This is a genomic window from Sinorhizobium sp. 22678, assembly GCF_052044265.1.
Classification (GTDB): Bacteria; Pseudomonadota; Alphaproteobacteria; order Rhizobiales; family Rhizobiaceae; genus Sinorhizobium; species Sinorhizobium meliloti_A.
Map to the genome: position 1 here is coordinate 1 of NZ_JBQEMS010000031.1, position 56,607 is coordinate 56,607.

Genomic DNA, 56,607 nt, shown 5'->3' on the forward strand with positions numbered 1-56,607 from the left:
GATGTCGCCGATGAACTCCAGCCCCCGGTTGATCTGGATGCGGTCGATCTCCGACACATTGAGCGCGGCGAGTTGCTGACGCCCGGCCTTGCCGAACAGGTCGCCCAGCTTCTTCAACTGTGCCGTCTGCTCCGGATAACGATCAAACACCGTAACGATCCGGTTCTTTGTCATCGTGCGTAGCCGCACGTAGAACATCCGTTCGCGAAGGGCGACGCGAAGCTCTCGCGCCTTGTCTCCAGGAGCCCATGCCTCGGGCACGAGATCGGCCCGAAGACGCGGAACGGCACTCGCACTAGCCACCGAACCTGCTACGCGATGTCCCGGAAAGCGGCACAGGTGGCCGCGACTTGATGGCCCCAGTGTTCCCGCTCGACAGCCCATTCGAGAAGAAGGGGTCGGCCGTATCTGCTGTGACAAGCAAAACGTCTGCAGGTTTTATGGCGACGAGGGAGTTTGCCTGGTCGCTGACCGCCGCGATGTCGCCCCTCTGGAAGCATTTGCCTCCAATCCTGACGTCGCCTTCCATCACGATGAGGACGCGGGCAATGCGGCGATTGGTGTGGGCGGGAAGAAGGTGCGGACCGACGTCAAGATGCGCATCGTGCAGCCAGGCTTTCACCCGCAGAATAAGCGGCGCACGGGTCCGCGCAGCAAGGAGTCTCCATGGTCGAGGCTGCGTTGTGGTTATGTCTACGAACTGAACCATCGGTTCGAGTCCGGAACGTTCCGGCCTGAACACGACGTGGAACGCCTCAACCGGGTCGCGGCCCAGAACCCGCTCCTCGTGCTGAAACGCCGTGCCCGCATTGATCACGCGTAGCCGGGTAGATGAGATCTTCTCCTCGTGCCCCATGCTGTCGAGATGAAGGACCGTGCCGGAGCGTACGTAGCTGAAAATCTCGTCGTCCCTATGAGGGTGCATCGAGGCTACGAACTCTGGAAGCGCATAGGTGCGCTCGATCTTGCCAATCGACGCAAGGCCGCTGTCATCTGGTCCCAGGACGAATCCTGGATAAGTGGTTTCGACCGTGCATCCTTGTTTCCAACTCCCGCTCCGGCGGTCAGGTTTCATTTTCTTCGTGTCCACGCGACGCGCCCTCGATGAATTGGCGGCACTAAGGGCCAGCGCCGCAAGCAAACTCAAGATACCGTCCTCAGGACTGGCACAGTAGCCAGCGACAATGCTATTCGCTGTCGCAGTTGGGGGGACAGGAGCAACGGATGGAAATCGAAGATCTACGGACGTTCGTGGAGGTTGCGGGCGCAGGTGGCGTAAATTCGGCGGCTCGACGTCTAGGGCTTGCCAAATCAATCGTCAGTCGACGCGTGCTGCGCCTGGAGGAGGAACTCGGCGTTCAATTGCTTGCGCGCACGACGCGAGGTTCGGCGTTGACGGAGGCCGGAGCGTTGTTTCGTGATCGTGCGGCGGACGTCTGCTCCACCATTGAGGCCGCGCGTGAGGAGATGTCTCCCGAAGGAGAACTTCAGGGCTTGCTGCGAATCGCGGCCCCTGCCTCGTTTGCCGCACAGCTTGCGCCATCACTTGCGGAGCTCGGGCGGCGTCATCCGGCGCTCCACGTCCATATCCGGTTTAATGATCGCCATGTCGATCTTGTCGCGGAAGGTTTCGATTGCGGCATTCGTGTCGGCTATCTTACTGATTCGAATCTGGTAGCGCGCAAGATCGGCTCACTTGCCGTCCGTCTATACGCCAGCCCGGACTATATTAATCAGCATGGCGCTCCGGGAACGCCGGCCGACATTTTGAAACACAACGCAATCACGCCAGGAACGGACGCGTGGACTTTCACCAGCGGCGACAAGACTGTCACGGTCCATCCTCAGGGCCGTTTCAAGGCTGATAGCGCGCATGTCCTCGTGGAGGCTGCCGTCGCGGGAATAGGTATCGTTGCTATGGGGGACATCGTCGCTGATCCATACGTCGCGAAGGGCGCTCTTGTTCCGATCATGACAGATTATAAGCTTCCTCCTGTCGGCATTTATATCGTCAGACCACCTGGGCAAAATCCGGCCCGAAAAGTCCGGGTACTCATCGACCTGCTGGTGCAGGAATTTTCGACAGGCAAAGTTGCGTAAGAGGTCGCTGTTCGCAACACGTGGGCTGCCCAGCTCGGCCACACTCATACCGTGAGACGCAATAATCTCTTGTCCAATACGAACATTCTCCTCTCACGATGAAAGGGCGATGGTGGTTGCAGGCAACAAGCCGCCTGTAACCCACCACCGAGGAGAACCACAATGTCTCGCACGCTTGCCGCCCTGCTTCTCGCATCCGCCAGCATCTTTGTCTCGATCTCCGCCGGCACAACGTTTGCCGAAACACCTGCAATCACTCAGCAGGCGCCTGCGACGACCCACTATCGTTCCATGAAGATCGACGGAGTCAACGTCTTCTATCGCGAAGCCGGCCCGGCTGATGCGCCTGTCGTGGTCCTTCTTCACGGCTTTCCGACATCGTCTCACATGTTCCGTAACCTGATCCCGCTGCTCGCAGACCGCTACCGGATTATCGCCCCCGACTATCCGGGCTTCGGCCAGAGCGATGCTCCCGATCACACAAAGTTCGAATATTCCTTCGGCCACTATGCCGACATCGTTGATACGCTGCTCACTCAGCTCGGCGCCGCCAAGTACTCGATGTATGTCATGGATTATGGTGCACCTGTCGGCTACCGGCTGGCGCTCAAGCATCCGGACCGTGTCACCGGACTGATTGTCCAGAACGGCAATGCCTATGACGAAGGCATCCGCGATTTCTGGAACCCGATCCGCACCTACTGGAAGTCGGGGGCAAAAGAGGACCGGGAAGCACTTTCCGTCCTCGTCGCGCCTGAGACGACCAAGTTCCAGTACACAGATGGCGTCAAGGATCTAACACGCATCAGCCCCGATAACTGGGTTCACGATCAGGCGCTTCTAGACCGGCCTGGAAACAAGGATATCCAGCTCGACCTGTTCTACGATTACCGCACCAACCTACCGCTCTACCCCCAGTTCCAGGCATTCTTCCGCGATCGCAAGCCGCCGACGCTGATCGTCTGGGGCAAGAACGATCAGATCTTCCCCGAGGAAGGTGCACACCCCTATCTGCGGGATCTTCCTGAAGCAGAGTTCCATCTCCTCGATACGGGACATTTCGCGCTTGAGGACAAGTTGGACGAGATGGCGCCGCTGATCCGAAGCTTCCTCGACCGCAAGGTAGCGAAATGAAATCGCTGGGCTTCCTGCACCAGTCGAAAGCGGGTTCAGGAAGCCTTCACGAGGGAAGGAGCCTTACAATGGTCATGCACTTCGTTAACTGCCCCGCCTCAACCGACCGGGTTCTCACGCGCATACCCGCGTCGTTCTTCAGTATCGTTGTCGGTCTGGCCGGCTTCGCCGGTAGCTGGCGCGCCGCTTCCGATGTCTGGGGACTAACGCCTGTTCCCGGTGAGACGCTCAACGCCCTCGCAGGTTCGATCTGGTTATTCCTCGCGATCACTTACGGCGCAAAATGGCTGACCGCACGCCAAGATGCGCAAGCTGAGCTGAACCACCCGATTCAGGGCCTCTTCGTGGGACTGGCAGGTGTCGCCACGATGCTTGTTGCTCTCGGCGCATTCCCATATTCTCATGCCATTGCGATCGCAATCTTCGTGCCTGGAGTGCTTGCCACGTTCGGCTTCGCCTTGTGGAAGACAGGCAGGCTTTGGCAGGGAGGACGCGATCCAGAACACTCCATCCCGGCTCTCTATCTTCCCCTTGTCGCGGGCTCTTTCGTCACGTCGATGGCCTTGGGTTCATTTGGCTGCCACGAGCTGGCCAAGCTCGCGTTCGGTGCAGGGTTCTTCGCGTGGCTTGCGATTGATTCGGTTGTTCTGCACCGGTTTTTGCATGCTCCGGAGCTGTCTCACGAGTTGCGTCCCACATTCGGCGTTCAGCTTGCACCTCCAGCCGTCGGAAGTGTCGCCTACCTTTCGACAGGCGTACCTCCAGACACGCTCTTGTATGGCATGCTGGGCTACGGCCTGCTCCAGGCTGCCATCCTTGTTCGAAGCACGGATTTTCCGTTTCGTACTGGTCGTTCACGTTCGGAGCCACGGCACTCGCGAGTGCAATGGCGCGAGCAGCTGGTAAGACTGAGGATCCGGCGATAACCAGCCTTGCGATCGGTCTGTTCGTCCTCACCAACCTGATCATGCTGGCCATCCTCGCGGGAACAGCAGTGCTGACGGGCTCAGGCTCTCTACTGCCGGCAACAATTCCAAAAGGGGAAGACAAGTAGTACCGGAGGAGCCGAGGTCCACCTTGCATTGCCTCCTGTCAATCGGCACTGAACTTTGGCTCTGACGCAGATTTGGTGCAATTCTCTCATGTCGCGCCAATCAGGAAAGAAGATCAAGCTTTCCGCGTCCGTACATCTGGCGCTTTACCAGCTTGAGCTTGGTGATCTGCCCCTCGGTTTGTCCATTGGACCATGGTGAGACGATCGCTGCCCGAACTGCCTGTATGTCTTTCGCCACGCCATTGCCAAAGGAGGAGACCAAACTGTCGCGGGCGCGGTCGATCCACGGCGCGAGCTCGTTTTCCGCCTTGCGCCGGATCATCAGATGGAAGTCGGCAATGATATCGCGAGCCGTAACCAGCAAGGGGACACCGCTTTCGATCGCGGCGATGGTGACGGTTTCGGATTTCGTCAGGTTGTCTCAGCTGGCTGTCAAAGGCGGGCAATCGTTCGGGCGGAGGGAATGCGGGTCAACGATTCCGCATCCGCCTTGTCGGCCCGCTTTCGTCGTGTGGCCCATTCACTCACGACCCGGCGCGAACCACGAAAACCCTGTGTTCTCAAACGCCGCCATAGCTCAGTGCCGTTCCTCTTGCCGGCAGCCCATTGCGCGTCGAGCCATTCGAGATAGGGCTCCAACGAGCTTTCTCTCGATCGAAAGACATCGTTTCGTTGCCCTCTGAGCACCTGGCGGACCAAGCCGCGGCTATGACCGGTACGGCGCACGATTTCCTTGATCGTGACACCGTCCTTTACGAGCGCCATGATGGCCGCGTTGGTCTGTTCTCGCCGGAGATAGCCTTCGTATTGAAGGCGTTCGGCCGCGGTCAGCAACTTCGGATTGACGCGCGTTGCACCGAGTGTTTTGCGGATTTGCCGCATCGATTTGCGGACGGCGTCCAGGAGCAAATTTTACGGGCGCTGCCGTTTGAGGGCTAGAAGGCCCTGGCCCCAAGGAAAGGAGGACGTCATGTCTTCCGTCGAAAACAATATCTCACCCGCCGATTTTGCCGGATGATGCTTGATATTTACGAACTTAACAAACTTGACGAACTTCTGCATCTTGCCTAAATTGTAGCGCAGGAGGCTGAAGACCATGCCCACTACGAAAACTGTTGCCAAAGAGCCCCGAGGTTCTTCCAACATTGCGCTCTCGATGAAGCTACCCCGGAAGGCAGATTTCGAGAAGGCGTTGATCAGGCAATACGCTAAGGCGATAAAGCTGAGCCGAAAGGCCGGCCATCAGGTCAGTTTCCGTGTCGTCGTGGATCCGCTGGCCGGAGCACAGACGATTTCAGTTGTTGAAGAAGAACCGCAGGCTCATCAGGATGCTTTTCCGGTAGAAGAGGTGCCAGAGCCGGATGACGAGCTCCAGGCAGCGTTGACTGCTGCACGGGAGCGCGGCCGGCGTCGGGTGGCGGAGATTCTCGCGGAGAATGATATGCTGAGCGCCGAAGCGTTCGCGGACCTGCTCGGCGTTTCGCGTGTCACGGTCAATACAAAGCGCCAGAACGGGCAGGTTCTTGGCCTCGACGGAGCCAAGCGGGGCTTCCGTTTTCCGTCATGGCAACTCGACCGGGACGGTCGGCCCTATGCCGTACTTCCGAAACTGCACGAGATCCTCGGCGGTGCATGGGCGGTTTATCGCTTCCTTGTCACGCCGCATGGCGCTTTGGATGGCCGAAAGGCTCTCGATGCGCTGAAACGCGGTCAGGACGATGAAGTGGTTGCAGCGGCTGAGAGTGTCGCCCGCGGTGATTTTCTCTGAATGACCGCAATAAAGCCGCCTCCGGGTTTCGAGAATTCCCTTCTCGACATCGAAACCATTCCTGCCGGTCGTCGATTTGGACGTATCTATGCGAGCGCCTTTCCCGACCCGTTAGGATATGGAAAGACGCCGAGCCGGTTCAGTGATCCCCGCCGGCGTGACCCGGGAAGGCGGTTTGGCGTCGTCTATTTGGGCGACACACTCAAGGTCTGCTTCCTGGAAGCGGTCCTGCGTGATAGGCGCGATGGTCTCATGGGCGATCTCCCGATCGAGGAGAAGGAGATCTACACGCGGCGCTATGCAGAGATCGAGACAATCGCAGGTCTCCGCCTTGTTGATCTCCGCGAGGACCACGCGATCAGAATGGGAGTGCCGACGGATGTCGCGAAATCTTCCCGCCAAACCCTTGCGCGGGCATGGTCGCTTGCCTTCCATGAGCACCGATCCGTGCCGGACGGCATCATTTATCCATCCCGCCTGAATGGACATACAAATCTCGCGATCTTTGACCGCGCCATCTCAAAATTGTCAGCGGTACGGGTGGTGCCGTTGATTGGAGCACCAGGCCTTGCCACCGTCATAAACGATCTTCGCGTGAGCCTCGTAGACATCATCTGAGATCACCATGGCCGAAAGTCTTGATCCCATGTGGCTCTTGTGGCGATCACTTAGAGCGGAAGGCGTGTTCCTAGGTTGTTCTCTTTGGGCCAAAATAATCGCATAATGTATCGGGCCTTTATCAACCAAAGACAGCAAGAAGCTTGATGTTCAAGGGCTACGATGCGATTCTTCGGGCATGATCCGAAGGAGATGAGAATGTCGGAGATGCTTGCAGCGCTTACCAACATTCGGACCGCTGAAGATATGGTCGTGGCCTTTCGCGATGAGGAGCAGTGTCGGCGATTGCTGGAAAGCATGGTTTGGCCGGCCGGGAGAGTTTGCCCTGCCTGTGGTTACAAGCGCTCGATCGCAATCGCCGGGCGCGATATGGGCAAGCGGCGTGCGCGTCCGGGTCTCTATCAATGCTCCAGCGGCGATTGTCGATTCCAGTTCACGGTGACGACACACACGCCGCTGCACTCCACAAAGCTTCCTCTGAGTGTTTGGCTGAAGGGCATGTGGCTCATGCTGCAGTCGGATAAAGGTTTGTCCTCGGTGCGCCTGGCCGAGGCTCTGGGGGTGAGCCAGCCGACGGCCTGGCGGATGGGACACGCGCTGCGTCTCATGGCGGCGCGCGAGCACATGCTCGATGGCACGGTGGAGGTCGACCATTTTTATCTTGGTGGGCGCGCAAGAATAAATCCGGAAGATCCGCCGCCTGGACGAGGCCGAAAAGGTCTGCCGAATACCCAGAAGACGCCTGTCATGGTGATCGTGCAGCGACCAGATGACGTCACACCCGGCACTCCGGCCGGTGACGCGCGTGCTGCGGTAGTGACGGGTCTTCGCTCCGAGCAGCGGCGCGCGCCGCCGAAGCGCAGATTGACCCCGACGCCTATTTGATGAGCGATGAGGCGACAGCGTTCATGGCCCTTGGCGAGAACTATGCCAGGCATGACACTGTGAAGCATTCCAGCCGCGAATACGTTCGTGACGCCGTTCATGTCAATTCGGTCGAAGGTTTCAATGCCCGCGTCCGCCGCACCATTGCCGGTGTCTTTCATCATATCAGCCCGCAGCACGCTGACCTGTATTTCCACGAGATCGGCTTCCGCTGGTCACAGCGCATTGTGACGGGCCAGGCTGTTCGGAAAACCCGAAACGGCAGGGAACGGATGAAAACCCTGTGGTCGCGAGTGCCGCCGGCGCTGCAATTGCTGCAAATCTTTCGCGCCGCGACCGGCCGTCAACTGCGCAGAAGTCGGGATGGTGGGATCATCGTCAAATCAGCAGTCGCTGTCTTTGGTTGATAAGGGCCATGTACCCACGGGAACTGACGTTCACTCGCATGATCGCCTTGGACGCGGCGATGAGTCCAGTCCCATCAAGGCGGATCCCGAAAATACAGATGATCTGACGTTTCGCTTCCCTTGGCCGGGTCCGGCGTGCGATGCGGCCGAGCTTGGTTGACTATCGCCTCGGCAACGACGGGGAAAACGCCAGATACTCTTTCGGTGCGAGTGAGCGCCTCTGAGAGTTGCGGTTCTCGCGTAGTCATGTTGAGCCAGCGCAAGACTGATCAGCGACGATCTTCAGCGCCTCGACGCCATAGTGCGCATTTCGCAAAAGCCGGACAGGGATTCCGCTAAGATCCCATGGGGAGTGAATAGCGGCCGTCGCTCTGGCAAAGTGAGGCTGCGATAACGCACTCACCTCATAGGAGACGCCGTTATGGAAGCTGTAACTTCCCAACCGCATACGCCGGCCGCTATCCGCACTGATCTTGCCGCAATATTCGTATCATTGGAACTCTCTCGCTCAACCTGGCTGATCACATCGTTGTCGCCGGGAAATGGCGAGAAGATGTCGAAGCACTCGGTGGCTGGCGGCGATGTAGCGGCATTGCTGCATCGTTTTGCGCAGCTCCAAGACAAGGTGCGATCTCGTACGGGCAATCATGTTCCGATCGTGAGCATTCAGGAAGCCGGACTTGACGGCTTCTGGATCGATCGTGTGCTGAAGGCGAACGGGATAGAAAGTTACGTCGTCGATCCAGCGTCGATAGCAATCTCGCGCAGGCGCCGGCGAGCGAAGACGGACAAATTGGATGGTGAGGCGCTGGTCCGAGCACTGTTGGCTTTCAAGCGCGGAGAGCCGCGGGTGTGCGCTATGGTCAACCCACCAAGCCCCGAGGAAGAAGATCGCCGTCGCATTTGCCGGGAGCGCAAGGTTCTGATCGCCGAGCGCGTCAAACATGTCAATCGCATCAAGGGTCTGCTCTTTGGTCAGGGCATCAGTGGTTACGAGCCGCTGCGCAAGAACCGGCGCAAGCAACTGGACGAGCTTCACACGGGTGATGGCCGTCCTTTGCCGACCCACCTCAAAACTCAAATAAGCCGTGAACTTGATCGCCTCGAATTGTTGCTAGAGCAAATTACAGCGGTGGAGAACGAGCGGGATACGCTCCTGGCGGCGCAAAGGGACAGCGTGGCGGCAACGGCAACGCTGATCCCCGCTGGGGCGATGTTGTGCGACGTCAAAGGCATTGGTCTAGAACTTGCGGCTGTTCTCTGGACCGAAGGGCTGTTTCGCCATTTTGACAACCGGCGACAGGTTGCTGCGTACGCGGGGCTGGCACCAACACCCTGGCAGAGTGGAACCATCGATCACGAGCAAGGCGTCTCGAAGGCGGGCAACCCGCGCCTGCGCACCACGATGATCCAACTGTCGTGGTTGTGGTTACGCCATCAACCGCAGTCAGCGTTGAGCCTGTGGTTTACGGCTCGCGTGCAATCCAGCGGTGGGCGCACGAAGAAGAGCGCGATCGTGGCGCTAGCACGCAAACTATTGGTTGCTCTATGGAAATATGTGACTGCCGGCGTTGTCATCGAGGGCGCGGTGTTAAAAACCGCCTGACGATCCATAGAAAGCCAAATTCCGAAATCTTCCAGGAGCGATCAATCCTGGCGGATCCAGGGGGACGAACCGATCCGCGACATGGCTTCAAACGCCGCTGCTAAGAATGGTTTCGTTCTCCTGAGCCCTTGCCGCTACGCAAGCGGGATCATGGTGCAGCCCTGAAACGGCGACCGAATGTGAGTTTGAACCGGCGTTGGGAACAGGTCGGGCTACGCGAACAGGCTCAGCCTTGGATACCGAAAAAAGAAAAGGAAAATTGCATGGACGTCTAAAAGACCTTGACCCGGCAATCCCCATGTGAGTCGTGGACAGTTTGGCGGCGGTGGTCCTTGGGTGCCTAGTTGTCTTCATGGGTGATTGATTTCGCCAATTTCGGCGCCGGTAAAGAGCGGGGGCGCTTTTTGCTTTCGCATGCTGTCGCCCTGGAGGGTGATCCGATGGGCATTGTGAACGATCCTGTCGAGAATGGCGTCGGCGACGGTGGCATCGGCGATCAGGTCATGCCATCTGGCCACCGGGACCTCGGGCGGTGATCAGGGTGGATTTGCGTCGATAGCCGCGATCTCGCAGCAGCGGCAGGCCTGCCTTGATGTTGTCGGCATTGACGCGGTCGCCGAGCGCGCAATGACTGACCGCGATACCCGCTTGGCCCGCCGGCGCCGATGCGGCGAATGGACCACAAGCGCGCCGGCACCGCGATCGGCGTCACGAACTTCTTCGCCTACCTATTCGCAGGCCCGGGCGAGCCGCTGATCTGCGGCCTCATGGATAGACACGGCGATACGTCGCTGGTGTTCCTGATCGTCGCCATTGCGAGCGCGGTCAGCGCGAGGGTTGCTCTCTTTATTCGCCGTTGACCTCTTCCTCCCATCCGGCGGACGCAAAACGGCGCCGGATGTCTGACGGCGATCTCCGGGCCTCCACTTCGGAGAGTGCCGATTTTTTTTTCAGGAGCATCGGAAGGGGCCACTATTCTGCCCCGACGGTCATGGCCGGCAAACATCGCGGGATGGATCTGGGGAAGCGTTCCGCCGCGTCGTCCGTCCACATTGGCGGCCAGCAGTCGTGAGATCGCTTTTCTATTTCGCGGCAACGGGGCCGCGCCGCGAGATCCTCAGCGCGCCGCGGATCGCCGCGTCGGCCGGCGCGGGCGCGAGTTTCAGGCCGAAGGCTCGTGCCACTCTCGCATAGACCTCGACAAGATCGTCGTCGCCGACGACTGCGATCGTGTCACCCTCCTCGAACCAGCCACAGGTCCGGGCCTCCACGAATTCCCACCCGATGATGAGACCGCAAAGGCGGCTTTTCATCTCGTCCCGCGCAATCGCGCCCGCAAGCCAGCCGGTCCTGACGGCAAAGAGTCGGGTCAACAAGCCGCCGGCCCGTGTGCTCTCTTCCTGCGCTAGCGCAATGCCTTCCGCGAAGGCTGGAGCGGCGTGATCTCGTTCGGCGGTGGCGACTTTCGACAGGAATGAATGGTCGGCCAGCGTCGAATAGATCTCACCGGTGACGAAGGTGCGGAACCGCTCGATGTGGCCGCCGCGGATTTCGGCCCATTTAGCATGGGTGCCGGGAAGGACGACGATCATGTCCCGGTCCAGGCCGAAACCGACAAGCTGCGTCTCCTCTCCGCGCATGACATCCGGAAAGGGGAATGCGGTGGGATCCGTCACGCCAGGCAGGAAGGTGATTCTATCCCCTTCCGGAAGGCCATCGGTTCGGGCCGCTGCGGCCAGATCCGCTGGCGTTGCCGGGGTCGGCACATAGGGCATCTCGATCCATCCGTTGCGGCTTCCGATCATCCCTGCCGCCACGATATCGAGTGTCCCATACTCGGCGCGCCAGGATGCAAGCGCCTCGCTGACGAAGCGCCCATGCTCGCCTTTCGCCACGGTTTGAATGCCCCGTTCGACTTCCTTTTGATCGACGAGCGAGCCGTCGGATCTCACCAGGCAAGCCCGAAAGCCTGTGGTGCCCCAATCGAGCACGACCGTGACGGGTTCGAAAGCAGCGTTGGACAAGGTCGATCTCCTTTGAAGTTCGATGATTGACACGGCCTATCATCTCCGCGTATGGTCCACAATATAGAAAATAAGTCTCACGATACGGACCGTCACATGCAGCTCACAGGAATTCTCCCGGTTCTCCCGACCCCCTTCACCGAAACGGGTGTCGACCTTGCTGCCATGCGCCGTATCATCCGTTTCGCTCTGGACGCGGGCGTGGCGGGTGTGGTCTTCCCGGGCTTTGCAAGCGAGGTGGAGACGTTGACGGGGGAGGAGCGTCAAGCCCTTCTCGAGGTGGTCGCGACCGAGGTGGGGGACCGCGTTCCGATCGTGGCCGGCGCCAGCGCGCCGACTGTGGACGAGGTCGTCTCGTATGCTCGACAGGCGCTCGGGCTCGGGATCACGCGGCTGATGATCCAGCCGCCGAAATCGATCGGTGCCGGCGCCGGTGCGGTGACGGCTTTTCTCACGGCCGCGACCGCGCAGTTGCCCGAGGCGGAAATCATCCTTCAAAACGCCCCGGCGCCGCGTGGCTCGGATCTCGCTCCCGAGGCAGTCCTCGAGGTCGTCCGTCGGGTTGCCGCCGTTCGCTACGTCAAGGAGGAGACGCTGCCCGCGGGTCCGGCGATTACGGCCATCCTGGCGAACGCACCGGAGCATCTGCTTGGCGTCATCGGCGGCGGAGGAGCCCGCTACATTCTGGACGAGTACGATCGGGGCGCCTGTGCCGCCATGCCGGCACTGGAAATCGCCGATCTGCATGCCGCACTCGACCGCAGTTACCGTGACGGCCGTGGAAGCGAAGCGCGAGCGCTTTACGTCAAGTCTCTGCCTCTGCTGGTGTTACAGGCCGTTTACCGCATGCGCCTGACAAAGCATGTGCTCGGCTTGCGCGGGGTTCTCGACAACCCCATTGTACGCGCGCCGACACCGGATCTCGATGCTTTGGCCGTGCGGGACATCGAACGATGCTTCCAGGAGTGTGGCCTCGGGTCCGTCGGGGCGGACAAATGGAGGCGGGCGAAATGACCGATCGCGTCAAAAAGATTGAAAGCTTCACTCTGACGCTGCCGCGGGAGACGCCCTATCTGGGCAAGTCGCGTCCGGGCGAGGAGCCGAACGGGCGCGGCTATCTGGTGCGCAAGGGCAACCGTACCGTCTATCCGACATTCGATCGCAGCGTGCTTGTGCGCATCGAAACCGAGAATGGCGCCGTCGGATGGGGCGAGACCTACGGGCTGGTTGCCCCGCGCGCGACGATGGAGATCATCGAGGATCTTCTCGCGGATTTCACGATCGGCCGCGACCCCTTCGATGCGGCGGCGATCCATGACGATCTGTACGACCTCATGCGGGTGCGCGGCTATACCGGCGGCTTTTACGTCGATGCGCTCGCTGCGGTCGACATCGCCCTGTGGGATCTGGCCGGCAAACTCGCGGGACTGCCTGTCTGCAAGCTTCTCGGAGGGCAGAGGCGCGATCGGATCGCGGCCTATATCTCCGGACTGCCGGAGGATACGCGCGCCAAACGCGCCGAACTCGCTGCGGGCTGGCAGGCCAGGGGCTTTTCATCCTTCAAATTCGCGTCTCCGGTCGCCGACGATGGCGTCGCCAAGGAGATGGAAACCCTGCGCGAAAGGTTGGGTCCCGCCGCGCGCATCGCATGCGACATGCATTGGACCCATACTGCAAGCGAGGCCATCGCGCTCATCAAGGCGATGGAACCGCACGGGTTGTGGTTCGCCGAAGCGCCGGTGCGCACCGAAGATATCGACGGCTTGGCCCGGGTTGCCGCGAGTGTCCCGACGGCCATAGCGGTCGGCGAGGAATGGAGAACCGTCTACGATATGGTGCCGCGCGTTTCTCGCGGTGTGCTCGCGATCGTGCAGCCTGAAATGGGCCACAAGGGGATCACGCAATTCATGCGCATCGGCGCATATGCCCATGTCCACCACATCAAAGTCATACCGCACGCAACGATCGGCGCCGGCATTTTCCTTGCTGCGAGCCTGCAGGCGAGTGCGGCGCTGGCGAATGTCGACTGCCACGAGTTCCAGCATTCGATCTTTGAACCCAACCGGCGGCTTCTCGTCGGCGATATGGATTGCCTGAACGGCGAGTACCTCGTGCCGACCGGTCCGGGTCTGGGCGTCGAGCCGTCCAAGGAGGCTCAGGGGCTGCTCAAGAAGCATTGAAAGAAAATACTCTCGGAGGAGTGGAGGAGAAAATGAAGTCCATTGGAAGATGCGCCCTCGCGGCAACGGTAACCGCCATGCTTGCCTGCACCGCCTCGGCGGTGCCCGCAAGCGCGGAAGTGCTCAAATTCGTGTCATGGCAGAAGGACGAGAAAGGCATCGGCGACTGGTGGGGTACGGTGATCAAGGAGTGGGAGGCGAATCATCCGGGCAACACGATCGAGTGGACCAAGGTCGAGCGCAGCGCCTACTCCGACACGATGACGACGCTGTTTGCCGGCGGCACCCCACCGGATATTGTCCACCTGGCATCGTTCGAGTTCCAGACGTTCGCCAATAACGGCTGGCTTGAGGATCTTGGGCCCTGGGTCGAGAAGGCGGGGCTTAATCTCGACGGCTGGAGCGGGCAGGACATCTGCACGTTCCAGGGTACGACCGTCTGCATCATGATGCTCTATTACGGCACCATCTTCGGCTACAACGAGGAGATGCTGAAGCAGGCGGGCGTCGACGTACCCACGAATTACGAGGAATTCCTTGCCGCGGCCCGGGCGACGACCAAGGACTTGAACGGTGATGGCATTGTCGACCAGTTCGGGACCGGCCACGAAACCAAGGGCGGCGGCGGCCAGTACATAGCCGAGATGGCGAGCTACCTTTTCGACGCCGGCGCGCGCTTCACCAATGCGGAAGGCGAGGTGACCATAGATACCCCTGAGATGGTCGAGGGGCTGACGCGCTGGAAGACTGTGGTCAAGGAAAACCTGACGCCGCGCGATCTATCGGCTGGCGAAGTCCGCAAGCTCTTTGCCGATGGCAAGATTGCGCTGAAGGTCGACGGACCCTGGATCTATTCCATCATGCAGCAGGGAGCGGCGAAGGATAAGTTGAAGCTCGCCAGCGTTCCCTTCGACCCGCCGCTCGGCGGCTCCTCCAACATTCTCGCCATGCCGAGCGAGATCTCCGACGAGAAGAAACAACTCGTCTGGGACTTTATCGCCATTGCGACCTCCGACAAGTTCCAGACCAGCTTTGCGACGCTTGCGGCCTCCACGCCGCCGAGCCCGCGTGCGGATCTTACGCAAGCCAAAGCGCAGATCCCGCATTTCGATCTGATGGCGCAGTCGCAGAAGGCGGCGGCAGAGCACAAGATCGACCGCATTCCGATCGGCCTCGAGATCCAGTTCAACGAGTTCTCGAAGATGATCCAGGAGGAGTCGCAGAGAATGATCATCGAAGACCTCGATCCTGCTGCGGTCGCCAAGACAATGCATGAGAAGGCCGAGGCGCTTCGATAGACGTTTGCCGCTCTCGGCACATGAAGGAGAACCGGGCGCCCCGCATGTGGCGTCTGGTCCCCGCAAGAAACAAGAGGCAATCATGAGCCTACGCTTCCTTGATCTGGCACGGCCGAGCCGGCAGCATTGGCTGGGTTATCTGCTGCTGCTGCCTGCAGTAGCGCTGGTGGCCCTGATCATCGTCTACCCGCTGTTCGTGTCGCTCGACCTTTCCTTCCAGAAAATCGGCATGGCGACGCTCAGCGCACCGCGCAAGCCGTTCACGCTGGAGAACTACCAGAAGCTCTTCACCTCGCCGGACTTCTGGAACGCGTGCTTCGTGACGATCAAGCTGGTCGTGGTCGTCAGCGCCGCCTGCTTCGCGGTCGGTCTCGGCACGGCCCTGCTCGTCAACAACCGCTTCAAGGGGCGCACGCTGGCGCGCCTTTTCGTGGCTCTGCCCTGGGCCGTGCCCGAAGTGATCGCCGTCGTCATTTTCGCCTGGATCTTCGATTCTTCCTTCGGCCTGATGAACTGGCTTTTCATCAGGCTCGGCATCGCGACCCAGATGATCAACTGGTTTTCCGAGCCGACCGCTGCCTTCTGGGTCGTGGCTGTCACAATGATCTGGAAGGGCTATCCTTTCGTTTCCATCATGACGCTTGCCGGTCTTCAATCCATTCCCGAGGACTTCTACAACGCGGCCAAGGTCGATGGTGCGAATGCATTCCAGCGCTTCCGGTACATCACCATTCCGGTGCTCATGCCAGTGCTCGGCGTGACGTCCGTGCTCGTCGTTCTTTGGGTCTTCCGCGATTTCTCGATCATCAAGGTGCTGACCGACGGCGGGCCGCTGAAGGCGACGCAAACGCTCTCGATCATGACCTACGATCAGGCGTTCGGTTTCTTCAACATGGGTTACGCCTCCGCCATCGGCATCGTGACGCTCGTGCTATGCGTCGTCGCCAGCCTGCTGATGCTCGGCCGCAAGTCCCAGGCCATGTACTAGGAGTTCCGGGCGATGCAGCGCACCACCCTTCAGACCCTCGCGCTCTATGCCGGCCTCGCGGCTGTCTGTGCGATACTGCTCTTTCCGATTTATTGGCTTTTCGTCACGGCCCTGTCGACGCTTGCGGAAATCCGCGCATTGCCGCCATCCTTCTGGCCGGCGGAGCCGCAGTGGAGCACCTTTGCAAAGGTCGCCTCGGAGCGGCCGATCCTGTTGTGGCTGTTGAACTCGACGCTCGCGGCCATCGGCTCCGTTGGCCTGTCCATGGTCGTTTCCGTCTTTGCCGGCTACAGCCTGTCGCGCTTCAGCGTCAAGGGCGGCCGATCGCTCGGCCTCTTCATCCTGACGGCGAAGATGTTGCCGGCAACCCTGCTCGTCATTCCGCTTTTCGGGATCTTCCGCTCGCTGGGACTGATCGGCAGCCTCTGGTCGCTCGTTCTGGCCCATGCGACGCTGATCATCCCCTTCACCACATGGATGCTGAAAGGCTACTTCGACACGATCCCGCGCGAACTGGAGCAGGCGGCGATGGTCGACGGCTGCTCTCCGCTTGGCGCCCTCTTCCGCGTCGTGCTTCCGGTCGCAACGCCCGGGCTTGCAGCGACCGCCCTTTATGCATTCGTGCTCTCCTGGGCCGATTACGCCTATGCCCGCACCTTTCTCACCAATGCGCAGGGCAGTTGGACGGCCAATCTCGGCATCACCACGATGAAGGGCGAGTACGTCACCGACTGGAACGAGATCTCGGCGGCAGCCGTGTTCGTCGCGGTTCCGATCATCCTCATCTACCTGTTCCTGGAACGTTATTTGGTCGGCGGTCTGACTGCCGGCGCGGAGAAGTGAAATGGCCGGCATAAGCATTCAGAACGTCTACAAGAACTACGGGGCGCTCAACGTGCTCAAGGAGTTCTCATTGGAGATCGAGGATAGGGAGTTCGTCGTCCTGGTCGGCCCCTCGGGTTGCGGCAAGTCGACGATGCTCAAGATACTTGCCGGGCTCGAGACGGCAAGCGGCGGCAAGATCATGATCGGTGACAGGGACGTGACCGACCTTGCTCCGGGGGATCGCGATATCGCGATGGTCTTCCAGAACTACGCTCTCTACCCGCACCTGACCGTCGGCCAGAATATCGGCTTCGGGCTGAAGATGCGTGGAATGGCCAAGGCTGAGATCGACAAGCGTGTCCACGCCGTCGCCAAGATCCTCGCAGTCGATCATCTGCTCGATCGCCGTCCGAAGGCCCTGTCGGGCGGGCAGCGCCAGCGCGTCGCGCTCGGCCGCGCCATCGTGCGCGAGCCGCGCGCCTTCTTGATGGATGAGCCCCTGTCGAACCTCGATGCCAAGCTGCGCGTCCACACCCGCGCCGAGATCAGCGCACTTCACAAGCGGATCGGCGTCACCACCGTCTATGTCACGCACGACCAGATCGAGGCGATGACGATGGCCGATCGCGTGGTCATCATGCGCGACGGCGTCATCCAGCAGATCGCAGACCCCGATACGCTTTTTTCCAAACCGGCTAACCTCTTCGTTGCCGGGTTCATCGGGTCGCCGGGCATGAACTTCATGTCCACGCACGTCGAAAGCGGCAGCATCACCCTTTTCGGCCAGCACTTCGCCGCCCATAAGCCCGCTGGCGATGGCGCGGTGATCGTCGGCATCCGTCCGGAACACCTGTCGCTCGGGCAGGGTCCCGTCACCTTCGCCGTGCGGCCGACACTGGTCGAGAGCCTCGGATCGGAGAAATACATCTATTTCGATCCGGGCGAACACGCATACGGCGCGGCCGTGGGAGATGAAGAACGCGGCAAGGGCCTGATTGCCCGCATCGCGCATTGCGGTCCCGTTCGTGAAGGGGAGGAGCTGCTGCTCTCCTTTGACCCTTCGGAAATCCACCTCTTCGATACGAAGACAGAAAAGGCAATTGATTGACATGAAAGTGCTTGTGACGGGCTCGGCCGGCAGGGTCGGCTCTTTTGTTGCCAGGCAATTGCTTGCAGCCGGACACCAGGTCAGGGGCTTCGACCTGCGCTCGGCCGCGATCGAGGACGCGGACTTCGAAGAAGTCGTCGGCGCGTTCGACGACCGGGAGGCGGCGACGCGTGCCTGCGAGCGGGCGGACGCAGTGCTCCATCTCGGGGCCTTCATGTCCTGGTTGGCGAGCGACCGAGACAGGCTCTTCCACGCCAATGTCGACGGGACGCGGGTCGTGCTCGAGGCAGCCGCAGCGGCGAAGGTCGGCCGCTTCGTCTTCGCCAGTTCCGGCGAGGTCTATCCGGAAAACAGGCCGGCTTTCCAGCCGATTACCGAGGACCATCCGAAAGAGCCGCTGTCGCCATATGGCCTGACGAAGCTCATCGGCGAGGAGCTCGTGATGTTCCAAGGGCGCGTTTCGTCCATGGAGACGGTGATCTTGCGCTTTTCGCACACGCAGAATGCCGATGAACTGCTCGATCCCGAAAGCTTCTTTTCCGGACCGCGCTTCTTCCTTCGGCCAAAGATCAGGCAGCAGGAGGCCTTCGGCAACAAGGCCGCAGCCGAGCTCCTGAGAGCGGCGGGTCCCGGCCGGCCGGCACTGGTCCTGACGCGCAATGAGGACGGCCGGCCATTCCGAATGCACATCACCGATACCCGCGACATGGCGAAGGGCGTTCTCCTCGCGCTGACGCATCCAGAAGCCGCGGGCGGCGTCTTCAATCTGGGAGCGACCGATCCTGTTGACTTCGCCGAGGTCCTGCCCGTAATGGCCGACAGGATCGGGTTGCCGCTCGTGACGGTCGATCTTCCCGGAGCCGGCGTGTGGTATCACACTTCCAATCAGCGCATTCGCGAAATGCTCGGCTTCGAACCGGAGTGGCCGATCATGCGAATGCTGGACGAGGCGGTAAAGGCATGGACGACAAGGCAGGCTTAGGCGGGCTGGAGGATCGCGGGGCGCCGGCGGGTGCGGCTGCCCTCGCGAAGGGGCTTGCTCTCCTCGACCTCATAGCGGAGGCACCGAAGCCGCTGCGCTTTGCCGACCTCCAGAAAATGAGCGGTGTGCCGAAACCCACCCTTGCGCGTATGCTGAAGACCCTGATGGTCTTCCGTCTGATCCGTCAGGACGAGGCAACCGGCGCTTATCTCCTCGGCCATCGCTTTATCGAGCTTTCGCATCGGGTGTGGGACAAATTCGATCTTGTCAGCGCCGCCGCCCCGGAACTCGAACGCCTTTCGGCCGAACTCGGAGAGACCGTTGCACTGTGCCGCCTCGACGGTCAGCGCGTGGTCTATCTGGAGGAACGCTCGAGTGGCGGCTTGGGCGTGCTGATCGCCGTCGGGCGGCGTGTGCCGATTCACTGTACCGCAGCCGGAAAGGTTCTGCTCGCGTTTCAGGAGCCTTCTTTCGCCCGCTCGTTGACCGGGCAGATCGTCTACGATCGCTTCACGCCGCAGACCATTACGGACCCGCAGGCGCTCGAGGCCGATCTCGTCTTGACCCGCGCCCGGGGCTACGCGGTTTCCTATGAGGAGCATCTTGCCGGCGTCAATTCCGTCGCCGCTCCGATCGCCGGCCGTGACGGGGTGCCGCTCGGCGCACTCGTCGTGCTGGGACCCGCTTCCCGCCTCGACAGTTCCGCGATCCATCCGGTCGGTCGCGAGTTGATGGCGTCGGCGCGGCGGATCACCGGCACCGTGGGCGCCGTTGCGATCAGTTCCGGGCCGCGGCCCCGCGGCCGCGCGGCTGGTCAAAGCGATGTGCAATGCGTCCTGCCCTGGGGTGCCCAGCTGGGTGAAGCGCCGGTCTGGGTCGAAAGGGAAAAGCGGCTCTATTGGGTGGACATTCTCCACCCGGCCGTGCACCGCTTCGATCCTGTCACCGGCAAGAACGAGAGCTGCAATGTTGCCAAGCTCGTCAGTGCCGTACTTCCGACCGAAGATGGCGGACTGATCGTCGCCTCCCAGGACGGCGTGGAACAGTTCGACTTCGAGGCCGGCGCATTCGCCCCCTTTGCCCAGCCGGAACCAGCGCTTCCGGAAAACCGGCTGAATGACGCCAAGGTCGATCCGAACGGTCGGCTTTGGGTCGGCTCGATGCGGCTCGACGTAAGCCGCCCGACCGGCAGCTTATACCGGCTGACGGGCACCGGCGACGCGGTGCGTGCGGAGAGTGGTTTCACGGTCGCCAACGGCCTTGCCTGGAGCCCCGATGGTTCGACCTTTTACTTCGTCGATACGGTGCCGGGCATCATTTATGCCTACGACTTCGATGCACGCGAGGGGAGCATCGCCAACCGCCGTGTCTTCGTTACGGTACCCGAGGCGGAAGGGCGCCCGGACGGCCTTGCTGTCGATGCGGATGGCGGGGTCTGGTGTGCGATCTGGGACGGATGGCGCGTGAACCGCTATCGGCCAGATGGCCGGCTGGATCGAGCCGTCGAACTGCCGGTGCCGCGCCCCACCAGCGTAGCCTTCGGCGGGGACGATCTTGCGACTTTGTTCATCACCAGTGCGCGCACCCGTCTTCCGGCCTCAACGCTGACGGAAGCACCGCTCTCCGGCGGCATTTTCGCCTGCAATCCCGGTGAGCGCGGCCTGCCTGCATCGCTCTTCGGCGTCTGAGGAGACAGCTGTGAGCACGTATAAGGACATATTTTCGCTGAAGGGCAGGACAGCTCTGGTGACCGGTTCGAGCCGCGGCATCGGGGCGTCGATCGCACAAGCCTATGCAGCCTATGGCGCGCGTGTTGTCCTGCACGGACAGAGGCCCGGCGCTACAGCCGAGATTGAAAAGGCAATACGCGCTGCCGGCGGCGACGCGGTCTCGATCCATCGCGAGCTTTCGCCGCCCAGTGCCGGCCGCGACTTGATTGCGGCGGCTGAAGGCGCCGCAGGTCCCCTGGATATTTTGGTGATCAACGCATCGGCGCAAATCAATGGAGCGCTCAACGATGTGACACCGGAGGATTTCGCCGCCCAGATCGATGTCAACCTTCGCTCTACGGTCGAGATGCTGCAGGTGGCGTTGCCCGCCATGGCGGAACGCGGCTGGGGCCGCGTCGTCAACATTGGCAGCATCAACCAGTTGCGACCGAAACCGATCGTCTCCATTTATGCGGCGACCAAGGCAGCCCAGCATAACCTGATCCAAAGCCTCGCTCGCGATTATGCCTCCCGCGGCGTGTTACTCAACACACTTGCACCGGGACTCATCGACACGGATCGAAACTCCGCCCGTCGCGACGGCGATCCTGAGGCATGGTCGAACTACGTCCGGACGCTCAACTGGATGGGCCGGGCAGGCAGGCCCGACGAAATGGTGGGCGCTGCGCTCTTTCTCGCCTCGGATGCGTGTAGCTTCATGACCGGCGAGACCGTTGTCATGTCGGGTGGCTTCTAGAGGGACGTAAGTCGATTGCGTCATGCGGGTAGCGCGTGATCTCGCTGGTGGAACAGGCCACGAATTTCGGTAACCACCGCTTCCGTAACGAGTCGAACGGAGCCGCTCTTCACGAGCCCCGCGCAGGGCTTGTTGCGACGATTTTCAGGTTCTGGGCTAACAATTGCAGAATGTATCGAGGGGAACCTTGCCAAGTGTGACATGAGTGCCGGAGACTCACAGCGGTTGAAGGGAGCCGTTCTTCGCGAGCGCGGTGCACGGCTTGTTGGGGATGTTCACGATCTGGGCCAAAGAGCTCGCATAATGTATCGGCTGGAACTGCGCGCGCTTATCCTTCTGCGGCAGTGTCCTTCTAGGACAACATCTCGAGACCGTGTTTCCGGACGATCGAGAGCAGCTTCAATGCGGGGCCGCTCGGCCGCTTCGCGCCGGTTTCCCACTTTTGCACTGTTGATTCACTGGTGTTCAGGTAGCGCGCGAAGACTGGTTGGCTGACATGATTGTTCTCGCGCAGCGCCTTGATCTCGCTTGGCGTCAGCTCCTGCGGTATGGAAAGGCAAGTCTCATCGAAGGTCTTCATGGTTTCCTTGTCGATGGTACCTGCCGAATACATGTCTTCGACGGCGCTATGGATCGCCTCAAAGGCATCGCTCTTGAACTTGCGCTTAGTCGCCATTGCAAATCTCCAATAGGGCGCCGGACCCGATTTCTGCATCAAGCTCGGCCTGTGTCTTGCGCCGATAGAGTTCGGCAAGCTTCCGGAAAGCCAGGAGCTCGTCGTCATCGATGTTTGCGCGGTCCTTCTTCGCGAACAGATAGGCGAACACCCAGTACTCACCGGCCTTCGCCAGAACGATCGAACGATGCATGTTGTCGTTAAGCCGCTTCTTGAACACGCCGCCACCGAGGTCATCAGCCTGTCCGCGTGCGACTTGCTCAATCGCCTTGCAAAGGGCCTTGTCGGAGATCCGTGCTTTCTTCGCTGCTTTGGAAAACCACGCCGTTTTGAAAGTCCGTTCTGACATCTCTTCATATAGCACTAAGTGCTACACCTATCAAGTTTGCGGGAAAAATTTGCAGGAACTACGCCGCTTCCCATACCTGATTCAGAATCATCGCAGCAAGCGCCGCTTTGTCTTGTGGCGAGAAGGGACCCGCAGGGTTGGCAATCATCTCCGGCGTGCCCTGGATAGCGTACCTTGGCTGATCGTAGGATCCGGTTTGCTGCAGGATATGAGTAGCAAGGACATCGCGGACGTTGTGGGGACCATGCGGAAGCAACATCATTTACTCAAAATCCTCGATTTCAGGTGATCAGCGGCAAGGCCTACTTCCCGTTGATTTCCAAGCCTAACCGCATCCACCAATGCCAGGTATTCATAAAGTCGATCGTCTTTCAAAGCCGCCTCTGGCACGCTTTTGAAGAGGGGGTCGACCGCTTGCCCCATCTCTCGTCCAGCGGCGTAGGGCCAGACATAGTTATAGGTCCCTCCGCTGACGAGAAGGTTCTGGAGCATCGGCGCGGCAAACGCCGTGGGGATACCGCGTTGCATAGGCCCAACCTGTGCCGGAAACACGAATCTCAGCCCATGGGTGATGAATTCGAACAGATTTCGCCGATGTGGCCGAGGTTCATTCGAGCGAGTATCCTTCCGCGCGATCCCGGAAGTGATGCTTCTCTTGATCGATTGCGCAATTTCGGTCTTGCTAATCCCGAGCAATGCTTCAAGATTTCGCACCGAGTAAGGGTCGCCCCCGAGGGATTCAGATCGCAGTTGATCTGCACCCTTCGCGAGTTCTTGGTCTTGCAGGCTAAGCAGCTTCAGCAGGACAACTATGTCTTGGCTCTTCATAGTGGCTGTCCTCTGTCCTGGGACTGAGGACACTAAACACAATTTTCTGATCTCTGTCAAAGTCAGAGGCGCTGGCCGGAACTCGGGACAGTGCCAAGCACTCGTTGTGTATGATGCACTTTCGATGGAGTCTCGAAGCGGATAACGCAAATTTTTCATCCGCTTCCTTGTGCGTCCCCATCTAACTGTGGAGAATCTTACAAAAATTCAAACGCATTGGCAGTTTTATATCGTGCTCGCAGGTTCGATTCCCCTCAACTGCCTCAGACCTCAAATGACGGGGGTCTCAGGTTCTGCTCCCTTCAAGACGAGCGTCTTCAAACAAGCGCAGATCTCTACTGCCCGTCACGCTGCCATATCCGCGACGTTGGTCTCTGTCGTCCTCAGCATCGCCTCACGGATTTGCTGCCGCAACCATGCGCAGCCGAGATCGCTGTCCATATGGAGCGGCCAAACCATTGCCACGGGTGGGAAAGAAAGTGCCAATGGAACCGGGCTGACCTGAAGTCCCAATAGCGGTCCGTAACGAGCCGCGATGCGCGACGATACCGTGGCGATTACCGCAGATGAACGCGCTGTGGCCAATATCGACATGAAGTCGGGAGCTGCGGCCACCACTTTCAGTTCTGCTCCTGCATGCTCCAGCGCATCCTTAACGCAGCCATGCAGGCTGTCAGTCTGTGAAATCACGGCGTGCTGTGCGGCCATATAGGCATCAAGGCTCACCGGATTTGAAATCTCCAGCAATTGCGGATTGAAACAGCATAATACGCTGGACTGATAGAGCGGCTCGCAATGGTGGCGCGAGTCCGGCAGATAGCTGCACCCCACAGACAGATCAATGACGCCGGCTTCCAGCATCGCGTCGACCTCTGCCGCATCACCACCGCGGGCGAGAATGCGTATGCCCGGTGCGATATCGCGCAACCGTGCCGTTAGATCGGGCAGCAAGAGCAGTTCCACTTCGCTGGAAAGCCCCAGTCGGAATGTGCGTTGCTCGGTGGCCGGATCGAATACATCCGCCATTAAGACCGCCGCTTGCGCCTGCCGTAGAGCCTGCCGGACCGGACCGGACAAATTGAGCGCCCGTGCCGTGGGCTTCATCACCTGTCCTACGCGAATGAACAGCTCATCCTGAAACAGCGTCCGCAGGGTCGATATATTGTGGCTCATGGCAGGTTGCTGAATTTTCAGCCGCTGCGCTGCACGGGTGACGCTCATTTCTTCCATCATGGCATCGAAGGCCACGAGAAGATTGAGGTCGAAAGAACGCAGATTGAAATGATCGATGACTTGCATGACCGATATCGATTTGATTGCTGACCGAGGCATCCTTAGCTGATGAGCAGGAACTTGCAAGCCGTTCCGAACCATCTTTCAAGGAGCAAACCCATGCCATCCCGTCGTTCCATTCTCAAAGGCGTTTTGTCCGGCATCATCGCTGCACCCTTCGTCGCACCGCCGACCGCCTTCGCCAAGGCACCTTATGCCGCTGTTCAGGCGCCCGGTTTCTACCGGCTGAAAATCGGCTCCGTAGAGGTCACGGCCCTGTCGGACGGCACGGTCGCCCTGCCGCTGGCCAAGCTGTACACCAATACCAGTCAACAATATGCCCAGAACGTGTTGAAGGATGCCTTTCTGCCGGAGCTCGTACCAACCTCCGTCAACGCCTTCCTGGTCAACAACGGCGATAGACTGGTACTGATCGATGCGGGCACCGGTGCCTATCTCGGGCCATCGCTCGGCAAACTCGTGGCCAACATCGAGGCTTCCGGTTACAAGGAGGATGACATCGATGATGTCATCCTCACCCATATTCACACCGATCATTCCGGCGGGTTGATGAGCAATGGCAAGCGCACCTTTCCGAACGCCACGCTACGAGTCAATGAGCGAGAAGCCAAATTCTGGCTGAGTTCGGCGAACGCCAGGACGGCGACCGGCACCGTCAAGCAGCATTTTGGCGAGGCGGACCAGTGCGTGACACCTTACGTGAAAGCCGGAAAATTTGAAACCTTCGCGGATAACGCAGCGCCCGTTCCCGGTCTTGGTTCCATTCTTTATGCGGGACATACGCCGGGTCACAGCGCCATCACGCTGGAAAGCGAATCCCAGAAGATCGTATTCTGGGGCGATATCACCCATGGCGATATTCTGCAGTTCGATGAACCGGGCGTCGCTATCGAATTCGATATCGACCAGAAAGCCGCCGTGGCTGCACGCAACACTGCGTTCAAGCAGGCGGTGGAAGGCAAATATCTGGTGGCAGGCGCGCATATCGCCTTTCCGGGCATCGGCCATGTCCGCGAAGACAGCAAGAATTACGACTGGCTCCCCATCAACTACGCCTAAGGTCTGACAGCCGGCTATCCTCCAGGGAAACAGGCGGATCCGTAAAGAGGCTCCGCAACAGTCTCTTCGTCCGCAGTGACGGACGTCATTCCGCCACGGTTCCTGCCAGTTTCACATTTTGGAGAGGCGTTCCCATTTTCACCAATCGACGTCACCCGCACCCGATTTGGGTCGCCGAACCGGGGAACTGCAGGGCGTCATGGCGTCCAACGCGACGCACAATAACCAGTTAGCTCTAGCCACTGGCAGCTAGGACGGCGTCGGTCTGTATGCGCGAACGTGGTCAATGAGCGCGCGCAGCTTGGGCGCCATATTGCGCCGATTTGGGAAATAGAGGAAGAACCCCGGAAAGGGCGGCAGATAGTCGTCTAACGCCGTAATCAACTCGCCGCGGACGATATATGGACGAAACGTCTCCTCCAGCGCAAATGTAATACCGCCGCCAGCGAGCGCGGTCCGCACCATCAGGTGCAGATCGTTTGTGGTGATTTGCGGCTCGACGGCGACGTCGAAAGGTATGCCATCCTCCTCGAACTCCCATCGATGCGGCGCAGCACTTGGAGACGGACGCCAACCAATACAGCGATGACGCACAAGCTCCCGAGGATGGCGGGGCGTTCCGTGGAGTTCAAAATATCGCGGCGTCGCGACCACCACTTCTCTCTCTTCTTTGGTCAGCGGCACCGCGACCATATCCTGCTCGATCACCTCACCCAGCCGGACCCCTGCATCGAAGCCGGCGGCGACGATGTCGAACACGTCGTCGGTTACCGTGACGTCGATGGTGATGCCTGGATGGGTTTCGGCGAAGGATGCGATCAGCGGGCCGGAAAGAAATTGTTCCGCTATCGATGTAACTGCAATCCGCAGCAAACCACTGGGCCGTGCGTCCCCTGCCACGTTCTCGAAGGCGGATCTGACCTCGGCCATTGGCTGAAACAGGGTTTCATGCAAGCGGTTGCCCGCCTCGGTGAGCCGCACGCTGCGTGTCGTGCGGCTGACAAGTGCGATGCCGCAAATATCCTCGAGCCGTCTGATTCCCTGACTTACGGCCGAGCGTGTGACGCCTAGGCGATCAGCGGCCGCCCGGAAATTCCCTTCTTCGGCGACGGCCAGAAACACCGGCACCAGGTTTAGTTCGATTGTCATTGTCGCGTCCCGCTAACCAATTACGTTAGCGGAAAGGGAATACAAGCGACAATAGAATTTGTCTACCTATTGCCCGTGGCCGACCATTTCCCTGGCGGCAGGCAGACAAGAAGCCGATCATCGAAGGATTTACCCCATGACCCACATCAAGATCAGACTCGCCGCCGCTTTGGCTTTTGGGATTTGCGCCGCACCTGTTGCTGCACAGGATAGCTCATGCCCTCGGGAAGGCGCCGATGCTCCTCTCGCGCTCCATGCCGACTGGATCATGAAGGGCTGGGAACGCCATGAAGGTGATGGCAAGTTCGTGTTCTCGCAGAAGCTGAACCGGTACTACGACCTGGAAAACACCAAAGGGGTTTTCTACGACAATTTCGCGCCAGGCAGTACACAGCTCTTTGACAACTCCGCCCGCTATGGCGCCAACTGGGAGGCGTTGCAGAACGCTGCCCGATCGGTCCGCCACGGACTGACCGGCGGTCATGACGTGATCGTCAGCGACACCGTCGCTTCGACGACGCTTGGCTTCGTCGGCCGCATTGATCGTCTTGACGGCGCAGTGGTCGCTTTTGACGGGCGCTCGCAGCTCGGCTGGACATGCACCGGTGGCGAATGGAAGATCCGCCATGAGTTGAACTACGCCTGGGTCGTCGAGCCAGAGACCATTCAGTCTTTCTTGGGCAAGACGGAGCCGGCACAATGACCAGCCAGACGCTCTCTCACCCTTATGTCGGCATGTGGGAAACCGCAGACGGTCGGATCCGGCACCAGTTGCTCCCGAATGGCCGCTACGACGAGGCGCGCGGCACACGCGAAAGCGCCTATCAAGGACGATACGAGGTGTCCGGAAATCACATCGAGTATTGGGATGATACCGGCTTTACTGCCGACGGCGATTTTGTCGATGACGTCCTGCACCATGCCGGAATGGTTCTCTATCGAAAGTGATACTCGGCACATGATCACGCCGGCAAAGTCATTGTCGGCGTGATCCATTTTTCTTTCGCTCGACGCGAGCACCTGCACCCGTAGAGATCAGATCAAGGAGAAAGCGATGGCACAGACCGATATCGAACAGCGGCTTGAGAATTTGGCTTCGCCGGGAGACATGCAAAAACACCTGCGCGGCCTTGCCGTTCTCAAGCAGATCGGGGGTGAGAATTTTGGCGAGCCGGTAAGCCAGCTTGCCAGCTTCTCGGAAGATCTGGCGCGGTTCACCATTCAGTTTCCCTATGGCGATGTGCTGTCGCGGGATGGCCTGGATCTGCGGACGCGGCAGATTCTGACTGCGGCCACATTGTTGGCCCACGGATCGGCGCAGTCTCAGCTTTCTTTTCACCTCCATGGATTGCTGAACGCCGGGGGAACCCGCGATGATGTGGTCGACCTGCTGTTTATTTCCGCAGGTCTTCTCGGATTTCCGACGGCGATCAACGCCGTCCCCATCGTCCGTGATATTCTCGCCGACCGGGACGAAACAAAAAATGTGGCTGGGGCCCAGACATCGCCTGCTGTCCCGGATATGCCCTCGGACCGTTTTGCTGTACTCGATCGGATTGCGCCCGACTTCGTGAATTGGCGCGAGCATACCCTTGGCGAGGAGATCTTCGGCGCGGTGCACCTGGAGCCCAGGCTGGCCCACCTCGCGTCGGCTGCAATGCTGGCGGCGCGGGGGAAGGTAGGGGCGAGCTTCGACGCCCATATCGTTTCGGCATTGGCTGCGGGTGCAACCGATAGTGACATTGTCGAGATGGTTATCCAACTGAGCGTCTATTCCGGATTCCCCGCTGCACTCAATGCTGCCGGCAGAGCAAGAAATGTCCTGGCGGCACCGGAACGGCCACAAGCGAGTACCCAGAAAGGAGTCGATACCACAAAAGATGATGAGAAGCGCTTCATGAGGGGTGTCGCAACACTTGCCGAGACATCAGGAGGATCCGGCGCTGATGTGGTCGACAGCTTCAAGGATGTTGCGCCAGGTCTGGGTAGGCTTGCCCATTGCTACGGCGATATCTTTTGCCGCCCCGCCCTTGATCCCAAGGTGCGTGAGTTGGGTGCAATCTCTGCTCTCGCTTCCCAGGGGACCGTTGCGGCAGAGAAGCCACTCGGCGTCCATATCGATGCAGCTCTTAATCTCGGGGCCACTCCAGAAGAGATTGTCGAGACCCTCTTCAACATCATTCCCTATGCCGGCTATCCATTGATTGAAAAAGCTCTGCTGATTGCCCATGACCGTATCTCGTTGTTCGACGATAAGCAGGTTGATGGCAGCCCTTCTGATCATCGACCACTGGATATGTGCTCCGGTTGATGGTTTGAGACCATTGGGTATCCAGCACTTTGGCAATGCGTCGGTCTCTCTCAAATGGCCTTGCGACAGGTGCCGAGAACCGATTTTTGCAGGATCGGGCAATCTCATTGGAGCGTCGTTCTACCGCTCTTCGATCGTCATGGGCGATGCTTGCTCAAACGAACCAACGATGGAGTGGATCACGTTCGCCAGTGAAGCAGGCACGTTCATTCGAGCACTACCGGGGGAGGGCGCTACCTTGCGTTCGCTCCTTATTAAAGATGCCGTCGGAAGCTTTCCGAATGGTGCCACGAAGCCGGAGATACTTACTTGCGACGTTGATGTGGATTTCATCTGCCTCAAAGAGTCAGAAGAGACCGGCTTTATTTTCCTATCGGACGAAACCAAATGCTGCATTGCATCATTGGCGGTGGTTGTGGGCGGAGATGTGAACCGGGACATATTCCATTGAAGCTCCATGTAACCTCAAGGCAGCTCTGCCCGGTTTTACGAAAGGGTCCGCATTGGCAAACATCGAAGCATCCCGTCAAAACGTTTCCGCCCGAATACCGGCTGTTGCCGGGAATCCTATTTATCCCGCGGTCCTCGTGCCTGAACTGAAAGAGGTTATTGCAAGGCCCGATCGGACGTCCCCGCTCGGTCTTGAGCAGTACATAGCCGGCCGTATGCTTGTCAGCGGCGACACGCCTGCATGGAGCGACATGTTCGTGCAGGTGTACTCCCGTCTGAACAAGCAGGAGCGGTTTCTTGTTCCCGCTGTCGCGGAGCCGCTAATCGTCTGGGTGATGTCAGGCGAGGCTGTCGTCGAGGAACGCGACCTCGACGGTGACTGGGTTGCCAACACGGTTACCGTCGGCGACTTCTTCCTGACCCGCTCCCCGACACCATATGAAATGCGTTGGCGCTCGGTTGGGGCCGCCCCCTTCCAGGTCATGCATCTTTATCTCTCCGTTCCGCTTTTCGAGCGCGTCGCCTACGACGTGCTAGGCTGCGCGGCCTCTCCGGCTTTGCGCGACATTTCCGGCGGCCAGGACACGCAGCTGTCACATCTATTGGCGCTCGTTTATCAGGAATTGACCGCTGAAGGAAAGGGAAGCCAGTTGTTCATCCAGGGGCTTGCGCAAAGTCTCGCCGTGCATCTGATCCGGAATTACGCCGCAAATGAAGCTGCTGACGACCGGCAGAACGCGCTCACCGGCTTCAAGCTCCGTCGCGCCGTTGCCCACCTCGAAGAACATCTTGCCGAGCCGTTCAATCTCGCCCAGTTGGCCGAGACGGTCGGTATGAGCGAATTTCATTTCAGTCGTTTGTTCAAGAAGGCGACGGGGCTCTCGCCCTCGCGCTACTTCATTCGCCAGCGGGTCGCCAAGGCGCAGCAGCTCCTGCAGGAAACGGATACGAGCGTCATCGAGATTGGCCTCTCCGTTGGCTATTCGAGCCCAAGTCACTTTGCCCAGGTCTTCCGCCGCGAGACAGGTCTGCCGCCGAGTCACTATCGGCGAGGCTAGTTTTTGACCTGTCGCGTTTTCGAGCAAGATCGCGACAGGTCGAGCAAGGCCCCGAGAGAGGGACCGGCGTGAAACGCTTAGGTTCCTCCTTGTCGAAACGAAACGCCCACCGCGGTGGTGGGCTTCAAAGACAAGGAGTGAAGACAATGACCAACCTCAACGGAAAGATCGCACTGGTCACCGGCGCATCGAGTGGCATTGGCGCCGCGACTGCTGCAAAGCTTGCTGAAGCCGGTGCCAAGGTCGGTATCGCTGCACGGCGCACCGACAAGCTCGAAGATCTCAAGAAAAAGATCGAAGCCAAGAGCGGCGAAGCTCTTGTGATCGAAATGGATGTGGTTGACACGACTTCGGTCGAAGCGGGCGTCAAGAAGCTGGTCGATGCCTACGGCTCGATTGACATCCTCGTCAACAATGCCGGTCTTATGCCGCTCTCCGATATCGACCAGTTCAAGGTCGACGAGTGGCAGCGAATGGTGGACGTGAACGTGAAGGGCCTGCTCAACACGACGGCCGCCGTTTTGCCCCAGATGATCAAGCAGCATTCGGGCCATGTCTTTAACATGTCCTCGATTGCTGGCCGCAAGGTTTTCAAGGGTCTGTCGGTCTACTGCGCGACAAAACATGCGGTCACGGCTTTCTCTGATGGCCTGCGTATGGAAGTTGGCCAGAAGCACGGTATTCGCGTGACCTGCATCCAGCCGGGCGCCGTTGCCACCGAGCTCTACGATCACATCACCGATCCGGGCTATCGCAAGCAGATGGATGAGCTGGCCACTCAGATGACCTTCCTTCAGGGCGAGGACATCGGCGACACCATCGTCTTCGCAGCCCAGGCTCCGGCTCATGTCGATGTCGCTGAACTGTTTGTCCTGCCAGTAGAACAGGGTTGGTAACAGACCGGCCCTGAAAGGTCCCTGCCTCGAGGCAGGGACCTCTCAAGGGAGATTGTCATGAAGGAATTACCCGCATCTCAAGCATATCGCGTCCTGGAACCTGGCCCGATCGTCATGGTCTCGACCAGTGATAACGGCAAGCCCAACGTGATGACGATGGGCTTCCATATGATGATCCAGCACGACCCGCCGCTGATCGGTTGTGTCATCGGGCCGTGGGATCACAGCTATCAGGCTCTCCGGAAAACCGGAGAGTGTGTCATCGCTGTCCCCGGTCTGGATCTCGCCGAAACGGTTGTCGATGTCGGGAACTGCTCGGGCGATCGAGTGAATAAATTCCAGAGGTACGGTCTCAAGACGCGACCTGCCAAGGACGTGGCAGCCCCGCTCCTCTCCGACTGCCTGGCGAATATCGAATGTCGGGTCGTCGATACGCGGCTCTCGGATCCCTACAGCCTCTTCATCCTTGAGGCGACGAGGATCTGGATCAACGAGAACCGAAAAGAGCGACGAATGATGCATCACCGCGGTGACGGCACGTTCACCGTCGATGGCGGCACACTCGATCTCAAGGACCGCATGGTCAAGTGGCGCCATCTCCCCTGACAGCGCCATCGCCCCCAGAAGCCACAAACTCAACAGGAAAGGAAAAACTATGTCTGCCTATCTCATTGTCGATCTCGACATCCACGACATGAAGTCCATCGAAGACTACCGGTCGAAGGCATTGCCGCTCGTCGCCAAAGCCGGCGGCAAGCTCATCGCCATCGATGAAAGCCCTCTGGAGTTGGAAGGCTGGACTGCCACGAACATGCTCATCATCGAGTTTCCGGACAGGCAAGCGATCCGTCAGCTCTTCGCATCCCCCGAATACGCGCCCTTGGCCGCACTGCGGCAGGCTGCGGCCGCATCGCGCATCATAGCAATCAACGGCGTCTGAAAAGTGCAAGATCGCGACAGCTCCCGCAAAGGCGCGGAAGATCTTTTCCAGGCATGCCGTCACGATGCGGGTGTTGCCCTAACCGAGAAGGAGACCCGAAATGGCTGATCTCACCAATGTGGCCTACTTCACTGCAAAGCCGGGCCGCTCAGAAGATCTGGGTGACGAACTGCTTCAGCTCGTCACCCCCTCCCGCAACGAGGAAGGCTGCCTCCGCTACGAGATCCACCAGTCCAATGACGTTCCCGACATGTGGATGGTGCTCGAAGACTGGCGGCACGCCTCCGACTTCAAACTGCATATGAACACGCCTTACGTCCAAGCCTTCATGGCGAAGGTCCCGGACCTGTGCGTCGAAGACGTGGAAATCTGCGGCTACCAGCAACGATCCCCGCAGGTCTGATACAGAAAGGAGTATATAAAATGAGCACGCAAAACCCTAAAGTCTGGCTCGTAACCGGATGCTCTACAGGCTTCGGGCGCTACATCGCGGAGCACCTGCTGGAGGTCGGTGAAAAGGTTGTGGTCACAGCCCGCAAAGCTGACAAGATTGCGGATCTTGAACAGAAGGGCGATGCCCTGATCCTCCCGCTCGACGTCATCGACCGGGATCAGTGCCAGAAGGTTGTGGACGCTGCAGAAGCGCACTTCGGCCGCATCGACGTCCTGATCAACAACGCCGGGATCGGTTTCTTCGGTGCTATCGAGGAAACCGACGAATCCAATGCCCGTCGCCTGTTTGATGTCAATTTCTTTGGTACCGCCAACACGATCCACTCGGTGCTTCCGCATGTGCGAGCCCGCCGCAGCGGTACGATCGTCAATCTAAATCGACTTATCCGTGGGCGGCGGCTCGGAAGCTGATCGTCACAACACGATGTACTCAGGTTACGGGCTGGCGAGTCGCAGCCGCCGATTGCGAACCTTCGGCAAAGGCGACGGCCGACCAAGGAAGGCGCCTGTTCGCCTGCAGATCGTTCCGCGCAGGTAATCTCAGTGACTGTAAGGGCCTAGAACCGGATCACTGCCCCGAGTATCGGGCCGTGCTCGATGACGTCGAACGTGAATCCGTCGCTGCTGTAATCCACGCCGACCGCCCGATAGCCTCCGACGATGGATAAAGACTGCGTCCACTGGTAGCCGATAGCGCCAAGCACATCCCAGCTGAAGTCGGATGCGGTGCCGAAGCCGCCGATCATGCCCCACCCGGTTAGATACCAGGATGGTGAAAGATCGATCCGGCCCTTCACGCCGAGCATCGGATCGACCCAGGTTTGTGTGTCACTGCCGCTGAAAGCTGCAAGCGGTGGTCCGCCTGCTGACAAGGCGATGTCGAGTTCGTTGTCCACGCTCCAGATGCGAGCACCGGCCATCACGTCGAGGGTCGCCGACGGTTCCGCAAGCACGCGATACTCGGCCATGAGGGTTGCCGTCACGCTGGTGGTTTCCAGCGATCCAGACAGGCTGACGGGGACGCCTGCGATTGTGCGCGTGAGCGACTTGTCTACCTCGATGTCGAGGTAAATCAGGTCGGCAAACACGCCCCATGTTCCGTTGTGGGCTTCCCCAACGATCATACCGCCGAAACGAAGATTGTCGAAAATATCGCGAAATGGAACGTCCGCATCGAACGGTTGTCGGCCGCGAACTCCGATGTCTCCCTTCAGACTGGCTGCCCAAAAATAGGGAGCGATACTGAAGGTCCATCCGGCATCAACGGAGGCCACGCCAGGTGGCGAGCTCTCCTCTATTACATCCGCCGCCCGGACAGGCAAACCAACGAGCAAACTCGCAGCCAGTGCAAGTGTCGACGTGAAGCCCTTATAGCACGGCATCCGGCAGTCCCTCCGCCTAGTCAACGAATCTTGCGGGCCGAGAGTATCGCGGACTGCTGAAATTGCAATCCTTAGGTCCCCTCAGCAGCTTACACGTTGTGGGAGAGGGCGGCTCCACCCTCGCGCTCAGCTATGCAGTTGCGTGTAGTTGGCGTAGGATGCGCGGCCTGAGTGAGCACAGACGGGAGGGTAAAATGAGAATTGCATTCCCATCGACACGTGCATGCCATACCGGAATGGCCGTTCGGAGAAATGGTGTTGTCGTTGCGCTGACTGCCGCGCTCCTGATTGGAACGTGCGGGTTGGCCTTTGCCGCCGGCGGCAGCGTGCTGGCAGACCGCGGCGCAAAGGAAGGAAGGCATTTCCATCCAAAAGGCAAAATGCCCTCGCAATTTACGATCGACTTCCAGAATGGGCAGCGCAAGACGCTCCCATTTGAAGATCAGCGCGACTTCGAGGAAGCCAAGAAGGGCTTCATCGCGGCCCCGCCCTATAAGCAGATCATGGCCGAGGCCGGTAATGTGGCCTGGGATATGGAAAGCTACGAGTTCCTGCTTGAGGGCAAAGATTTCGACAGCATTCACCCTTCGCTGCAGCGTCAGGCTATCCTGAACATGGCGTACGGTCTTTATGAAGTCGTGCCAGACAAGATCTACCAGGTGCGCGGCTTTGATCTTGCGAATATCAGTTTTGTCAAGAGTGACACCGGCTGGATCGTGTTTGATCCGCTGACGACGAAGGAAACCGCCAAGGCGGCGTTGGACTTCATAAACGAGAAGGTTGGAGCACGCCCGGTTGTCGCCGTCGTCTACTCGCATTCTCACGCAGATCACTTCGGCGGTGTGCGCGGCGTTGTCGATGAAGCCGATGTCAGGAGCGGCAAGGTCGAAATCCTTGCACCAGTTGGGTTCATGGAGCATGCAGTCGCCGAGAACGTTTACGCAGGCAATGCGATGACCCGGCGAATGTTCTTCCAGTATGGTGTTCTGCTGCCGCGCAGCCCATTCGGTCACGTCGATCAGTCCATCGGCAAGAACACTGCCGCCGGCAATGTAGGTCTGATCGAGCCCACTCGTTATATCGACGATGATTTCGAGGAGTTGACCATCGACGGCGTGAGGATGGAGTTCCAGAACACGCCTGGAACCGAAGCGCCGGCCGAGATGAACACCTACTTCCCGGAGATAAAGGCGTTCTGGGCCGCCGAGAATATTACTGGCACCATCCACAACATTTACACGTTGCGTGGTGCGCTGGTGCGCAATCCATTGGCATGGTCCAAGCATATCAATGCAGCACTCTATCGCTATGGTCAGGAAGCTGAGGTGATGTTTGCGTCACACAGCTGGCCGCGTTGGGGCAACGACCGCATCCAGGAAGTGATGCGCACACAGCGCGACGTCTATGGGCACCTCAACAACGATGTCCTCCACCATGCAAACAAGGGGGTGACAATCAATGAAATCCACAACGTCTACAAGCTACCCGAAGGTCTGCGGAACCAGTGGGCAGCCCACAGCTATCACGGGTCCGAGGAGCATAACAGCCGCGCGGTGATTAACCGATACCTTGGCTACTGGGATGCCAATCCCGCTACGCTAATCCCTCTATCGCCGCGCGACTCTGCTCCGCTCTATGTCGAGATGATGGGGGGTGCCGAGAAGATATTGACCAAGGGCAAGGAATTACACAGTCAGGGCAAGTATCTCGAGGCGATGGAGATCCTGAATAAGCTCGTCTACGCCGAGCCTGAAAACCCGGCTGCCAAGGACCTGCTAGCAGACGTCTACGAGCAGATCGGCTATCAAAAGGAAAGCCCCAGCGTTAGGAACAGCTTTCTTGCGGCCGCCTATGAGCTGCGCTCGGGAGTGCCTGGGGGCGCGTCACCTAAAACCGGTCCAGATGTCATACGAGGCATGTCGACCGGCCTATGGCTCGACTTCCTTGGCATCAGCGTGGATTCCAATAAGGCCGAGGGCATGAAGTTCACGATTAACCTGGTCACACCAGACAACGAAGAGCGCTACGTGATCGAAATGAGCAACTCGACGCTCACCAACATCAAAGGCCAAAGTGCGAAGAACCCGGACCTGACCGTTACGCTCAATCGTTCCGACCTAGAGTTGGTAATGGGCGGACAGGCCACCTTCGACGAGTTGCTAGCATCTGGAAAAGCAAAATTTGACGGAGACCAGAAGTTCTTCGACCAGTTGAGGAGCACTCTAGTCAGGTTCACCTCGGACTTCGAGCTGATCCCGGGAACAAGACCCTCCGAAAGCTCCGCGCCCTCGGCGGAAAAGGATCCCTTTGCGGCCGATGAACCGGCCGATTCCTCTGGCGGCTGATCAAGGTGACTGCATAACGGCCTGGATGATGTCATGCAGGCCTGCCAAAGGTAACGATGCTGCCGAAGGCCAGGCTACTCGGCCGCTGCCTCACCTCCCTGTTGCGCAGCCAAGGCGGCGTTCTTCTTGGCGATGGCATCGCGGGTCGCAGCGGCCGCCGCCACCTGTGTTTCGTCACCTGCAACCTGGACCGTCGGAGAGGCGAACTGGATGTTGTTTTCCTTGAAAGCCTCCTTGATCAGAGCCTGGGCCCGGCGCCTGACCTGAGTCTGGTGACCCGGCTTGGTGGTCATCGCAAAACCCAGGGTGATGCCATAGTCGCCGAACTGCTCCACGCCCTTCATCTTAACGGTTTCGATGATCAGTGGCCCGAGTTCCTCGTCCTCGAGCAGTGCGGTCCCGACGCCCTTCACCACCTTTTTCACCTTGGCAACGTCGGTGTCGTAGGAGAGGTTGATCTTGAATTTGTCGATGACCCAGTCGCGGCTCATGTTCTGGACGGCACCGAGCGAGCCGAAAGGTACAGTGAACACCGGCCCGCGGTGGTGGCGCAGCCTGACGGAGCGGATACTGAAGGATTCGACGGTTCCCATGTAACTGCCGCTCTGGATATACTCGCCGACCCGGAAGGCATCGTCCATCATATAGAAGATGCCGCTGATGATGTCCTTGACCAGCGTCTGCGAGCCGAAGCCAATGGCGACTCCGAAGACGCCGGCGCCGGCGATCAGCGGGCCGACGTGGACCCCGAGGCCGGAAAGAACCATCATGCCGGCGACGACCGCGATGAAGGCTGCGAGAAAGTTGCGCAGAATTGGCAGCAGTGTGCGCACCCGCATGTCGCGGGCGAGCTGTGCAGAATCTGTACTTTCCACGGCGGCCCGTTTCAGGTGAAGATTGATAAGTTCCTTCGCCAATTGCCAGACGAGATCGGCCGCTAGGAGGATGACCACGCCGGCGAGAACGCCGCGGAAGATGTGCTTGACGACATCACCTTGGATCACCGGGCTGCCGTTGAGCTGGAAAACTTTGGCGAGCCAGGCGGCCGCCAGCGCAACGATCAAGAACCGCACACCGCGATCGATCAGGACGTTGCGCAACACGCGCATGATATCTACCGCTTCGGTATCCAGCGTGCTCCGCGTCGCGGCGCTAACGAAACGCAGCAGCGGTCGCAGAATCAGTGTGTAGACGCCGACCCAGAACAGTACCTTCATCCCAGCGGCCCAAAGGAGCCATAACAACGCGAGCAATCCGACGGTCAGCGCATCGCGCAGTGTCCGCTGTCCGGCTGTCAGTTCCACCAAGGGCCGGCGCAACACCGTATCGATCGCCAGGCCAAGCACGACGAGGCCGAAGAGGGCGGCCGTTAGATCACGGACATCGGCGGGGAAGGCTAGAGCCTGCATCATGTCGACGACGGCCCAGGCGAAAGCCATAGCACAAATGAAGAGCACAGACCGTCTGTACCAGAAAAGCGCCGCATCCGGCTCCAGGGAGACGCTGTCCGCCTGGCTCTCTGCCGCGCCATTGTCCTTGGATCTGGGATTCAGCGCCGCCGAAGCGACAGCGATCAACAATCGAGCGGCGATCCATCCGATGAGCAGCGGTGCAGTTGCCGCCTCCAGGCGGCTCGGCCAACCGGTCTGCGCAAAAGCGGCGACCGCTGCGATCGCGAAGACAAAGAGTGGCGCGATGCGAATAAGAGCGGCGAGCCCCGGCCCGGACTCGGCCGCGCTTCGGCGCGCGCTCCGCCCCAGCACAAAGCGCAAAAGATATTCGGCGCCGTAGCCGACAAGGAGCACGAGAGCGAAGCCGCGGAGGATCGGCATACTCCCCTGATCCATCTCTGCCACGATGCGATCTCTTGCCGCCATCCACTCGGGGATCACGCGCGGCACGGCGGTCCGCATGCCGTCGAGATGCCTTCTGATCGCCGCGACCGAACGAGAAGGAAGTCCTCCCTCCGCTGGCATGGCGGCCACCGGCGTTGCGGCCTGTCTGGCGGCAAGCCATTGCCGCACTTCCGGATCGTCCAGCAGCTCGATGAGTTGCTGCACCTTGGCAGGCGCCGTTGGTGTCGTCATCCCCTGAGCCGCCAAGGGAGCGGTTAGTGCGAAAACGAGCTGTAGAAGTAGAAGGATCGGGGCGCGACCGAGGCCTCTACAACAATGCCAGAAGAGTATGCTCATCCGGGTGCCTCCTATCATGGCGCAGGAGACCGACGGCCGCTCGATATTAAAACTTTATCGCGACCCCGAGAATCGGTCCCTGCTGGACGGCATCGAACACGAAACCGTCGTCGCTGTAGTCGACTCCGAGTCCACGATATCCGGCGATCGCCGATACTCGCGAGTTGAACTCGTAGCCGATGCCAAGTGCGACATCCCAGTCGATGTCGGCACCACCGCCGCCGACCAAGCCCCATCCTGTCAGGTAGATCTCCGGAGTGAAGGAATATCTCCCGCGCACGCCCACCATTCCGTCTACCCAAGTGGCACTGTCCTCTCTCTCGACGCCTCCGAGAAGACGCGCCGCTGAACGAGATGATGGTTTCGACCGACCACCTTCACGCCGCCCACCACGTCCAAATGTCCTTGTGGCCCGTCCAACACCGCATATCCCATGCCGAGCAAACCCGAAAAGCTTTCCGACGTCACGTCGACGTCCGTCGCCAGCAGGGCGTTTCGCCATCAGCGGACAGCTTTGTGTAGATGATGTCGCCGATGATGCTAAACCGGTCATAGCGAGCCTCGCCCGCCGCCTTGAACGCAAAATCGAGATGGTCGAGGATGTCGCCGAAGTCAGCATCCATATGCACCGTCGGCAACCCGAACTGCGACGTATCGCCGGACAGCCCGGCCATCCAGAAATACGGAGCCACCGAGAACGTCCAGCCAGGCTGGGATTCGGCCGGCTGAGGGGGCGGCGCCATGAGCGGCGATACGTCGGCCGCCTGAACACCGGTGCAAATCATCGCCACGACAGCGAAGGAAAGCCCAAGTCTGATGGAATTCGCCATTGCCTGTTCCTTGTCATCTGGCGGGATCAAAAAGGTCGGCCTGTGCGGTCATTGCCGCGAGGAATCGCACGCAGCTTCCCGCATTGCTGATCCGTTCGCAATGCACGCCCCCGCTGCTGCCTTCTTCGTTCCGCCGGTTTGCCCGGTCATGTGACTGAGGTGATGGGAATAGTTGTCTCGGGTATGCTGATCCACCATGGCGACCGGGGCTGCGAGGATCAGACCTGCCGCGCTGCCAGCCGCAGCGGCTACGCCCGTCGTCCCGGCAATGAGGTGGTCACCGAGGCCCATCCGGCTGTCCGTCAGCGTCTGCCCTTCGGAGATTCGAGCGCCGATGAGCTGCACGACCTGCGGCGATTCCGCGAACTTGCTATGGTGAAGACCGTCGCCGGCCTTCACCTTCGTAAGGTCGATAACGGTGATCCGGTTCGCTTCGAGCTCCTGCTTGTAAGGATGGCCCTCCGGATCGATCGATCCGAGCCGGGGAATGTCGCCCCAGACCCGGCGCGAGAAGGCGAGCGCACGGTCGTCGCGCGAGACGAACAAAGTGAAGCGAGCCTGCCGCTTGCCCATGTCTTCGATCTGCGAACGGAACACGTCGACATCGACGTCCGGAGCCGCAAGCATCACATTCTTGAACTTCGCCGGTAGACCACCGTTCCGTATCGCCATCTGGCGCAAGCCTTCGAGCGCCAGCCAGTTGCCCATCGAATGCGCCAGGATCGAGACCTCCTTCACCTCTTGATCAGCGGCTAGGTATTGAAACAGCGACTCCAGCGCATTGCGGGTGTAGTTGGTGCTTTCACGATCGTAACCGTAGGCGAGCAAGCTTCCGCGCGACGGCCAAGTGACGAGGACTGGAGCGCTCTGCACGCCCGAATCGTGGACGATCTGGGCGAAGCGATAGACAGCATCCTCGAACCGGTTGTTGAACCCATGGATGAACACGAGGACGCTGCGATCCGGGCTCTTCTTGACCGTGGCGTTGAGCCAGGTTTTGGCAGCGGCGGTGTTCAGGTCGTCCGCCTTCAGGGTCGCGAAGTCGGTCGCCGGATCGGGCGGTAGCCGCTTCGGCCAGGCGACCTCACCGGCCGTGCGAACAGGCGGGATCGACACCGTGATGTCCGCGAAGGCAGCCGCGCGTGCCCGCTCGCCCGTGAACATCTCTCCGGCATGCTCGGAGCGGCCGCGGGTCGTGGCGATCAGCATGCTGACCCGGCTCGAGTCGGGCGACGTGTCCGCAACTGGCGTCAGCACGCCCTTTGGATGCCCGCCGCATCCGGCAGGCAGGACGAGCACCGCAAAGAGAACAAGCCATCCACCCGACAGGAGCAGCGAAGATGGAGGACGATCGGAGCTGGTTTCGATGCTCACTGTGCTTCCTTTTCCAATAAGAGACGCCACCGGCCACGTAACACCGCATTCGCCGTCCCTGGAATTCCGTTCCCACCGCCACCAGTGCAAACCCCAGCGCTTATCGGCCATGTTGAACTGCATCCTGTAATTGCCTGACGAGTTCTGCGGTTTGAGGATCGTTCGGCTGGAGACGGGCGAGCGCCTCGGCAAACTTAAGCGCCTCGGCATAGCGGCCGAGTTTGAGGCCGAGCTGAATGGCAGTGCCCAGCAGATTGGCGTCTATTGCACCATTTGCAACAACCGGATCGAACAGCGCGAAAGCGTCATCCGTTCGACCAACCGCATCGAGCGCGATCGCCGCCGTCGTCCTGTATCGGGCATTCACTGGATCCAGGCGCATTGCCGCTTCCAACTCGCGAATTGCATCCGGCATCGCCTTTTGACGAACGAGCGACAAACCGTGTCCATAGCGGAGGTCGGCCCGATCCGGATTGGCCGTGACCGCCTCGGCGTAGGCCTGTTCGGATTTCTCGTTGTCACCCGTGGCGCGATAGAACTCGGCAAGATTGGTGCGCGCACCCGAAAGTGTCGGGTCAAGAACAATCGCCTGGCGGAACGCCTTTTCCGCCTCGTCCGTGCGCCCCTGTTCGAAGAGGAAGGATCCGTAAGTGCTCTGCGCCTCGGCGCTGTCCGTGTTAGCCTGGACATAGGCACGCAAATCGTGGACGGCGGCATCGAAGGCGCGGCGTTGATCGCCGAGGAGGTCCAGCGACGGCGTGTTGCCAAGAGCCTTAGCGGCGGCCACCCGGACCGCTCGGGTTTCGTCCGCAAGCAGGACCCCGATCGCGCCCAACCGCAGTTCAGGGGACAAGTTGGCAGCCGCCTCCGCTGCCCCGAGCCGGACGAGCGGATCGGGATCTCCCGCCGCCGCCCCGACGTCCGCGGCGGTGGCTGCTCCATCGAGCCTTGTCATTTCGGCCACCGCGCTTCCCCTGACGATGCCCGGTTGTTCACGGTCGGCCAGAAACTCGCGCAGATCCTCTATCGCTGCCAGATCGTTCTGCGCAGCTCCCGCGAACGCATGGGCGACCGAGGGACGTTGCCGCCAAGCCTTGCCATACCACCTGTCCAGGTTCTCTGACGCCCAGGCGTTCGTTTTGCCCTCGTGGCAGGAGGTGCAGGCATTCGGCGTTCCGTAGAGCGCGGAGAGGTCGGGTCGGGGGATGACGAAGGAATGGTCGCGTCGCGGATCCGCCTTCATGTAGATTCGCTCCGGCATGTGACAGTTGGCGCAAAGAGCGCCAGCCGAGCCTTGCGGATGATGCGTGTGGGCCGGCGTATCGAACGCGCCGCTCGGGTCGTTGCCTGCAAAGCGTTCCGGCGCAGTTTCGGCGTGACACTGCGTGCATAGGGCGTTGCCGGCGGCTTTGACGGTCCCCTCGTGTGGCCTGTGGCAGTCGAAGCAGGTGACGCCTGCCTTTGCCATCTTGCTCTGCTGGAAAGAGCCGTACTCGAACACCTCGTCGCGAATCTGCCCGTCCGGGAAATAAAGACCGCTGCGCAGCAACGCTGGGGAAAAATGGTCGAGAAAGGATCCTCCCGGCCGATAGCCATCGACAAGCCTGCTGCGTCGCGCGTGACAGGCGAAGCAAGTGTTCGCATCGACCTTCGACAGGCCGGAATCTGCCGCCGCCGTTGAAGCATTAGCCGCTTTGGCTCTGGCCCATTTGACATGCTTTGCACCGCCACCATGGCAGGACTGGCAGCCAATGCTCGTCGCCACATAGGATGATTTATATTCGTTCTTCTGCGGCTGGAAATTGCTCCGCGGATCGGTGGAATGGCAGTCGATGCAGGTGCGGTTCCAGCGATAGAACGGACCCGTCCAATGAAATGTCGAGCCGGGTTTTGCCACACTGCCTTCGCCCAGCCAGAACCATTCCCGCTTTTGGGTGTCCCAGGCGATGTCGAGAGCCTGCAATCTGCCGCCGCCGAGATCGACCAGATACTGCTGGAGAGGCTCATAGGCGAACGTATATTTGACCTCGAAGTCCGCCGGCTTGCCGTCCGGCCCTTCGGTGCGGACGAAGAAGCGACCATCTCGGCGGGAAAATGTCGCGACAGCGCCGTCGTGATCGAACTGGATGTTGTTGAAGTCGCCCCGCACCGACTTTTCATCGGCGACAGCCATCGCCCTGGCGTGATGCGACTTGGCGAAGGCGGCGGCCTGATCCGCGTGACACGAGGCGCAGGTTTTCTCGTCCACGAATCCGTCATGAACTGAGATCAGCGGGTCAGACACCGATGCGTTGGTCTTTTCGGCCACGACCGCAGATCCTGACAACACAAGCACGGCACAGAGTGCCAAGGCTGTCCAACGAACCGACGCTCGTCCGATACACACAAACGGCTGGACGCGCATTCGCCATCCTGGCAGACCCCGCATGTGGACCCAGTACGTGCGGCCAAAGGTTTCGGCCAGCGACTTGGCCGAAACCCGCGCCGGTTTCGTCGAACCTACCTTCACCAAAGCTCCCTCCTGGAAGGCGCTGAGCCGCGGATATGCAGTCCTACTTCTCCGGAAAAATCTGTTTCCAGTCGGCCTTCATGTCCACAACCGTCCACTGGTTCAGGGCAGCAGCATCAAGCGCCTTGTCGAGGCGGCCGAATTCCGTGTCCCGGTCGTAGGCGTATTCGCGTTCAGCGTCGGTGTGATGAATGAGCATGCCGAAACGGACGCTCCCGCCCGTCATCGTCGTCCATTGCAGCATTTCCAGATCGCCGTCGGAGTTGCCGAAGGCGGCGATCGGGCGACGGCCGATATGTTCATTGATGCCGACCGGCTTGCCGGCCTTGTCATCGATGAAGTTGACTTGCGGCAGGCGGAACAGGGTGGGCGTGCCGTCACGCATCTCGAACTGTGTCTTGATCGAAGAGCCGACGACCTGCTCCGGCGGAATGCCGTAGACCTGCTCCGTCCACGGCCGCATGAATTCGATCCCGCCACCCGACACGATGAAGGTCTTGAAACCGTTGGCGCGGAGATAGTCGAGCAGTTCGAGCATCGGCTGGTAGACGAGCTCGGTATAGGGTTTCTTGAACTTCGGGTCGCGCGCGGTGGCAAGCCAATCGGAAACGATCTTTTGGAACTCGTCGCTGGTCATCCCCGCATGAGCCGCCATCATGATCTCCATAAGACCCTTTTCGCCGGATGCGGCGAGGGTCTTCATGTCACCTTCGAGCACGGCTTTGAACGGCTGTGTGTCCTTCCATTCCGGATGGGACGGAGCCTCGGCCTTCACGCGGTCGAGCGCGAAGGCGAGCTGGGCATACATCGGATGCTCGACCCATAGCGTGCCGTCATTGTCGAAGACGGCGACGCGCTGCGGTTCCGGAACGAAGTCGGGCGTGTTCTCGGCCGTCACCTTCTCGACAAAGGCGATGATGGCTGCCTTCGGGGCCGTGTCGTTCCACGAAGGCAGCGGATCGGTTTGGGCTTGCGCCGGTGCGGCAAGGAGAAATGTCGCCGCAACTGCCAGCGCCCCGTCACGGGCCGATCTAAGGAAATCATGAATGGCGAACATTGGATGTCCTCCAGCGGTTCCTGATGTGAAGGTCAGAAAGATTCGTCCCAAGACGGCGGCCGCCGGTGTGATCCGGGGCCGCCACGAGAAAGTCAGTTGCCAGTCGGGATCGGAATGTTGATGCCCTCCTTAGCGAGTGAGTCCCGGACCCACTGGAAGCGTTGGTAATCCGAAAGCGTGATGGGACCGTTGTAGGTCAGGCTCTGCGGCTTCCGCGGTGGATACTGCACGTAGGTGGTCATGATCTTCTTCAACTCATCACCCATGACTACGCCCATCCAGGTCCGCTCCGTGAAGTTATTCATGAAAATGTCGTAGCGTTCCTGCGGGTCCTGCCACAGGTCGAACACCTGGGGTACCGTAGCGACATACTTCTCCGCGCCCTTCCAGCCGAGGTTCGAGTCGACGGCCAGCCCACCAGTCGAGGCTCCGTCATCGCCACGAATGTTGAACGCGAACTTGTAGTTGTTGACGCGAATCGCTCCGGGGGAGAGCTCGTTCTCGGTAAAGTAGAACCATGATTTGCGCGCCGACTTGCCTGTGCCGAGCAGGACCGGCGACATGTCATAGCTGTCGAAGATGATGGGCTTGTCTTCGCGATCCTTGTCGGGCAGCGGCACCGCGCCGACTGCGGCAAATGTCGCCATGAGATCGAGGCCGCCAACGATGTCATGATTCTTCGTCCGCGGTTTGATCTTGCCGGGCCAGACTGCGATCGCGGGAACGCGATTGCCGCCCTCGCGCAAGGTGCCCTTGCTGCCGCGGAATGGCGTGTATCCGGCGTCCGGGTAAACGTCCTGCCAGGCCCCGTTGTCGGTCGTGTAGAAAACAAGGGTGTTTCTGTCCATGCCGGTTTCACGCAGCTTGTCCAGGATCCTGCCGATGCGCGTGTCGAGTTCGACGACCGAGTCCGCATACTTGCTCTTCGACAGCGACTTGTGCTGGAACTCGGGGGCAGGAAGGTTCGGCTGGTGCACCTTCATGAAATTCACATTGATGAAGAACGGCTGATCCGGCTTCTTGGCGGCGGCATCGAGGAATTCGATTGCCGCCTTCTCGACATAGCCGTCGAAGAAGGGGACGCCGACAACGCCTGGTTTGCCGTCGATCACAGGCGTGTCGACGTACTGGCCGTTGATCTTGAAATCCTCCGTCACCTCGCCGCCGGCTTTGCCGGAGAGCGAACCTTTCGTTACCTTCTGGAACATGGCCCTGAGGTCCGGGTCCATATCGGGGAACCAGGTCGGATCGGCGTAGGTGTAGGCGTTGAGATGGTAGAGGCCGACATATTTCATTTCGTCATAGCCCTGCGCGATCGGCAGCGCGTAGTCCGCCTCGCCAAGGTGCCACTTGCCGGTGAAATAGGTCTGATAGCCCCCGCGCTTCAACACTGACGCAAGCGTCCATTCGGCGGCCGGCAGGCCGCCACCCTGGCCCTGGAAGGCGACCGTCGTCATACCGCTGCGGTTCGGAATACGTCCGGTCTGCATCGCGGCGCGGCCCGGCGTGCAACTCGGCTGGGCGTAGAAGGAAAAGAAGGTCATGCCTTCGTCCGCCAGCCTGTCGATGTTCGGCGTCGGCATGCCGCGACCTTCGCCGCCGCCATAGGGACCGAGATCACCGTATCCTGTGTCGTCGGACACGATGAAGAGAATATTGGGCTTTGATTGTGCTTCCTGGGCTTGCAGGGGGGATGCGGTACACCAGAGAACGGTGAAAGCAGCCAGTGTTCCAACGCCGCAAATGATCCTACGATTCATTTTGACTCCTCCGTTGAGATCTCCGGCCGAACGGTGATTCACCCAAGCGCACGGCGGAAAATGCAACGAATGCCGCCGGTCGCGTATTCACACTGAAATCAATCGAAACAACTGGAGTAACTTTGAAAATTCGGACGCCTTCGATCGGGAACGGCATCCAGCCAGAGCGTCCGTCCCGGATTACGAACGGCACTCATGGCGAGCAACCTACCGAATGGCGATCCGCAGCGATATTGTACCTTGGGGCAGCCCTTACAGATTGTGATCTTCCTGATATCTATTGTGCGGTTGTAAGGGCGACGCGGCTTTGCTATTTGTCGATGAGCTTCTCGGGGCAAGGCCATGAGCTTGGTGCGCAATTGGACAATGCGATCGCGCCGGTTCCGGTGGCGTGCGGCCTTCTGTTGCATTTTTCTCGGAATGGTTGCTGCGGCCCCGTCCATGTCCATGGAGATCGTGGGCCGGGTTCCACGTGTTCTCATTCTCTACCCGTACGACGAACGAATAGCCGCGACGACCGAGGCCGGAGAGGCCGTGAGGACGCGGCTGCTCGACGCTACTGAAGGAAAGATCGATCTCTTTTCCGAGTTTCTCGATCTTTCGAGATTTCCAGAGGCGGAACACGTCCGCCGAATGGCCCGGTATCTTTCGGCCAAGTATGCGGATCGTCGCCCCGATGTGGTGATTGCGCTCGGCGAAGAATCGGCGCGGTTCATCTCTGCGAACCGCAAGGACCTCGCGGACAGCGCAAGGATAATCGTCGCCGGCTTCAGCAGATCCACCGCCGAAGAAATGGACCTGCCCAGCGATGTGGTCGGAGCCTTCAGCGAGTTTCACATCGCCAAGACTGCGGAGATGGCTCGCGGGCTCCAGCCGGAGGCGCGTCATCTCTTCATTATCGGCGGATCATCAGATTTCGACCGTTCGTGGCTCGCCACGGCGCGGGCCGATCTTGCGGCTTTCTCCAAGGATTACGAAACAACCTACCTGGAGGACTTGACGATCGACGAGTTCACCAGGCGGGCCGCCGAGTTTCCCCGTGACAGCATCGTTCTGGCGCTGACGATCTTCAAGGACCGTACCGGGCGCAATTTCATTCCGCGCGAAGCCATCAAACAGATATCGAAGACCGCCAGTGCGCCGATCTACGGTCCGTATCCCACCTATATCGACTACGGCGTCGTCGGAGGCAACGTCGTCACGTTCGAGTCCCTGCGCATGACAGCGGCCGACCTCGCTGTCGATGCCATTGCCGGCAAGCCGATTTCCCATCGCGAGTCTCCGCAAAGCTATGTCGCCGATGCGAGACAGCTCCAACGCTGGGGTTTGTCGGAGGAGAACCTTCCTCCGGGCGCAATCCAGATGTTCAAGGAACCGAGCTTCTGGGAACAGCACTGGCTTGCCACGGTCGCGGCACTTGCCATCATCACGGCACAGGGCACCGTTATTGCCGGACTTCTTGTCGAACGCCGCCGCCGCCGGGCGGCTGAGACCGAATCACGCCATCGTCTCCTCGAAGTGGTTCATCTCAATCAGTCCGCGACCGCCGGCGCGCTCTCGGCGTCGATCGCGCATGAACTGAACCAGCCGCTCGGTGCCATCCGCAGCAACGCCGAGGCGGCGGCGGTCATTCTCCGGTCCGAAAGGCCCGACCTCGAGCTGATCGAGCAGATCCTCGTGGATATTCAAGACGACGATCAGCGCGCTCATGACGTCATTTCCCGGATGAGGGGCCTGCTCAAGAAACGAGGAGAGATCGACTGGCAGGAGTTCGACCTCAATGAGGTGACGACGAGTGCGATCAGGATTCTCCGCGGCGAGGCCGAGCGGAGAAGCGTTGTCGTCAGCTCCAGCCAGACACCGCGGCAGCTGCCGGTCCGAGCCGACCGTGTCCATGTCCAGCAGGTCATTCTCAATCTCGCGACCAACGCCATGGACGCGATGCTGGAGGGAACTGAAAGGAGGCTCATGCTCGATACAGCGCTGACGAAGGATTCCAAGGTCGAGCTGTCGATTTCCGATACGGGCCGCGGTATCCCGGACGAACAACTCGCCAGTGTTTTCGAGCCGTTCTATACTACCAAGCCGACCGGAACGGGGCTTGGCCTTTCCATCGCGCGCGCGATAGTCGAAACCTACGGCGGCAAGATCTGGGCGGCCAACCGCCCGGAAGGCGGAGCGGTTTTCCGCGTTGTGCTGCCTCTCGCGGGAGCTGGGTGAACCGATTGGAATCCATCGTTCACATCATCGATGACGACCAGTCCTTCCGCACAGCAGTCGGACGGCTGCTTTCGGCGTCCGGTTTCCGCGTGGCCGTCTATGAATCGGCCGACCAGTTTCTGGCGCAATTGCCAGATTGTGAACATGGCTGCGTCCTCCTCGACCTTGATCTTCCCGGCCTCAGCGGACTGGAACTGCAGAAAAGGCTGGCCGAGAAAGCGCCGCTGCTGCCGATCGTGTTTCTGACGGGGCAAGGCAACGTCAGGGCAAGCGTTCAAGCGATGAAGGCTGGCGCTGAAGATTTCCTGGAAAAACCAACGCCGAGGGAGGCATTGCTGGAGGCCGTCGAGCGGGCGTTGCGCCGCTGCGAAACGCGGCGTCTCGAGCGAGACCGCATTCATGCGCTCCGGGCGCGTCTGGCAGAACTGACGCCACGTGAGTTCGAGGTTTTTGGCCTGATCGTCCGCGGCAGGCTCAACAAGCAGATCGCCCATGCTCTCGGCACGTCCGAACGGACGGTCAAGGCGCACCGCCACAACGTCATGGAAAAGCTCGGAGCGCGGTCGCTGGCCGAGACAGTGTCGATCGCCGAGAGACTCGGGCTCGTCGATCCAGCAAGGGATACCCTCTCAAGGTAGCGAAGAACGTGGCGCTTTCACCAAAGGACAATAGCCAGCCCCAGATGGTGGTCATAGGATCGTCATGATCGGGGCTGGTCATGCTTTTCGCATTGGCTCCAGAAAGGCGTCAATTGGAAAGCCCTCCGCGCACAGTGGCTGTCGTCGAAGACGATCCGAGCATGCGCAGGAGCGTCGAGCGCCTTTTGAAGGTAAGTGGATTTGCAACTGAAGGACATTCGTCGGCCGAAGCCTTTCTCAGCCGTGCCAACGTCAGCCAGATCGGTTGTGTTGTGCTCGATATCCACCTGGGTGGCATGTCTGGTATCGAGTTGTGGCACCGCCTCAAGGCCTCCGGTATCAATCTCTCGGTGATCTTCATCACCGCCGTGGACGATGAGGCCCTCGAACTCGAGGCGGTCAAGGCAGGCTGCGTTGCATATCTCCACAAGCCGTTCCCTGCCGACTTGTTGATCGGTGCCGTCAACAGAGCATTGGGGGCGTAGCCCAGCGATGACCGTTCATGGCGCGTGATGCAGCCCTTCGGTGCTCCGGCTGTTATTTTCCGGAGTCCACCCACCTGCGCCGCTGAAGGCGACACCTGGAAGGACCGGATTGGGCTCAAGGACGAAGCCGCTCGCGCGGCACTGGTGCCCGTGGTGAGGGTGCAGCAATGATCTGAACGCCGTGCATTTGCGGCTTTGCCATCCTGGCTGACGATTGGGTGTTCTCAATCTTCAGACAGGAGCTTGCCATGACGGAGGAGAGGACCATCCCGCTGCGCGAGCGGATGATCGAAGACATGTGCGTCCGTGGGCTGGGCGATAAAGCCCAGCAGGCGCATATCCGAGCGATCAAGGATTTCGCCGGGTTTCTGAAGCGATCACCGGATACGGCGACAGCCGATGACCTGCGCGCCTGCCAACTGCACATGACCAATGCCGGCGTCACGCCGACGACCTTCAACGCCCGCATCGTCGAGCTGCGGTTCTTTTTCGCCACCACCTGCGGCCGCGAGGAGATGAAGCGGCACATGCAGTTCCGGCGGCAGCCGCGGACGTTGCCGGTGGTCTTGAGCGTCGAGGAGGTTTCCGACCTGCTGATGGCCGCTCCGGGGCCGGGTCTGAAGTACCGCGCGGCGCTCAGCATCTCCTATGGCGCCGGACTGCGCGCCTCCGAGGTCTGCAACCTGAAGATCAGCGACATCGACAGCGACCAGATGCTGATCCATGTCGAACAGGGCAAGGTGGCAGAAGGATCGTAAGGTAATGCTGTCGCCCGCGCTGCTCGAACTCTTGCGCGACTATTGGCGCGAGCGCGGCCGCAGGGCTGGCTGTTTCCCGGCAAGCCGAGGATCAGTCCGATCTCGCCCCGGCAGCTCAACCGGGCTTTCACCGCCGCCAAGAGCCTGGCCGCGATCGCCAAGCCCGCGACGCTGCACACCCTGCGCCACTGCTTTGCCACCCACCTTTTGGAGGCGAACACCGATGTCAGGGTGATCCAGGTCCTTCTGGGCCATGCCAAGCTGACGACCACCGCCCGCTATACGCATGTCGCCGCCAAAACGATTCGCGACACCGTCAGTCCGTTCGAGACCCTGAAGAAGCTGCAAGATCAAACGCTCCGACGCGGGTTGGAGTAGCGCCGGTGCGGTGATCCGGCGAAAACTGGAAATCGCCGACATCTTCCGCGCCTATGGCCCGACGTGGCGGCGGGCCAATGCCGGGCATGTTAGCCTGGCCCAGTTCGAGGTCATGGCAGCGATCGAAGCCTGCCGAACCGAGGCGCTCGGCGGGCATGTGGCGGCTTGCGCGAAGTGCGGCCATAACCACATCGCCTACAATTTCTGCAAGAACCGACACTGCCCCAAGTGTCAGGGGCCCGCCGCGCGGGACTGGATGGCCGCCCGTGCCGAAGACCTGCTGCCGGCCGAGTATTTCCACGTGGTCTTCACCCTGCCGGCCGAGATCGCGCAGATCGCCTACTGGAACAAGAAGGCGGTCTATGACCTGCTGTTTCGGACGTCCGCGGAGACGCTGACCACCATCGCCGCCGATCCCCGGCACCTTGGCGCGCGCATCGGCATGACCAGCGTGCTGCACACCTGGGGATCGGCGCTGACCTATCACCCGCATGTGCACATTATCGTGCCCGGTGGCGGGCTGTCGCCGGATGGCACCCGCTGGATCGCCTGTCGCCCCGGCTTCTTCCTGCCCGTGAAGGTGCTGTCGCGTCTGTTCCGGCGATTATTCCTTGAGGGCCTGATGGCACTGCATCAATCCGACGATCTGGCCTTCTTCGCGGATCTGGCCGCGCTCGCGGAGGCGGATGCCTTCGCCGCCTGGCTTACCCCCTTGCGCAAATGCGACTGGGTCGTCTCGCCAAGCCGCCGTTCGGCGGTCCCGAGGCCGTGCTGGTTTATCTCAGCCGCTACACCTACCGCGTCGCGATCTCCAACAGCCGCCTGATCAGCGCAGATGCCGAGACGGTCTCATTCCGCTGGAAGGATTACCGCATCAAGACCGGTGACCGGCACAAGGTGATGCGGTTGGCCACCGACGAGTTCATCCGGCGCTTCCTGATCCACGCGCTGCCAGGCGCTCTGCGGGCCTTGCGCGGCGTGGACTTGATCGCCGCGGTGACGTTTGCGACAGAAGTGGGAGAAGCCGGCCGCTTTGAGAGCCCCCGCTAACTGATGGGGTATCTGGGCCTTGTTCCCGGCGAACGATCGACTGGAGAGACAACAAAAAGGATCGGCATCACCAAGGCAGGCAATAGCCGAGTCCGGACCTTGCTGGTTGAATGCGCCTGGACGTATCGGTATCCGCCTCGGATCGGCAAGAGGAAGCTGTATCGCCTCGAAGAGGTATCATCGTCGGTTCGCGAGATCGCCTGGAAAGCGCAGACCCGCCTGACAGCCCGCTATCGCATGCTGAGCGCCCGCGGGAAGAAGTCGACGGTTGTGTGCACCGCGGTCGCACGGGAACTCGCCGGCTTCATGTGGGCGATTGCAAGGAGGCGCGACAGACCACGCCATAACGGCAGCCGCGCACGACTCGCGCATTGGCGGAGGCAGGACAACGGCAGGGGAATGTCCGTTAACCGCTTTGTGGCCGGCATGTCCGACGCCCGCAGTAAGACAGGAACAGCCCCAGACGCAAAATCGGGAATGTGGTAGCCAACCGTGTATCAGAGCTTGATCACCGACGTCTTTCAGTTCCGCCTCCACCAATGCGCTCGAGTATCCGATCGGCGTTAGAAGAACGCATCGTCGGTCGGCAATTCCTCATCCGATTATCGAGAGCGCTCTTAACGTGATAGAAGGAGGCTGTAACGTGGTTCGTAGGCCAACGAGGAGGTCACCATGCCGCCGAAAAAAGGCACCAAGGAGCACCAGAACGAAATTGTCAGAGTGCACTACGGCATCAACAACCAAACGCTTGGAGTACAGTCAGTCTGGGAGACACGCGGCGGTAAGCTGGCCTCGATGTCTGCTGGTCACCACTTTAGGCACCAATGTGTTGCTGGAAATATCGCTCACTCGGACGCGGTGTCCGTTGTCTTCGACCTTACCGGCGTTTTCACGCTGCCCGTGGATGTTGAGAATCATCCACTTGTGAACGAGCTTGAAGAGAGGGCCTCGATCATGCGTGCCCAACGAGCTCACGACGCCTGCCGTGAAGTCGTCTCGATCGTCGGCGCCAAGTGAAATACCGGGCTGCTCTACGCTGAACGCGGTCGTGGCACCCGTCGGGCGTCAAATTAACATTGAACGATATGCGCGAAGGTGTCACCGACCATTAAATGATGAAATCTCGATCCACAATGAACGTGGCCCGTGCATTCTTCTCCTTTCAGGATCTCTGTAGCGATCAAGAGAGGTCGGCAGTCAAGTGTCAAATGATCTTGCTAAACATTCAAGTCCGCTCACGCCGGGACCTGCACAAAGGGGCGTTGAAACCCACGAGCCGGTTGGACGATGTAACCGCCGCGGCATTGTTCCCTTGGTGCTCGACAGGGAGCGTTCTGGCTGCGGTGCTTATGAAAGGTGAGTGGAGGAGAGAAAGATGGCAATCGTTCCAATACCCCCTAAATATTACTGGACTTTTCCCGCTGTTTGCAAGAAGGTTTCTTTTTAAGAATCTCTACATTATCTTCAGCAAGTTTTCGTATTACCGCTCCTTATTACTATAGTGAAGCCCGCGGTTAGCGGGCTTTGCTATATGCCAAGAAATTCCGGAATAACCAAGAATGCCACCGAGTGCTCACCCAAAGGGTCCTGAAACTCAAACGGCAAGCGTCAGAAAAGGACGAGCGGAGGCGAGCGGAACTGGAAATCACCAGATGCCCGGAGGATATTACCCAATCCCCCTCTGCTACGGTTGCTTCTGCGGTCGAGACAGAACGCCCGCGCTGCAGCGAGAAACATGCTTGCGTCAGACGAGTGACGCTGAAACTCGGCCATCAGGAAATTTGCAACGTCTTGAGCACCTTTCCGTTCCGAGAAACCTCAAACTCGACACAAACCGAGGCGTATACGCATCGAAGGACGCGCACTTCGGCCCTGCTCGAGGTTGCGACGATATCGTCGGACCAGCCGCGCATCGTTCAATCCGAAGCTTTTTGCAACGTATTGAGAACCCGCAGTGCCCGTGCTGCGTTTGTGGGGTTAAGCCCTGCCATCGTCCAAAGGCCTATCCTTACTGTCTCTCCCGTAAAAACGTGGTGAATTGTATAGGTGCCGTCTCCTTCGAAACGGCGGCCGTATTGATAGAGTTGTCCAGATCTGTCGGGCGCACCGCCTTCAGACTCCCATACGCTAAGGGCGAGCGCGTGCTCCTCGTTTTTTGTCTTCCTCTTGTGGCCCTCCTCGGGCTTGCCAGTAGCGGGAGCGGCGATCGTCTGTGAGGAGACGGCATTGCCACGTTCAATAGACTCCAAGTTGTCTTCCCCGCTGACGCGTTCCTGGCCGAGTTCGTCATTGCGAATGCGATACTGGTGCCAATCGGATGTCAAGGGCAGTTTGGCTGTGAAGCGATAGGTCGTTGCCGCGCCGGGCGAGATATACGCGCGATTCTTGAGGCGCACGGTCACGCCGATTGGAATGCGATGGTCACGCATTGGATTGGCCTTTACAGGTTGGATCAAGTCACGGCGTCGCGCCGATCGACTGCTATGAGGCCTTCGAGTTCCTCTGGATCGATCGGCACAAGGCGCATTCGGTACTTGTTCTCGGTTGTTGCCGGGAGCGTGATGAAAGTTGCCACGCGACGATAGGCCGCCCAGGGGAGACCTTCGATCAGTTCCTCGTCTTCATCGACGACGTAGTCGCCGGCAGTGACCATCTCAGATAGTCCTGATATCCAGAATGGCTTATCAAAATGGACCGTTCGGTGTTTTGTTCTGGCGAACATGATTTGAGTCCTCTGCGGGATTTGAATGTGGGCCGGATCGGCACAGTTGCGTTCCAGATCGGTGAGCTTACCGTGCCGATGTCTCTTCTAGCAGCGGAAACTCCCACCGACATCAAGGGGAAATAAATACACCGCCATTGCGGCATTACCAAGTCACCATGAAATAATTCACGGAAAGACCGAATAAAATATTCGTTTGTGCGCAATAAAATATTCGGAAATAATTTGATTTGTTCTGCATATCCACGAATTAGCGTAAAGCGGCCGTCACAAATAATAGTCTGTTTACATTGTGAACATTAAGGCGCAAAATGGAAAATCTGGATTGCAACTGGCTCTTGGTTAGAGCGCGGGCCCGCATCGATCCCGATAATCAACCGATTAAAGGGAATAAACTAATGACATTCGAACAGATTCTTGAAAGAACGAAACCCTATGCGATCGGCCTGGTGGTAGGGCTTTTTGCTGCACCCATCGTCGGGTTCAATGCGGGATGGATTACTACCACGACGGCCAGCGCGCAGGCGGCCGAGACTGCCAGAGTGGATGCGCTCACGGGTATTTGCTCAAGTGCCGCAGGGCGAATGGCAACCGCCCGCAGCACAGACCTGGCCACGTTCAAGGGCTACGACAATCGTGCGAAACGCGACGAGTTCGTCGCGGTGATTATGGCCGACATTCAGGTTCCGGCGGACATCCTCGACCAGATCAGCTCGAGCTGTAGCCGCTCATTATCTTGAAGCAAGGCGAAATGCCATGCTTTGGGCATCTCAATATTCTACAATCAGGAGGTCGAAATGAAAAACCTCATTCCCGCTCGCTTCTATACCTATGATTTCACGCGTCTGGTCGCGATGATTGCCTTTACTCTGGCGATTGCCGTAATCGTCTATTCGGTCCTTTTCGGGAGCATTCTATAGGCGCGATCATGCGTGCATCCGTTCAATGAAGCTGCAAAGCATCCTGGACCGGCGTCAGGGTGCCGAGCCATTGAATGAAGCCGACAAGTTATCCCGACATTAGCTCTTCGGGCGAGTAAAATGGCCTCGACATCGGAAGAGTTCGTCGGATCCTCGAGATGACACAGCCTCAGGCTTTCGCATTCGCCATCCTGATCGGCCTGATGGTCGCTTTCATATGGGGACGCCTCCGCTACGACCTCATCGCAGTTCTCGCGTTGCTTGCCGCAGTTTTCACCGGCATCGTGCCGCACAAGCTAGCGTTCTCCGGCTTCGGGGACGACGTTGTCATTATCGTCGCCAGCGCACTCGTCGTAAGCGCCGCGATCGAGCGCAGTGGTGTCATAGAGGCATTGCTTCATCGCGTGGCGCCGAGCGTGACCTCCGTGCAGGGCCAGGTTGTTATTCTCGTAGCAGCCGTCACGGTTCTGTCCGTCTTCATCAAGAATATCGGCGCGTTGGCGATGATGATTCCGGTCGCGTTCCAGATGGCACGCCGTTCGAAAGCATCCCCGTCGTCATTTCTTATGCCGATGGCGTTCGGCTCCTTACTTGGTGGGCTCATCACCCTCGTCGGCACATCTCCCAACATTGTCGTATCACGGATGCGTGAGGAATTGACGGGCCAGCCTTTCAGCATGTTTGATTTTACCCCTGTCGGTATTGGTATTGCCGCAGCGGGGGTGGTTTTCCTGGCCTTCGGCTATCGGCTGCTTCCCCGAGACAGAGAGGCGGTGTCTACGATGGAGAAGGCACTGAATATCAAAGACTACATGACGGAAGCTCGCATCACTGCGAATTCGCCCGTCGTCGGGAAATCGATCAGTGATTTGTCTACTTTGCTGGATGACGAGGTCCTGATCACCGGGCTCGTTCGAAATCAGGTCGAGCGCCTTCTGCCACTGCCGAATCTCGTTCTCCAGCAGGACGATATCGTATTGCTGGAGGGAGATCCTGAAGCGCTGGAGCGAGGTATACGGCGCGCGCGCCTGGAACTGGAGGGGCACAACCGTCCCACCGAAGCAAAAGGAGTCGACGAAGAG

Annotated in this window: 50 protein-coding genes and 10 pseudogenes (1 of these 60 only partly in view); 39 read left to right on the forward strand and 21 right to left on the reverse strand. The window is 59.7% G+C overall.

All coding sequences use genetic code 11. From position 1 onward, the window contains the following. Both ACTJKL_RS28510 and ACTJKL_RS28515 read right to left on the reverse strand, forming a co-directional pair. Positions 1–276: pseudogene (locus tag ACTJKL_RS28510) on the reverse strand (IS110 family RNA-guided transposase); the annotation flags it as partial. A 19-nt stretch (positions 277–295) separates the two neighbouring features. Further along, positions 296–1,141, reverse strand: coding sequence for a pirin family protein (locus ACTJKL_RS28515; RefSeq protein ID WP_440854393.1), 846 nt, complete (start codon positions 1,139–1,141; stop codon positions 296–298). A gap of 83 nt (positions 1,142–1,224) precedes the next feature. Here ACTJKL_RS28515 and ACTJKL_RS28520 point away from each other — a divergent pair, with 83 nt between their 5' ends. The 4 genes and pseudogenes from ACTJKL_RS28520 (at position 1,225) to ACTJKL_RS28535 (ending at position 4,288) form a co-directional block, all read left to right on the forward strand. After that, a complete protein-coding gene (locus ACTJKL_RS28520; protein WP_440854394.1) occupies positions 1,225–2,100 on the forward strand; it encodes a LysR family transcriptional regulator in 876 nt (291 codons plus the stop codon). Between the two features lie 162 nt (positions 2,101–2,262). Beyond that, entirely contained in the window at positions 2,263–3,234 is a 972-nt protein-coding gene (locus ACTJKL_RS28525; protein ID WP_440854395.1) for an alpha/beta fold hydrolase, read from the forward strand. 74 nt (positions 3,235–3,308) lie between these two features. After that, positions 3,309–3,932 (forward strand): annotated as a pseudogene (locus ACTJKL_RS28530) (SLAC1 family transporter); the annotation flags it as partial. Then, on the forward strand, positions 3,932–4,288 hold the full coding sequence (locus ACTJKL_RS28535; protein ID WP_440854430.1) for an SLAC1 family transporter: 357 nt from the start codon (positions 3,932–3,934) through the stop codon (positions 4,286–4,288). The pseudogene ACTJKL_RS28530 and the gene ACTJKL_RS28535, both read left to right, overlap by 1 nt. 100 nt (positions 4,289–4,388) lie before the next feature. On the opposite strand, the pseudogene ACTJKL_RS28540 reads toward ACTJKL_RS28535, so the two are convergent. Next, positions 4,389–5,191: pseudogene (locus ACTJKL_RS28540) on the reverse strand (transposase); the annotation flags it as partial. 9 nt (positions 5,192–5,200) lie between these two features. Continuing rightward, positions 5,201–5,434: a hypothetical protein gene (locus tag ACTJKL_RS28545; RefSeq protein ID WP_440854435.1), complete on the reverse strand. Its 234-nt coding sequence runs from the start codon at positions 5,432–5,434 to the stop codon at positions 5,201–5,203. Here ACTJKL_RS28545 and ACTJKL_RS28550 point away from each other — a divergent pair. From ACTJKL_RS28550 to ACTJKL_RS28565, 4 genes and pseudogenes are all read left to right on the forward strand, one after another. Continuing rightward, complete coding sequence (locus ACTJKL_RS28550) at positions 5,385–6,056, forward strand: XRE family transcriptional regulator (protein ID WP_440854396.1); 672 nt, start codon at positions 5,385–5,387, stop codon at positions 6,054–6,056. The two genes, ACTJKL_RS28545 and ACTJKL_RS28550, sit on opposite strands and share 50 nt — an antisense overlap. After that, complete coding sequence (locus ACTJKL_RS28555) at positions 6,057–6,674, forward strand: RES family NAD+ phosphorylase (protein ID WP_440854397.1); 618 nt, start codon at positions 6,057–6,059, stop codon at positions 6,672–6,674. Positions 6,675–6,872: 198 nt separating this feature from the next. After that, positions 6,873–7,966, forward strand: a pseudogene (locus tag ACTJKL_RS28560) (IS1595 family transposase). Between the two features lie 421 nt (positions 7,967–8,387). Then, positions 8,388–9,572 carry an IS110 family RNA-guided transposase gene (locus ACTJKL_RS28565; RefSeq protein WP_440854398.1) on the forward strand — a complete coding sequence of 395 codons (1,185 nt, stop codon included), beginning with the start codon at positions 8,388–8,390 and terminating at the stop codon, positions 9,570–9,572. 350 nt (positions 9,573–9,922) lie between these two features. Here ACTJKL_RS28565 and ACTJKL_RS28570 read toward each other — a convergent pair whose 3' ends face one another. Then, on the reverse strand, positions 9,923–10,090 hold the full coding sequence (locus ACTJKL_RS28570; RefSeq protein WP_440854399.1) for an ATP-binding protein: 168 nt from the start codon (positions 10,088–10,090) through the stop codon (positions 9,923–9,925). A 156-nt stretch (positions 10,091–10,246) separates the two neighbouring features. Between ACTJKL_RS28570 and ACTJKL_RS28575 the strand changes: the two genes are divergently transcribed. Beyond that, positions 10,247–10,432: a hypothetical protein gene (locus ACTJKL_RS28575; RefSeq protein ID WP_440854400.1), complete on the forward strand. Its 186-nt coding sequence runs from the start codon at positions 10,247–10,249 to the stop codon at positions 10,430–10,432. A 222-nt stretch (positions 10,433–10,654) separates the two neighbouring features. On the opposite strand, the gene ACTJKL_RS28580 is transcribed toward ACTJKL_RS28575, so the two are convergent. Then, positions 10,655–11,596: a 2-dehydro-3-deoxygalactonokinase gene (locus ACTJKL_RS28580; protein WP_440854401.1), complete on the reverse strand. Its 942-nt coding sequence runs from the start codon at positions 11,594–11,596 to the stop codon at positions 10,655–10,657. Positions 11,597–11,647: 51 nt separating this feature from the next. On the opposite strand from ACTJKL_RS28580, the gene ACTJKL_RS28585 reads away from it, so the two are divergent. The 9 genes from ACTJKL_RS28585 (at position 11,648) to ACTJKL_RS28625 (ending at position 21,443) form a co-directional block, all read left to right on the forward strand. Continuing rightward, positions 11,648–12,610: a dihydrodipicolinate synthase family protein gene (locus tag ACTJKL_RS28585; RefSeq protein WP_440854402.1), complete on the forward strand. Its 963-nt coding sequence runs from the start codon at positions 11,648–11,650 to the stop codon at positions 12,608–12,610. Then, positions 12,607–13,776: a mandelate racemase/muconate lactonizing enzyme family protein gene (locus tag ACTJKL_RS28590; protein ID WP_440854403.1), complete on the forward strand. Its 1,170-nt coding sequence runs from the start codon at positions 12,607–12,609 to the stop codon at positions 13,774–13,776. Before ACTJKL_RS28585 ends, ACTJKL_RS28590 begins: the two co-directional genes overlap by 4 nt. Positions 13,777–13,808: 32 nt before the next feature. After that, a complete protein-coding gene (locus ACTJKL_RS28595; RefSeq protein WP_440854404.1) occupies positions 13,809–15,074 on the forward strand; it encodes an ABC transporter substrate-binding protein in 1,266 nt (421 codons plus the stop codon). A gap of 82 nt (positions 15,075–15,156) precedes the next feature. Next, entirely contained in the window at positions 15,157–16,062 is a 906-nt protein-coding gene (locus ACTJKL_RS28600) for a carbohydrate ABC transporter permease (RefSeq protein WP_440854405.1), read from the forward strand. A 12-nt stretch (positions 16,063–16,074) separates the two neighbouring features. Continuing rightward, on the forward strand, positions 16,075–16,905 hold the full coding sequence (locus tag ACTJKL_RS28605) for a carbohydrate ABC transporter permease (protein ID WP_440854406.1): 831 nt from the start codon (positions 16,075–16,077) through the stop codon (positions 16,903–16,905). A gap of 1 nt (position 16,906) precedes the next feature. Then, positions 16,907–17,995 carry an ABC transporter ATP-binding protein gene (locus ACTJKL_RS28610; RefSeq protein WP_440854407.1) on the forward strand — a complete coding sequence of 363 codons (1,089 nt, stop codon included), beginning with the start codon at positions 16,907–16,909 and terminating at the stop codon, positions 17,993–17,995. A gap of 1 nt (position 17,996) precedes the next feature. Next, a complete protein-coding gene (locus ACTJKL_RS28615) occupies positions 17,997–18,977 on the forward strand; it encodes an NAD-dependent epimerase/dehydratase family protein (RefSeq protein ID WP_440854408.1) in 981 nt (326 codons plus the stop codon). Then, the gene (locus ACTJKL_RS28620) at positions 18,956–20,665 is read left to right on the forward strand and encodes an SMP-30/gluconolactonase/LRE family protein (protein WP_440854409.1); all 1,710 of its coding nucleotides are present in this window, start codon (positions 18,956–18,958) and stop codon (positions 20,663–20,665) included. The genes ACTJKL_RS28615 and ACTJKL_RS28620 overlap by 22 nt, the downstream gene beginning before the upstream one ends. A gap of 10 nt (positions 20,666–20,675) precedes the next feature. Next, complete coding sequence (locus tag ACTJKL_RS28625) at positions 20,676–21,443, forward strand: SDR family NAD(P)-dependent oxidoreductase (RefSeq protein ID WP_440854410.1); 768 nt, start codon at positions 20,676–20,678, stop codon at positions 21,441–21,443. A gap of 352 nt (positions 21,444–21,795) precedes the next feature. On the opposite strand, the gene relB is transcribed toward ACTJKL_RS28625, so the two are convergent. From relB to ACTJKL_RS28650, 5 genes and pseudogenes are all read right to left on the reverse strand, one after another. Then, a complete protein-coding gene (gene relB, locus ACTJKL_RS28630; RefSeq protein WP_003526806.1) occupies positions 21,796–22,119 on the reverse strand; it encodes a type II toxin-antitoxin system RelB family anti-toxin transcriptional regulator in 324 nt (107 codons plus the stop codon). Beyond that, positions 22,109–22,468: a type II toxin-antitoxin system RelE/ParE family toxin gene (locus ACTJKL_RS28635; protein ID WP_440854431.1), complete on the reverse strand. Its 360-nt coding sequence runs from the start codon at positions 22,466–22,468 to the stop codon at positions 22,109–22,111. The genes relB and ACTJKL_RS28635 overlap by 11 nt, the downstream gene beginning before the upstream one ends. A gap of 58 nt (positions 22,469–22,526) precedes the next feature. Further along, a pseudogene (locus ACTJKL_RS28640) lies at positions 22,527–22,724 on the reverse strand (hypothetical protein); the annotation flags it as partial. 2 nt (positions 22,725–22,726) lie between these two features. Further along, positions 22,727–23,296, reverse strand: coding sequence for a hypothetical protein (locus ACTJKL_RS28645; protein WP_088195211.1), 570 nt, complete (start codon positions 23,294–23,296; stop codon positions 22,727–22,729). Positions 23,297–23,641: 345 nt separating this feature from the next. Beyond that, positions 23,642–24,595: a LysR family transcriptional regulator gene (locus ACTJKL_RS28650; RefSeq protein ID WP_440854411.1), complete on the reverse strand. Its 954-nt coding sequence runs from the start codon at positions 24,593–24,595 to the stop codon at positions 23,642–23,644. A gap of 93 nt (positions 24,596–24,688) precedes the next feature. Here ACTJKL_RS28650 and ACTJKL_RS28655 point away from each other — a divergent pair, with 93 nt between their 5' ends. After that, complete coding sequence (locus ACTJKL_RS28655) at positions 24,689–25,648, forward strand: MBL fold metallo-hydrolase (RefSeq protein WP_411934357.1); 960 nt, start codon at positions 24,689–24,691, stop codon at positions 25,646–25,648. Positions 25,649–25,897: 249 nt separating this feature from the next. Here ACTJKL_RS28655 and ACTJKL_RS28660 read toward each other — a convergent pair whose 3' ends face one another. Beyond that, positions 25,898–26,797 (reverse strand): LysR family transcriptional regulator, encoded by a 900-nt coding sequence (locus ACTJKL_RS28660; protein WP_440854412.1) that lies wholly within the window; start codon positions 26,795–26,797, stop codon positions 25,898–25,900. A 136-nt stretch (positions 26,798–26,933) separates the two neighbouring features. Here ACTJKL_RS28660 and ACTJKL_RS28665 point away from each other — a divergent pair, with 136 nt between their 5' ends. From ACTJKL_RS28665 to ACTJKL_RS28710, 10 genes and pseudogenes are all read left to right on the forward strand, one after another. Further along, positions 26,934–27,500 (forward strand): invasion associated locus B family protein, encoded by a 567-nt coding sequence (locus ACTJKL_RS28665; RefSeq protein ID WP_440854413.1) that lies wholly within the window; start codon positions 26,934–26,936, stop codon positions 27,498–27,500. Continuing rightward, entirely contained in the window at positions 27,497–27,745 is a 249-nt protein-coding gene (locus ACTJKL_RS28670; protein ID WP_440854414.1) for an Atu4866 domain-containing protein, read from the forward strand. Before ACTJKL_RS28665 ends, ACTJKL_RS28670 begins: the two co-directional genes overlap by 4 nt. A gap of 106 nt (positions 27,746–27,851) precedes the next feature. Continuing rightward, positions 27,852–29,108: a carboxymuconolactone decarboxylase family protein gene (locus ACTJKL_RS28675; RefSeq protein ID WP_440854415.1), complete on the forward strand. Its 1,257-nt coding sequence runs from the start codon at positions 27,852–27,854 to the stop codon at positions 29,106–29,108. Next, positions 29,062–29,559 carry a hypothetical protein gene (locus ACTJKL_RS28680; RefSeq protein WP_440854416.1) on the forward strand — a complete coding sequence of 166 codons (498 nt, stop codon included), beginning with the start codon at positions 29,062–29,064 and terminating at the stop codon, positions 29,557–29,559. Before ACTJKL_RS28675 ends, ACTJKL_RS28680 begins: the two co-directional genes overlap by 47 nt. A gap of 52 nt (positions 29,560–29,611) precedes the next feature. Beyond that, on the forward strand, positions 29,612–30,616 hold the full coding sequence (locus tag ACTJKL_RS28685) for a helix-turn-helix domain-containing protein (RefSeq protein ID WP_440854417.1): 1,005 nt from the start codon (positions 29,612–29,614) through the stop codon (positions 30,614–30,616). Positions 30,617–30,762: 146 nt separating this feature from the next. Beyond that, positions 30,763–31,512, forward strand: a complete 750-nt coding sequence (locus tag ACTJKL_RS28690) for an SDR family oxidoreductase (RefSeq protein WP_411934323.1) — start codon at positions 30,763–30,765, stop codon at positions 31,510–31,512. A gap of 57 nt (positions 31,513–31,569) precedes the next feature. After that, positions 31,570–32,118 carry a flavin reductase family protein gene (locus ACTJKL_RS28695; RefSeq protein WP_440854418.1) on the forward strand — a complete coding sequence of 183 codons (549 nt, stop codon included), beginning with the start codon at positions 31,570–31,572 and terminating at the stop codon, positions 32,116–32,118. A 49-nt stretch (positions 32,119–32,167) separates the two neighbouring features. Then, positions 32,168–32,452, forward strand: a complete 285-nt coding sequence (locus ACTJKL_RS28700) for a DUF1330 domain-containing protein (protein ID WP_440854419.1) — start codon at positions 32,168–32,170, stop codon at positions 32,450–32,452. A gap of 100 nt (positions 32,453–32,552) precedes the next feature. Further along, on the forward strand, positions 32,553–32,855 hold the full coding sequence (locus ACTJKL_RS28705; RefSeq protein ID WP_411934320.1) for a putative quinol monooxygenase: 303 nt from the start codon (positions 32,553–32,555) through the stop codon (positions 32,853–32,855). A 20-nt stretch (positions 32,856–32,875) separates the two neighbouring features. Then, positions 32,876–33,289 (forward strand): annotated as a pseudogene (locus ACTJKL_RS28710) (SDR family NAD(P)-dependent oxidoreductase); the annotation flags it as partial. Between the two features lie 173 nt (positions 33,290–33,462). Here the strand turns inward: ACTJKL_RS28710 and ACTJKL_RS28715 are convergent. After that, on the reverse strand, positions 33,463–34,179 hold the full coding sequence (locus tag ACTJKL_RS28715) for a hypothetical protein (RefSeq protein WP_411934319.1): 717 nt from the start codon (positions 34,177–34,179) through the stop codon (positions 33,463–33,465). A 302-nt stretch (positions 34,180–34,481) separates the two neighbouring features. Between ACTJKL_RS28715 and ACTJKL_RS28720 the strand changes: the two genes are divergently transcribed. Continuing rightward, a complete protein-coding gene (locus tag ACTJKL_RS28720; RefSeq protein ID WP_440854420.1) occupies positions 34,482–36,632 on the forward strand; it encodes an alkyl/aryl-sulfatase in 2,151 nt (716 codons plus the stop codon). Positions 36,633–36,706: 74 nt separating this feature from the next. On the opposite strand, the gene ACTJKL_RS28725 is transcribed toward ACTJKL_RS28720, so the two are convergent. The 6 genes and pseudogenes from ACTJKL_RS28725 to ACTJKL_RS28750 form a co-directional block, all read right to left on the reverse strand. Further along, positions 36,707–38,824 carry a mechanosensitive ion channel family protein gene (locus tag ACTJKL_RS28725; RefSeq protein WP_440854421.1) on the reverse strand — a complete coding sequence of 706 codons (2,118 nt, stop codon included), beginning with the start codon at positions 38,822–38,824 and terminating at the stop codon, positions 36,707–36,709. A gap of 46 nt (positions 38,825–38,870) precedes the next feature. Further along, a pseudogene (locus tag ACTJKL_RS28730) lies at positions 38,871–39,609 on the reverse strand (hypothetical protein). A gap of 93 nt (positions 39,610–39,702) precedes the next feature. Continuing rightward, entirely contained in the window at positions 39,703–40,989 is a 1,287-nt protein-coding gene (locus ACTJKL_RS28735; RefSeq protein WP_440854432.1) for an alpha/beta hydrolase, read from the reverse strand. A gap of 139 nt (positions 40,990–41,128) precedes the next feature. Continuing rightward, positions 41,129–43,432: a tetratricopeptide repeat protein gene (locus ACTJKL_RS28740; RefSeq protein WP_440854433.1), complete on the reverse strand. Its 2,304-nt coding sequence runs from the start codon at positions 43,430–43,432 to the stop codon at positions 41,129–41,131. A gap of 148 nt (positions 43,433–43,580) precedes the next feature. After that, positions 43,581–44,594, reverse strand: coding sequence for an HAD family hydrolase (locus tag ACTJKL_RS28745; protein ID WP_411934315.1), 1,014 nt, complete (start codon positions 44,592–44,594; stop codon positions 43,581–43,583). A gap of 92 nt (positions 44,595–44,686) precedes the next feature. After that, positions 44,687–46,354, reverse strand: a complete 1,668-nt coding sequence (locus ACTJKL_RS28750; RefSeq protein WP_440854422.1) for an arylsulfatase — start codon at positions 46,352–46,354, stop codon at positions 44,687–44,689. A 441-nt stretch (positions 46,355–46,795) separates the two neighbouring features. Here ACTJKL_RS28750 and ACTJKL_RS28755 point away from each other — a divergent pair, with 441 nt between their 5' ends. The 6 genes and pseudogenes from ACTJKL_RS28755 (at position 46,796) to ACTJKL_RS28780 (ending at position 52,900) form a co-directional block, all read left to right on the forward strand. Continuing rightward, a complete protein-coding gene (locus ACTJKL_RS28755; protein ID WP_440854423.1) occupies positions 46,796–48,574 on the forward strand; it encodes a sensor histidine kinase in 1,779 nt (592 codons plus the stop codon). Continuing rightward, complete coding sequence (locus ACTJKL_RS28760; protein WP_440854424.1) at positions 48,571–49,212, forward strand: response regulator transcription factor; 642 nt, start codon at positions 48,571–48,573, stop codon at positions 49,210–49,212. Before ACTJKL_RS28755 ends, ACTJKL_RS28760 begins: the two co-directional genes overlap by 4 nt. Positions 49,213–49,292: 80 nt before the next feature. Continuing rightward, positions 49,293–49,697: a response regulator transcription factor gene (locus ACTJKL_RS28765; protein WP_440854425.1), complete on the forward strand. Its 405-nt coding sequence runs from the start codon at positions 49,293–49,295 to the stop codon at positions 49,695–49,697. A gap of 296 nt (positions 49,698–49,993) precedes the next feature. Further along, positions 49,994–50,833 (forward strand): annotated as a pseudogene (locus tag ACTJKL_RS28770) (tyrosine-type recombinase/integrase). Between the two features lie 10 nt (positions 50,834–50,843). Beyond that, positions 50,844–52,207: pseudogene (locus ACTJKL_RS28775) on the forward strand (transposase); the annotation flags it as partial. A gap of 348 nt (positions 52,208–52,555) precedes the next feature. Beyond that, entirely contained in the window at positions 52,556–52,900 is a 345-nt protein-coding gene (locus ACTJKL_RS28780; protein ID WP_440854426.1) for a hypothetical protein, read from the forward strand. Between the two features lie 1,195 nt (positions 52,901–54,095). Here ACTJKL_RS28780 and ACTJKL_RS28785 read toward each other — a convergent pair. Continuing rightward, positions 54,096–54,312 (reverse strand): annotated as a pseudogene (locus ACTJKL_RS28785) (hypothetical protein); the annotation flags it as partial. Positions 54,313–54,335: 23 nt separating this feature from the next. Further along, positions 54,336–54,605 (reverse strand): hypothetical protein, encoded by a 270-nt coding sequence (locus tag ACTJKL_RS28790; RefSeq protein ID WP_411934308.1) that lies wholly within the window; start codon positions 54,603–54,605, stop codon positions 54,336–54,338. A 398-nt stretch (positions 54,606–55,003) separates the two neighbouring features. Here ACTJKL_RS28790 and ACTJKL_RS28795 point away from each other — a divergent pair, with 398 nt between their 5' ends. From ACTJKL_RS28795 to ACTJKL_RS28805, 3 genes are all read left to right on the forward strand, one after another. Then, the gene (locus tag ACTJKL_RS28795) at positions 55,004–55,345 is read left to right on the forward strand and encodes a hypothetical protein (RefSeq protein WP_411934307.1); all 342 of its coding nucleotides are present in this window, start codon (positions 55,004–55,006) and stop codon (positions 55,343–55,345) included. 57 nt (positions 55,346–55,402) lie between these two features. Further along, the gene (locus ACTJKL_RS28800) at positions 55,403–55,525 is read left to right on the forward strand and encodes a hypothetical protein (RefSeq protein WP_275598456.1); all 123 of its coding nucleotides are present in this window, start codon (positions 55,403–55,405) and stop codon (positions 55,523–55,525) included. Positions 55,526–55,683: 158 nt separating this feature from the next. Next, positions 55,684–56,607, forward strand: the 5' portion of a protein-coding gene (locus ACTJKL_RS28805; RefSeq protein WP_440854427.1) for an SLC13 family permease. 855 nt of this gene lie beyond the right edge of the window; 924 of the gene's 1,779 nt are visible here — the first part of the coding sequence; it begins with the start codon at positions 55,684–55,686; its stop codon lies beyond the right edge, outside the window.

Bases quoted from the DNA above. Each gene is read 5' to 3' on its own strand.
- ACTJKL_RS28520 (WP_440854394.1), top strand. From the start codon at position 1,225: ATGGAAATCGAAGATCTACGGACGTTCGTGGAGGTTGCGGGCGCAGGT.
- ACTJKL_RS28525 (WP_440854395.1), top strand. From the start codon at position 2,263: ATGTCTCGCACGCTTGCCGCCCTGCTTCTCGCATCCGCCAGCATCTTT.
- ACTJKL_RS28550 (WP_440854396.1), top strand. From the start codon at position 5,385: ATGCCCACTACGAAAACTGTTGCCAAAGAGCCCCGAGGTTCTTCCAAC.
- ACTJKL_RS28545 (WP_440854435.1), bottom strand. From the start codon at position 5,434: ATGTTGGAAGAACCTCGGGGCTCTTTGGCAACAGTTTTCGTAGTGGGC.
- ACTJKL_RS28555 (WP_440854397.1), top strand. From the start codon at position 6,057: ATGACCGCAATAAAGCCGCCTCCGGGTTTCGAGAATTCCCTTCTCGAC.
- ACTJKL_RS28565 (WP_440854398.1), top strand. From the start codon at position 8,388: ATGGAAGCTGTAACTTCCCAACCGCATACGCCGGCCGCTATCCGCACT.
- ACTJKL_RS28575 (WP_440854400.1), top strand. From the start codon at position 10,247: ATGGACCACAAGCGCGCCGGCACCGCGATCGGCGTCACGAACTTCTTC.
- ACTJKL_RS28585 (WP_440854402.1), top strand. From the start codon at position 11,648: ATGGTCCACAATATAGAAAATAAGTCTCACGATACGGACCGTCACATG.
- ACTJKL_RS28590 (WP_440854403.1), top strand. From the start codon at position 12,607: ATGACCGATCGCGTCAAAAAGATTGAAAGCTTCACTCTGACGCTGCCG.
- ACTJKL_RS28595 (WP_440854404.1), top strand. From the start codon at position 13,809: ATGAAGTCCATTGGAAGATGCGCCCTCGCGGCAACGGTAACCGCCATG.
- ACTJKL_RS28600 (WP_440854405.1), top strand. From the start codon at position 15,157: ATGAGCCTACGCTTCCTTGATCTGGCACGGCCGAGCCGGCAGCATTGG.
- ACTJKL_RS28605 (WP_440854406.1), top strand. From the start codon at position 16,075: ATGCAGCGCACCACCCTTCAGACCCTCGCGCTCTATGCCGGCCTCGCG.
- ACTJKL_RS28610 (WP_440854407.1), top strand. From the start codon at position 16,907: ATGGCCGGCATAAGCATTCAGAACGTCTACAAGAACTACGGGGCGCTC.
- ACTJKL_RS28615 (WP_440854408.1), top strand. From the start codon at position 17,997: ATGAAAGTGCTTGTGACGGGCTCGGCCGGCAGGGTCGGCTCTTTTGTT.
- ACTJKL_RS28620 (WP_440854409.1), top strand. From the start codon at position 18,956: ATGGACGACAAGGCAGGCTTAGGCGGGCTGGAGGATCGCGGGGCGCCG.
- relB (WP_003526806.1), bottom strand. From the start codon at position 22,119: ATGGCGACTAAGCGCAAGTTCAAGAGCGATGCCTTTGAGGCGATCCAT.
- ACTJKL_RS28635 (WP_440854431.1), bottom strand. From the start codon at position 22,468: ATGTCAGAACGGACTTTCAAAACGGCGTGGTTTTCCAAAGCAGCGAAG.
- ACTJKL_RS28645 (WP_088195211.1), bottom strand. From the start codon at position 23,296: ATGAAGAGCCAAGACATAGTTGTCCTGCTGAAGCTGCTTAGCCTGCAA.
- ACTJKL_RS28650 (WP_440854411.1), bottom strand. From the start codon at position 24,595: ATGCAAGTCATCGATCATTTCAATCTGCGTTCTTTCGACCTCAATCTT.
- ACTJKL_RS28655 (WP_411934357.1), top strand. From the start codon at position 24,689: ATGCCATCCCGTCGTTCCATTCTCAAAGGCGTTTTGTCCGGCATCATC.
- ACTJKL_RS28660 (WP_440854412.1), bottom strand. From the start codon at position 26,797: ATGACAATCGAACTAAACCTGGTGCCGGTGTTTCTGGCCGTCGCCGAA.
- ACTJKL_RS28665 (WP_440854413.1), top strand. From the start codon at position 26,934: ATGACCCACATCAAGATCAGACTCGCCGCCGCTTTGGCTTTTGGGATT.
- ACTJKL_RS28670 (WP_440854414.1), top strand. From the start codon at position 27,497: ATGACCAGCCAGACGCTCTCTCACCCTTATGTCGGCATGTGGGAAACC.
- ACTJKL_RS28675 (WP_440854415.1), top strand. From the start codon at position 27,852: ATGGCACAGACCGATATCGAACAGCGGCTTGAGAATTTGGCTTCGCCG.
- ACTJKL_RS28680 (WP_440854416.1), top strand. From the start codon at position 29,062: ATGGCAGCCCTTCTGATCATCGACCACTGGATATGTGCTCCGGTTGAT.
- ACTJKL_RS28690 (WP_411934323.1), top strand. From the start codon at position 30,763: ATGACCAACCTCAACGGAAAGATCGCACTGGTCACCGGCGCATCGAGT.
- ACTJKL_RS28695 (WP_440854418.1), top strand. From the start codon at position 31,570: ATGAAGGAATTACCCGCATCTCAAGCATATCGCGTCCTGGAACCTGGC.
- ACTJKL_RS28700 (WP_440854419.1), top strand. From the start codon at position 32,168: ATGTCTGCCTATCTCATTGTCGATCTCGACATCCACGACATGAAGTCC.
- ACTJKL_RS28705 (WP_411934320.1), top strand. From the start codon at position 32,553: ATGGCTGATCTCACCAATGTGGCCTACTTCACTGCAAAGCCGGGCCGC.
- ACTJKL_RS28720 (WP_440854420.1), top strand. From the start codon at position 34,482: ATGAGAATTGCATTCCCATCGACACGTGCATGCCATACCGGAATGGCC.
- ACTJKL_RS28725 (WP_440854421.1), bottom strand. From the start codon at position 38,824: ATGAGCATACTCTTCTGGCATTGTTGTAGAGGCCTCGGTCGCGCCCCG.
- ACTJKL_RS28740 (WP_440854433.1), bottom strand. From the start codon at position 43,432: ATGCGCGTCCAGCCGTTTGTGTGTATCGGACGAGCGTCGGTTCGTTGG.
- ACTJKL_RS28745 (WP_411934315.1), bottom strand. From the start codon at position 44,594: ATGTTCGCCATTCATGATTTCCTTAGATCGGCCCGTGACGGGGCGCTG.
- ACTJKL_RS28750 (WP_440854422.1), bottom strand. From the start codon at position 46,354: ATGAATCGTAGGATCATTTGCGGCGTTGGAACACTGGCTGCTTTCACC.
- ACTJKL_RS28755 (WP_440854423.1), top strand. From the start codon at position 46,796: ATGTCCATGGAGATCGTGGGCCGGGTTCCACGTGTTCTCATTCTCTAC.
- ACTJKL_RS28765 (WP_440854425.1), top strand. From the start codon at position 49,293: ATGCTTTTCGCATTGGCTCCAGAAAGGCGTCAATTGGAAAGCCCTCCG.
- ACTJKL_RS28780 (WP_440854426.1), top strand. From the start codon at position 52,556: ATGCCGCCGAAAAAAGGCACCAAGGAGCACCAGAACGAAATTGTCAGA.
- ACTJKL_RS28790 (WP_411934308.1), bottom strand. From the start codon at position 54,605: ATGTTCGCCAGAACAAAACACCGAACGGTCCATTTTGATAAGCCATTC.
- ACTJKL_RS28795 (WP_411934307.1), top strand. From the start codon at position 55,004: ATGACATTCGAACAGATTCTTGAAAGAACGAAACCCTATGCGATCGGC.
- ACTJKL_RS28800 (WP_275598456.1), top strand. From the start codon at position 55,403: ATGAAAAACCTCATTCCCGCTCGCTTCTATACCTATGATTTCACGCGT.